Raw genomic sequence first — 57671 nt, 5'->3', positions numbered from 1 at the left:
CAAGGCAGATGAGAAGGTTGTAGAATCTGCATCTACTGAAGAAACTGTGGATGAGACAGAGGATGAAGTAGTGGAAGACACTTCTGAAGCTGTAGAAGAAGACACAGAAGAAGCCGAAGAGACAGTAGAAGAGACTACGATTGAGGAGGAAGAAACACCAGAGGCAGGAGAGCAGTCTCAATCAAGCCCAGTTGCACTTATAATTGCATTTATAGCAATACTTGCAGCAGCAGTTGTTGGCCTTCTTATAAAGCGTGGAATTATAAAACTATAAAACTAATTTGAGTTTTTAAACCAGGGAAAAAAATTCCCTGGTTTTTTTTAATCAGAATATTTACAAACTAAAACGTTTAAGTTATTATAATAATCAAATAGACAGATAATACACGCAATTAAATACAGATGACAGATAAAGACCAACATAATAAAAATGAGTTTTTATACTCATGCATATCTTTTTTACAAACGGAGAGGGGATATAAAGACGCCAGGCGCGCAGGTGTCATTATATATAATTATTAAGGAGGGTATGTTACTATGCATAAAGTTAGTAAAGCTTTTTGCAAAAAGGCTTTAGCCTGCTCATTATCAGTGTTCATGGTTGCTACAGGGGTAAGCTTTCCATCAGTGAAGGCGGATGCAGCCGGAAATTATAATTATGGTGATGCTTTAGCAAAATCATTATTATTCTATCAGCTACAGGAATCTGGAAAGCTTTCAGAGGAAACACTTTCTAGAACAAACTGGAGAGCAGATTCAGGCCTAAAAGATGGTTCAGATTTTAACTTAGATTTAACAGGTGGTTGGTATGATGCCGGAGATAACGTAAAGTTCAATCTTCCAATGGCATACTCATCAATGGTTTTAGGATGGTCTTATTTGAACAATCCTGAGGCATATCAGAAATCAGGTCAGGCAAAATGGATGCTTCACGATATCAAGTGGGCAAACGACTATTTTGTAAAATGTAATCCTGATTCAAGCACATACTTCTATCAGGTAGGTGACGGCGGCAAAGACCACGGTTTCTGGGGCGCACCTGAATTAGTTGAAACAAAAATGGATAGACCAGCATTCAAAGTTGGCGATACAGCTGCTAATGGTGGTTCTTGTGTTACAGGTGAGGCAGCAGCATCTCTTGCAGTAGCATCACTTGTTCTTAAGGATACAGATCCTTCAAGAAGCGCTACATATCTTTCACATGCTAAAACACTTTATGGCATGGCAGATAGAGCAAAGAGCGATAAGGGCTACACAGCTGCAAGCGGCTTCTACACATCATACAGCGGATTTTATGATGAGTTGGCATTAGCAGGCTGCTGGTTATACAAAGCAACAGGAGATAAGACATATCTTGCAAAAGCAGAAGAATATGCAAACAACTTTGGAACAGAATTCCAGGGTGGAGACGAGATGGCATATTCTTGGACAATGTCATGGGATGACACACACATGGGAGCTTGCTTACTTTTAGCAGAGCTTACAGGTAAGGAAAAATATTACACACCAATCGAGAACAGTATTGATTGCTACAACGGTAAGAAGCCTGGTTCAAACCCAGTTACAATCACACCTGGCGGACTTTCATTCTTAAGCGAGTGGGGTTCAGTTAGATATGCATGTAATCAGGCATTTATCGACACAATCTATTTAGGATTGGAGAAGGCTGATAGCGAGCATATTGCTGGCGCAAACTCATACATTGAAAGAACAATCAACTACGTACTTGGTAGCAATGGCCAGAACTTTATGGTTGGATACAATGCACAGTCACCAAAGAATCCTCATCATAGAGCTGCTCACGGCTGCTGGTCAAACAACCTCAATGCTGCACCAGAAAATTCAAGACATACACTTGTAGGTGCTATCGTAGGTGGTCCAGGTTCTGCTAACGATTCTTACAAGGACGTTAGAAGTGATTATCAGGCAAACGAAGTAGCTTGTGACTACAATGCAGGCTTCACAGGCGCATGTGCTTATCTATATGAGAAAAACGGATTTGGTACAGTTGTTACACCTTCTGCAATCGAGCAGACAGATGGCGCAGAGTTCACTCTTAAGGGTGGAATTAACTGCCAGGACAAGAACAATGCTGTAAACTTTGTAGAGCTTAAGACTGTTGTTGAGAATCACACAGCTTGGCCAGCAAGAGTTACAGACAACTTAAATCTTCGTATGTTCTTTGATTTAAGCGATGTTATTGCACAGGGTCATTCAGCTTCAGACATGAAGGTTTCTATGACTTACAATCAGCATCCAGTAAAGATTTCTGAGTTCAAGGAATCTGACCAGAAGGGCATCTACTACATCGACCTTAACTTAGCAGGTGCTAAGATTTATCCAGGTGGACAGAGCGAGTGCAAGTGCGAGCTTCAGACAAGAATCACAGCTCCTGGAAAGTGGGATTTCTCTAAGAGCCCATGCATCACAGGTCTTGGCGGAACAAGCAACTCACAGATGTCTACACCAAGCGGAATGCAGTTATTCGAAGGCAGCAAGCTTGTACTTGGTGATGAGAACATCGTAGCTCCAGAGCCAGAAGAGCCAGAGCCAATTGAGCCAGAACCAGTAGAGCCAGAACCAGTTGATCCAGAGCCAGTTGATCCAGAGCCAGTTGAGCCAGAGCCAGTAGACCCAACACCAGTAGACCCAACACCAGTAGACCCAACACCAGTGGATCCAACACCAGTAGATCCTACTCCAGTAGCTGCAGATTTAGCTGCAACATACACAATCAACAACTGGGGTTCAGGTTATCAGGTTCTTATCAAAGTAAAGAACGATACAGCTACAAGAACAAATTCTTGGACATTAAAGGTTAACAAGAATGATGTTGGTATCGACACAAGCTGGAATGTAAATATTGAAGAAGACGGTGATTACTACATCATCACTCCAATGAGCTGGAACTCAGTAATCGAGCCAGGTCAGGCAGTTGATTTTGGTATTCAGGGATCTTCTCACATTGGAGATAAGGTAGAAATTATAGCGATAGGAAAATAACATAACAGACGGTTTTTGAGGAGGAGTACGAGAAAATGGGTAGAGGAAGAAATGCTTTTTGCAAAAAAGCATTCTTAGGGGTTTTATCTGCTTCACTTGTATTTAGTGGAGTGAGCATTCCAAATCATGTTGCACTTGCAGCAGAGGCTGGACTTGTTTCAGATTACACCATCAACAACTGGGGTTCAGGTTATCAGGTTCTTATAAAAGTTAAGAACGATACAAACAAGAGAGAAGATAAGTGGACTCTTAGAATTAATAAAGATGACGTTGGAATTGATTCAAGCTGGAATGTGAATGTTAAAGAGGTTGACGGTTACTATGAAATCACTCCAATGGAGTGGAATTCAGTAATCGAGCCAGGACAGGCAGTTGAATTTGGCATTCAGGGCACTAGTCACGTCGGCACAGCTATTGATATTTCTGTAAACGGACAGAGCCAGACTGTTACACCAGAGCCAACTGAGCCTGATCAGCCATCACAACCAGAGCAACCAGAACCTAGCGAGCCAGAGGTTCCAGACAAGCCTGACGAGCCAGAAATACCAGATATTCCTGACAAGCCAGAGCCTACAGAACCATCTGAAGCAGTTGTAGGTGATGATTGGCTTCACACAGATGGAGCAAGAATCTATGACAAGAACGGTCATGAGGTATATCTGACTGGTGCGAACTGGTTTGGATTTAACTGTTCAGAGCGTGTATTCCATGGATTATGGAGTGCAAATATGAAGAACGTTGTTGAAAGCATGGCAGATCATGGAATCAACCTGGTAAGAGTACCTGTTTCTACAGAGCTTTTATTAGAGTGGAAGTCAGGAAAGAACGTAAAGGTTAACGTAAACACTTACGCAAATCCTGAGTTAAAGAGAGCTGATGGCTCAGACATGAGCTCAAGAGAAATCTTTGACACCTTCGTAAAGCTTTGCAAGGAAAATGGTATCAAGATTATGGTTGATTGCCATAGTGCAGATGCCAACAATTCTGGTCACAATTACAATGTTTGGTATGGACCAAAGGGCTTTACTACTGAAGATTGGATTGAAGGCTGGACATGGCTTGTAAATGAGTATAAGGATGACGATACAATCGTCGCTTGCGACCTTAAGAATGAACCACATGGCAAATTCTCCCAAGCAGAAGCAGTAGCAGCTAAGTGGGATGATTCCACAGATGAAAACAATTGGCGCTACGCTGCCAGCCGTTGTGGTAAGGCAATTCTTGATGTAAATCCAAACCTTCTCATTATGGTAGAGGGTACAGAAGAAACACCAAGAGCAGGATATGATTTTAACTCTGGTACACAGAATCCTAATGCAACAGAGGATGAGCTTAAATACTATGGCGGATGGTGGGGCGGAAACCTAAGAAATGCCGGAAAATATCCAGTAGACTTAGGCAGCCATCAGAGCCAGTTAGTTTATTCTCCACATGACTATGGCCCACTTGTTTACAAGCAGGTTTGGTTCGATAAGGATTTCACTGAACAGACATTATTAGATGATGTTTGGTATGATAGCTGGTTCTACCTTCAGGATCAGGAAATTGCTCCTCTTCTTATTGGAGAGTGGGGTGGCTTTATGGATGGAGGAGACAATGAAAAGTACCTCAATCTTATGGCAAACTTCATTGCTAAAAACCACATCAATCATACCTTCTGGTGCATTAATCCTAATTCAGGTGACACCGGCGGCCTCCTCAAGGATGACTGGATGTCATGGGATACTGCAAAGTATAATATGATGAAAAAGACCCTTTGGTCTGATTCAAAAACAGGTAAGTTTGTTGGTCTTGATCATGAGATTCCATTAGGAAGTAATGGTGAGACAGTAACTACATATTACAACTAAAATTAAGCCTTGCTAGAGAAATCTGGCAAGGCTTTTTTATGTTAATATTTTGTTAAAAAATGATTTCTTATGTTTACTATTTATCCAAATAGTGTTAATATATCTTGGGTTAAATTTTAGTTATAGTAGTTATTGTTTATATAGAAGGAGTGTTGAAATGAGAAAGACAAAGATTATTTGTACAATCGGACCTGCATCAATGAATGAGGAGACTCTTACAGCGATGGCAAAGGCTGGTATGAACGTAGCCCGTATGAATTTCTCTCATGGTGATCATGAAGAGCAGGGCATGAAGATGGATTTAGTTAAGAAAGTTCGTAAGAAGCTTAACCTTCCAATCGCCATTCTTCTTGATACAAAGGGACCTGAGTACCGTATTAAGACATTTAAGGACGGTTCTGTTACTGTTAAAGAGGGTGATACATTCATTTTCACAACAGACGATGTAGAAGGTGATCAGACACGTGTTTCTGTAACACATAAGAACCTTCACAAGGATCTTAATGTAGGTGATACACTTTCAGTATGTAACGGTATCGTATTCTTCGAAGTTACAGATATTAAGGGACATGACGTTATCACAAAGTGTACTGCAGGCGGTACAATGTCAAACAAGAAGTCTATGAGCTTCCCTAACAAGGTAATGTCAGGCCCATACCTTTCAGAGCAGGATAAGAAGGATATCTTATTCGGTATCGAGAACGACATTGATTTCGTTGCTGCTTCATTCGTTTCTACAAAGCAGGATATGATTGAGCTTAGAACTTTCCTTGATGAGAACGGTGGTAAGGATGTTGTTGTTATCGCTAAGATCGAGAACCAGCCAGGTGTTGACAATGTTAAGGAAATCCTTGAAGTTGCTAACGGTATCATGGTTGCTCGTGGTGACCTTGGTGTTGAAATTCCATTCGTTAACCTTCCAGCAGTTCAGAAGGAGCTTATTTCAACAGCTCGTTCACTTGGAAAGAGCGTTGTTACAGCTACAGAAATGCTTGAGTCTATGATTTCTAATCCACGTCCTACACGTGCTGAAATTTCTGACGTTGCTAACGCTGTATATGATGGAACATCAGCTATCATGCTTTCAGGTGAGTCTGCACAGGGTAAGTACCCAGTTGAGGCTGTTGCTACAATGGCAGAAATCGCTGAGACAACAGAGAAGGATATCAACTACGAGAGACGTTTCCGCAAGGAAGATATGGAAATCGCTTCTACTCCAGATGCTGTTTGTCACTCTACATGTTCAATGGCTATCGATGTTAACGCAAAGGCAATCGTTGCTTGTACAATGTCAGGTTACACAGCAAAGCGTGTTAGCCGTTTCCGTTGCCCAGTAGACGTTATCGCTATGACAACAGACAAGAAGGTTTGGTTAAGACTTGCTCTTAGCTGGGGTGTTACACCAGTTCTTGTTGACAAGTACAAGGCTCTTGATGTTATGTTCGAGCGTGCAGTTGAGCGTACAAAGGAAATGTTAGATCTTAACAAGGGTGATATGGTAGTTCTTACAGGTGGCCCAATCAATGGTTCTGTAGGAAACACAAATACAATCAAGGTTGAGACAATTTAGTAATAGTAATAAATTATGGCTTCCCCTTGTGGGGAAGCCATTTTTTATTTCAATGTCGCATTCAGTTCACAGAGTATTCACACAACTTACATTATTTTGACAAAATTATCAGTTAATATATACTCATCTCGAGAGAGATACAATTTTTTCATAACATTATTCTCCCTTTTGAAAGAGACGCTCCGCTGGCGTCTCTTTCGTATTTTAATTAGTAGAATATGTCAAAGCACCATTCTGAGCTCCAGCATATTTTACAGTCCAATTTTTTGCGGATTGTGGGTCGCGAGTACTGTATCCATAATTGTTGCCAGGTCTAAAGCTTGATGGACCTGCAATCTTTGCGCTAGAAATATTCCAAGATAAAATACTTCCGCTATCGGTAAATCTACCGATGTAATCCATTGCATTTACAACACATCCTTTGTGGCTGCCTGCCTCGAAGCAGTTCTTCTCAGAATAGATATTGCAGTCAGTATAAGGTGTATAGCCTAAGTCAAAGTCATATACATAGTTGTTGTAGCAGTGGAAGTAACCATATCTCATTAATCCAGGGGCGCGTGTAAGTGTCTGATTGAAGTAGCAGTTGCTTATGGTCATGCAAGGATAGCCTGTGTATGTACCATGGCCGTCTTCACCTGGATAACCAAGAATTAATCCATATTTGTGTCCACCGAAGAAGCAATCATTAACTGAAACAAAGTTTGCCTTAAGTCCAACATAGAGGAACTTATCTGTGTCATTATGATGAATGCTTGTGTCCTGATTCATGTTATGTCCTGGCCAAGAGCAGTGGTCTAACCAGAAGTTATTTCCATCAGAAATGTACATCTGAATATCATCATTGTTATTGATGTTTACAGAATGAGTAAACGTAATATTCTTGTAGATATTATTTCCAGATGCCTGAATGTTTCTAAAATGAATATTGTTAAGTGTATGCACTCCATAAGAGCCGATGAATGTTTTGTTGCTTCCTACATTGACCTTTGTAAGAGCATTCTGTGACAGGTTTGCACCGATGATAATTGTGTATGGTGTTGAGCCAGTTGCATATTTCTGCAAATCATTTAATGACTTAACAGTTACAGTTTGTCCAAATACACCACCAGTGATACAAGCCTTTTCGCGACCGGACATATCTTTTGAATATCCTGCAAAGCCTTCAACTCCATAGGAATTTACTCTGAAGCACTGGCTAGTAGAACCATTATAGTTTGCTAGCTTGTAGCTTCCATTTGAAAGAGTAAGTGCGAGATTAGAGTTGTTGTAATTTACAATCTTGTAATTTAACGCAATGTTATTTGCATCATTCTTTACAGCAACAATTTTCCAGTATTGAGATTTGTCGCCTGAAGAAACAGTAGCTCCAGCTACACCATTTCCATCTGATACCTTGCTAGAAAAAGGAGTGAGGCAGTAGCCTGTTGCTACGTTTACAATTCTGAAAACGCCATTATTTGTAAAGGAAAGAATCCATCTGTTAGAAGCGCCACTTGTTCCATTGGATGTAATTGCTCCACCATGAGTGCCGTTATCGTTTAGGTATTTTCCATCACTGCAGTTTACAAAGCTAATCTGCTGATTTGGATAAACATTGCTAAGAGTGGATTTAGCGTTTGTATTGCCGCTGTTGTTGCCCTGGCTTGAAGAGCTTTCATTGGCAATAGCTTCAAATCTAAACTGCTGACATGCTAAACCATTATAGGTCCATGTATTAATATTTCCTTTGTTTTCTGTAGACCATCCGTAAACATCAAGTGCCTGCTTGTCCCCAGAACACTTTGTTGTTAAGCAGAAGACTCCATCCTCAGCGGTTTTAATAGGCTTGAATTTTTGAGGGTCCAGTCCGTTTGCATTGTAGAGTTCTACGTTTGTTCCATCTGTTGCTTTTCCTGCAGTTACATCCATCATTCTTCCGCTGGACATACCTGTTTTGAGGGTGATATATCCTCCTCCCACATTTGTAACATACCATCTTTGACATGGATAACCGTTGCCTTGATACTGCTGTACATTTGCTCCGTTTTCATCCTTGCCGTCAGCTACCTCTACATACTTCTGGCTGTTGATGTTTTTGATGTAGTACCAACCATCAGCAATGTAGCCTGTTGTTAGTGCTAAAGTTGTGTTGTTTGAGGAATTGTTGCTTGAATTGTTTGAGTTATTGTTAGATGGCCAGGGTGCAGATTCAAAATACCAGATTTGATTGTCCTTGCCTGTGTTGGCGTATTGATGTACATTAGCGCCACTTGTTGTTTTAGCACTGTTAACATCAAGTACGGAATTGAAATTTGTTACTTCAGATGCAATAAAATAGCCCATGTTAGAATCTGCTGGCTTGATTGCAAAATTCTGAGCTGAGCAGCTATTATTACTCCAAATTTGAATGTTAGTTTTGTTTTCTGCAGAACCATTTGCTACATCTAATGACATACCGCCAGTCATATCTGTAGCAGGATGAATTCTATAATTGCCAGTTGAACTGTTCTTTTCAAGAATCCATCTTTGGCCCTCTGAACCAGTACCAGTAGCCTGCACTACATTGGCACCATCGGCTGATGAATCCTTTTCAACAGTCAGGTAAAGGCCACTGTTCTTGTTCTTGATGTAATAGATGTTTCCTGTTTCGGGCGTCACCGCTGCGGCGTGAACCTCTAGCACAGGTAAAGCTACAAATGACATTAACGTAAACACTAAAGCAGCCGATAATGCCAATGCTTTCCTTAACTTCTTCTTCACTTCATTGTTCTCCTTGTTTTGAATTTTCTTCAAAACTCATTTTACTCCCCCCAATCCCTCAGTTAAGCAACACCGTAATTGTATCAAATGGTAGCAGGAGTGAAAGATTAAACTGTGTATTTTGCAACAATATCCACGAAGTGCACAAAAAATTACACTTGAAATTTGTGGGTATTTTCAAGATTTTTATTATTTTAGAAACTCAAAACTTGCGATTCAGTTTCCTAAGTTATATTTTCAAGTGCAATATGACTATATAAATGATTATCAAACGTTATAGATATGTGCTAAACAGATAAATATTATTAAACTATAACAATATACTTGAAAACCACTCAAATGCCCATTATAATTCTCATTGTTTTGTGAAATAAATGTGAACGTTTTTTAGAAAGGCAAGATTATGAAAAAGAATAAAAAACTAGTTCGTCAAATATTATGGTTTGCTGCTGTTTTAGCGTTAATGATGTCTACTTCAATTGCAGTTATCGGTATGTCTTATGTTAAGAAGGCATATTTTGATTCCTTTTCAGAGGAATTACATACTTCTGCAATGTTTTTACAGAATGCACTTGATACTCAGTGGAAGGGTGACTGGGAAGTTACATCTACAGGAAAGATTCTCAAGGGAAATTATGCAGTACATGATGATTTCCAAGCTCAGTTAGATGCATTACATGAGCAGACAGGAGTTAACTTCACTATTTTCTATGGAGATACAAGATATATTACATCTCTTACAGATGAGAAAGGTGAGCGTATGGAAGGCACACAGGCTTCAGAAGAAGTTGTGGCCAAGGTCGTTGAGAATGGAGAAGATTATTTAGCTACTAATATCAAGATTGGTGGTAGCGATAGCAAGTGGTATGCATATTATATTCCACTTAAAAATGCAGATGGCACAGTTGTTGGTATGATTTTTGCTGGCCGTGAGACAGATACTGTACAGGCAGCATTATTACATGCAAGACTCATTATGATGGGAGTTTATGCATTCTTCGTTATTTTAGTACTTGTGCTTGGCCACATGATGATTATCAAATCTACAAAAGCTATAGAAGAAATTGTTTCAGGCCTTAAGAAGCTCGAGGATGGTGAATTATCCTTCTATATTGAAGACCATGCATTTGATAGAAAAGATGAAATTGGTGTTATTGCTGAAACATCTGCTGAACTTCGAGATAAGCTTCAGGATGTTATTAAGACATCACTTGATCTTTCTGACCAGGTTACAAACGCAGGTGAAAACCTTGCAACCAGTGCTGATACTGCTTTACATGTAGCTGATCAGGTTTCAAATGCCGTAGAGGATATCAGCAAGGGTGCTGTATCGCAGGCAGAGAGCGTTGAAAATTCACTTAATAATACATTAGAGATGGGCGAGAGCATTGATGATATTTCTGATAGCGTAAAAGAGCTTTCAAAAGCAGCTACAGAGATGCTTCAGGATGCTAGCAAGACAGTTGATTCAATTAACGAGCTTATGCTTCAGAACCAGCGAGTTATGTCAGCTATGTCAGAAATCCATGCTCAGATTCAGGCTACAAACGAGGCTGTAAAGAATATCGCTGATGCGTCAAACTCAATTACATCTATTTCAGACCAGACAAACCTTCTATCACTTAATGCTTCTATTGAAGCTGCACGTGCAGGTGATGCAGGTAGAGGCTTTGCTGTAGTTGCATCTGAAATCGGCTCACTTGCCGTTCAGTCAAAGGATGCATCTGTTTCAATCAACGATATTGTTGCTAAGCTTGTTGAGGAATCTCAGAAGAGTGTTGATACTATTGAAAAGCTTAATGCTGCATTTAATCAGCAGAATAGCCAGCTTAACAACACAAAGGCTGATATGGATTATGTAGTAAAGAATGTTAATAGCGTAGATAACAGCACAAAGACAATCGCTGATAAGGTTGATTTATTAAACGGATTAAAGGTAAGCTTCAATGATATTATTTCTGAGCTTTCTGCTATTTCTCAGCAGAACGCAGCATCATCAGAGGAAACAACAGCATCAATGGAAGAGTTGAATGCAACATTTGCAGTTATTACAGAGGCTGCTGATGAGCTCAGAGATTTAGCTGTAAACCTTAACGAAAAGATGAATTACTTCAATATTGAAGGCTCAATGGCTTAATTAAAAAATATTTGCCCTCACATCTAAGCAAATTGATGATTCTGCCGATAACTAAATCGGTACCATTAAAGAATAATATTTTCAGTGTGACATTAATGTGACAAAAGTGATGATATTATTCTTTCAGAAACAACAAATTAAGAATTTTGGAGGGTATAAAAATGGTTGTAGGACAGATCATTAATTGCAGTACAGTAGATGAGGTTATTAGAAAAGCTTTTGAGTTAAAAGATAAGGGAATAATGACAGAATTTATTTCTAGCTGTGCACTAAGAGTTGTGTGCATCGGATAAATTTGGGGCTGTTCGTAAACAGCCCCATTTATTTTTATAGAAGGATGAAGTTTAAGGTGTTACCAATTGAACCTGAACCGTTAAGTCCGAAGGTTGCGTTACCGTTAGCATTAATCATGCTATTCCATGTCTCAGGAGTGAATACGTAGTATTCACCTTCTTCAGCGACTTTTGCACACCAGCAATTGTCAACTGTGATATCTGATTTCTTAATCTTTAAAGTCCAGCCATTTACCTGTGTTGTAGAGTTATTTACAACCTTGAAGTTTACAGTGTAACCAGCACCCCAGCTATTGATTTCATACTGAAGACTTAAGTCTGACTGTGCAGGAGTAGGGTCAACAGGAGTAGGGTCAACAGGAGTAGGATCTACAGGAGTAGGGTCTACAGGTGTAGGATCTACAGGTGTTGGCTCTGGTTTTGTTGGAGGAGCCATAACCTTCCATGAATCTAAGTAAACAGTTGCGCCCTTAAATGTTGCAACGAAATAAAGGTCATGCTTTCCTTCAATACCAGAAGCAACCTTTACAGTCTTTGTAGAGAAATCGCCAGCGTTTAATTTAACATTTGAAATCAACTGGCCCTCTGGGCTGTCCAAACGAATTTCAAGAACGCCAAGCTTTGAAGCCTTAGCTGTAACGATAAAAACAGCGAGGCCATCTGTAAAATCTACATTCTTAACAGCAGCATAGCCATTAGAACGAATCATAGCGCATCTTGTGTTATCAACTGTGATTGCAACTGCTGCCTTCATTTCCTGTGAGTTCTCACCCTCTACAGTTTCATAAGGATTAACTGTTCCTGTAAGGATAGAAGGATCTGCAGGTGTTGGGTTGCTTGGATCTGTAGGCTCTGTTGGTGTAGGCTCTGGAGTAACTGGCTGCTGACCAGGTGGAAGTAGTGCTTTCCAATTATCAATATCTGTTGCGCCTACCTTACCTACGAAATATAAAGTATGATGACCTTCTACCTGCTTTGCAGAAGCAGAAACCTGCTTGAAGGCACCATGTGTGTTTCCAACTCTAAATGTACTGATTAAATCACCATCTGCCTTGTCGAGGCGAACCTCAAATAATGAAGGTGCGTTAGTACGAACATTTGCTGTAAGTGAAACAACGCCTGAAGTAAATTCAAGTGGTACAGTAGAGAATGTATCTCCGCTCTCTAAACCTGAAACATATTTTAAATCTCCCTCAGTAGTAACATCTACACCGTTTTTAGTAGCTGTCATTTCAGCCTCAAGTGTAGAATAAGGACTAATTTTTGGTACGGCGAAAGCTGTAAGGCTTGTTACAGAAGACGCCATGAGTCCAAGTGCTAAGGAAGCACTTAGAAGGCTTTTATGTATTCTTCTCATAAGGGCATTTCCTCCATTCATTTTTCGTAAACGTTTTCGTGCTCGAGCAAGAATATCGTAACAATTTTGTAATATCTTGGCTTTGCATTTGTTGCCATTTAATTTCGAAAAATTGCCTTAAATATACACAAAAAGACTATTGAGTAATAATTAACAAAATAGTATGATAATAGATATATAATATTACTTAAGACTGAAATGGGGTTTTTCGTGTGACATTTATGTGACAAATACCATGATAAACTCTTTTTCGTAGAAGAGATTAAAGTAATTTTAGGAGGTATGAAGAAAATGGTAGTAGGACAAATTATTTATTGCTGTACAGTAGACGAGGTTATTAGAAAGGCTTTCGAGCTTAAAAACCAGGGGATAGTTACTGAATTCGTAGCAAACAATTCGTTGCGTGTCGTATCCGTAGCGTAGTTTTAAAGTATTAAAAAGCTCCTGTTACGGCAACAAGCATTATATTTCTACGCTCAGCTTAGAATGCTTCGCTTAAGAAATATAATAGCTTGTTACCTACAGGAGCTTTTTTATTATTTAAATGTATTAGTCATCTAAATCGCTTGAAGCCATTTCAAGTACGGTACGCTTACGTGCCATCTCATCAGACTCAAGATACTCATCGTAGGTTGTCATCTTATCGATCATCTGTCCGTTTGGAAGAATTTCGATGATACGGTTTGCTGTAGTCTGTACAATTTCGTGGTCACGAGAAGAGAAGAGGATAACACCTGAGAACTTCTGTAAACCAGTATTAAGTGCTGTGATTGATTCCATATCTAAGTGGTCAGTAGGCTCATCAAGCATAAGTACGTTAGAGTTTTCAATCATCATACGTGAAAGAAGAACACGTACCTTTTCACCACCAGATAATACCTTCATTTTCTTAGCGCCGTCATCACCAGCGAAGAGCATACGTCCAAGGAATCCACGTACATAAGTAGCATCCTTAATTTCAGAGAACTGTGTAAGCCAGTCTACGATAAGAAGGTCTGTGCTGAATATTTCAGTGTTGTCCTTAGGGAAGTATGACTGTGAAGTAGTAACACCCCACTTGTAGCTACCCTCATCAGGCTCCATCTCACCAGCAAGAATCTGGAAGAGAACTGTCTTGGCCTTTTCGTTTGAACCAACTAATGCAATCTTGTCCTCACGACCAACATTGAATGTAAGGTGATCAAGGATAAGCTCACCATCAATAGTCTTTGTAAGATTCTCAACTGAAAGAACCTCATTACCAATTTCACGAGCTGGGCGGAAATCGATGTAAGGGTACTTACGGCTAGATGGACGGATGTCATCAAGCTGAATCTTCTCTAATGCACGCTTACGAGATGTAGCCTGCTTAGACTTAGAAGCGTTAGCAGAGAATCGCTGGATGAATTCCTGTAATTCCTTAATCTGCTCTTCCTTTTTCTTATTAGCTTCCTTACGCTGCTGAATAATAAGCTGTGAAGACTGATACCAGAAATCATAGTTACCAGCGTAGAGCTGAATCTTACCGTAATCAATATCTGCTGTATGTGTACATACCTTGTTAAGGAAGTATCTATCATGAGATACAACGATAACTGTATTTTCAAAGTTAATAAGGAATTCTTCAAGCCAAGCAATAGCATCTAAATCCAAGTGGTTAGTAGGCTCATCGAGAAGAAGTACATCTGGTGAACCAAAAAGTGCACGAGCAAGAAGAATTTTGACCTTTAATGCACCTGGAAGCTCAGACATCTGAGTGTAGTGGAATTCAGTATCAACACCAAGTCCGTTAAGGAGCTGAGCGGCATCTGACTCTGCATTCCATCCATCCATTTCTGCGAACTCTGTTTCAAGCTCTGCAGCACGGATTCCATCCTCGTCAGAGAAATCTTCCTTCATATATATAGCGTCCTTTTCCTTCATGATATCGTAAAGACGCTGGTTACCCATGATAACTGTATCAAGAGCTGTGAACTCGTCATACTTGAAGTGGTCCTGCTCTAAGAATGAAAGACGGTTGCCAGGGCTCATAGTGATTTCACCGCTAGTAGGCTCTAACTGACCAGATAAGATTCTAAGGAAAGTAGACTTACCTGCACCGTTAGCACCGATAATACCGTAGCAGTTACCTTCTGTAAATTTGATATTAACTTCTTCAAATAAGGCCTTTTTGCCGAATCGAAGAGTGACATTATTTGCTTGAATCATTTAACTTCCTTTCTCTATACAAAAAAACAAGTTGGAAAACAAGGCAAGCCAATGAAGTCCAACTAATAATCAAAACAGGTTAATGATATCAAAAAATAGGGTTTTTGTACAGATAGAACTAAGAAAAACTAAACCAAACCACCAAAAAACTTCCAAAAGAAACCTAGAGAATCATAGAAATTTCGCTATTAGTATTATTGCTTTTTAAAATGTTAAATTATATAATATTTAATAAAAAATTTTTGAAAGGTGGTGATACCATGGCAGAGTACAATCAAACTGAAATTGAGCAGCTAGAGCACAAGGTTGCTATGGATAATCATGGTGTCATCGCTACGGAAGATTTTGTGGACCCAGATGTTCTGTATAAGGAGCTTATCGACAGGGTTCGTAAATATCACCCAAACACTGATATTTCTATGATTGAAAAGGGCTATCAGCTTGCCAGCAAGGCTCATGAGGGCCAGGTGCGCAAGTCGGGAGAGCCTTATATCATACATCCACTTTGTGTAGCCATCATTCTTGCAGATTTGGAGCTTGATAAAGAGACTATCGTTGCAGGTCTTCTTCATGATGTGGTAGAGGATACCATATACACTAAGGAAGAAATAGCTGCAGAGTTCTCTGAAGAAGTTGCAGAGCTGGTGGATGGCGTTACCAAATTAGGCCAGTTGAATTATGATGCGGATAAGGTAGAAATCCAGGCTGAAAATCTTCGTAAGATGTTCCTTGCTATGGCAAAGGATATCCGTGTCATCCTTATCAAGCTTGCGGATAGACTTCACAACATGCGTACTTTGAAGTACATGCGCCCTGAAAAGCAAAAGGAAAAGGCTAAAGAGACCATGGAAATCTATGCTCCTTTGGCACAGCGTCTTGGTATCAGCAAGGTTAAAATCGAGCTTGATGATTTATCACTGAAATATCTTGAGCCAGATGCTTACTACGATTTGGTAGAAAAGGTTGCCCTTCGAAAGAATCAGCGTAACGAATATATCAGTTCCCTAGTGGATGATGTGGCAAAGCACATCAAGGATGCAGATATAGATGCAGAAGTTTACGGAAGAGCAAAGCATTTCTTTAGTATTTATAAAAAGATGGTTAATCAGCACAAGACCATCGATCAGATATATGATTTATTTGCAGTGCGCATTATTGTAGATTCTATCAAGGATTGTTATGCTGCGCTTGGTGTCATCCACGAGATGTACACTCCAATCCCAGGCCGTTTCAAGGATTATATTGCTATGCCAAAGCCTAACATGTATCAGTCTTTGCATACCACTGTAATTGGTCCTAACGGTTCACCATTTGAAATTCAGATTCGTACCTACGAAATGCATCGTACCAGTGAATACGGTATCGCAGCTCACTGGAAATATAAGGAAAGTGGCGAAGGCTCCACTGTTATGGGCGAGGAGGAAAAGCTCTCATGGCTTCGTGAAATCCTTGAGTGGCAGCAGGAGATTTCCGATAATAAGGAATTCTCTAGCTTGCTTAAGTCGGACTTGAACCTTTTCTCAGATACAGTATTTTGCTTTACACCATCTGGTGATGTTAAAAATTTACCTAATGGTTCAACACCTATCGATTTTGCCTATGCTATTCATTCAGCCGTAGGTAACCGTATGATTGGTGCCAAGGTAAATGGTAAGCTTGTACCTATCGATTACATCATTCAAAACGGTGATAGAATCGAAATCGTAACATCTCAAAACACTAATGGTCCTAGCCGTGATTGGTTAAACATTGTCAAAAGCTCTCAGGCTAAAAATAAAATCAATCAGTGGTTTAGAAGCCAGTCCAAGGATGAAAACATTGCAAAGGGTAAGGAATTACTCATTGCCTCAGCTAAGCAAAAGGGTGTAGATCTTGGTGAGGTAAACAAGCCTAAATATCAGGATCTAATTAAAAATAAATATGGCTTCCACAGTTGGGAGGATTGTCTTGCAGCTGTAGGACAGGGAGCCATCAAGGAAGGCGCTGTCATCAATAGAATGTTCTCTGAATGGCAGAAGGACCACCCAATCAAGATGACTGATGAGGAGGTTCTTGCAGAGCATTCAGGTGGTGGCGATAAAATCAAGCCTAAGTCTAAAAACGGTATTACCGTTAGCGGTATATATGATGTTTCCGTTCGTTTCTCCAAGTGCTGTAATCCAGTGCCAGGAGATGAAATCGTTGGCTTCGTAACCAGAGGCCGTGGCGTTTCCATCCATCGTACCGATTGCATCAATATGATTAATCTTCCAGATTTTGAAAAGGAAAGATTAATCGAAGCTGAATGGGCAGCTGATACAGAGGAAGATGGCAAGAAGGGTGGAGTATATCTCACAGAAATCAATATCTATGGTAACAACCGTACGGGACTTCTTGTGGATATCACTCGTATCTTTACAGAAAGAGAAATCGATATTGATTCAATCCATTCTAAAACCAGCAAGCAGGGAGTTGCTACAATCACAATCAAGTTCGGCACCCAGAGCCGAGAGCAGCTTCGTTCTTTGGTAGAAAAGATTAAGCAGGTTGAATCCATCATCGATGTTGAAAGACCTAGAGGATAGTTTGAAATTAATAGTAACGACTATATAGAACAGCTATTTCGCAAAGGATAGCTGTTCTAACATTTTGGAGAGGATTATGAAGGTAGGAAAAGTAATGCTGCCAGCGGCAATGGAAAATTGCTATTTGGCGATTAACGAAGATACAAAGGAATGTATCATTATAGATCCAGGCTCAGCTGCAGAAAGAGTTAAATCTGCAGTAGCTCAGACAGGCACAAAGCCTGTAGCAGTGCTACTTACACATGGTCATTTTGATCATGCTGGAGAGGCAGCTACAATAGCAGATGAATATGGAATAAAGATTTATGCTCACGAGGCCTGCGCTGACGAGCTTAAGAATCCAGTTATCAATCTTTCTGGTGATATGTACGGAAGCAGCGAAGCCTATAGAGCAGACATCTTCCTTAAGGATGATGAGGAAATAGAGCTTGCCGGCCTTAAAGTTAAGTGCCTGTTCACACCGGGCCACACACCAGGTGGTTGCTGCTATTATTTTGAAAAGGAAGGAATTGTATTTACAGGAGATACACTGTTTTGTGGTTCCGTGGGACGTACCGATTTCCCAGGCGGCTCAATGTCTCAGTTAGTAGGAAGCATCAAATCAAAGCTTATGACACTTGATGATGACACCATCTGCTACCCAGGCCACAACGAACCTACAACAATTAGCGAAGAAAGATTATACAATCCTTATTTAGGTTAAAATTTAGAGGAGTAAACTGTAGTAGACAAGCTATATATATACTTAAGCGAGACATGTTGTCGAGTGAAGTATATATATGCTTGTATACGTAACAGTTTACGGAGTAAAGATATGATATATGTAAAGTTAAACGAAGATAATTTTGAATATGACATTTATTCTTTGGTAAAGGCATTTTATCCTAAGCAGGAGGTGCGCATCGGCACTGCAGATGCACCAGCAGATGAGGATATCCTATTTACCATGGATGTTAAATACGCCGACCACAAGCTTACCTTAGATGGTCGTGAGGTTGAAATAGATTATTCTAATCGCCCAGATACAAAAAATCGCTTAAAGCTTGCCATCTATGAAAGCTTAAGCGAGCGCACAGGAAAGACTTTGCCTTGGGGTACACTTACAGGCATTCGTCCTACCAAAATCAGCCTTGGTATGATAGAGCAGGGTGCATCAGATGAAGAGGTAGCTGATTACATGCGAAAGACCTACCTTACATCAGATGAAAAGATAGCTTTAAGCCTTGAGGTTTCACACAAGGAGCACGAGCTTTTATCCAAGATTGATTATGACAATGGCTATTCTGTTTACATCGGAATTCCATTCTGTCCTAGCACATGCCTTTATTGCTCCTTCACTTCATATCCAATCGGATTATGGAAGAAAAAGCTAGACGATTATCTGGTTGCTCTTGAAAAGGAGATGGCATTTACAGCCGAAGCATGCAAGGACAAGGAGCTTACTACCATCTACATCGGTGGTGGAACACCTACATCCCTTGATGAAGAGCATTTAGATAAGCTGTTAACATTGGTTGATAGATATTTCAACACAAAGGATTTACTGGAATACACCATCGAAGCTGGCCGTCCAGATTCCATCACCTACGAAAAGCTACAGGTTATGAAGAATCATCCGATTACCAGAATTTCCATCAATCCTCAGACCATGAATCAAAAGACACTTGATTTAATCGGAAGATTCCACAAGGTAGAGGATATTTACAGAGTATACGGCTGGGCAAGAGAGCTGGGCTTTGATGATATCAATATGGATTTGATATTAGGTCTTCCAGGAGAGACTATTGAGGATGTTAAGTACACACTTTCAGAGGTAGAAAAGCTTGCGCCTGATAATCTGACAGTCCATTCATTGGCACTGAAGCATTCTGCAAGGCTTAATATTGATAGAGAAGCATACGACGATTACCTAATCGAAAACTCGCAGGCACACATGGACGCCTGCCTTGATACAGCTAAAAAGCTTAATCTGATACCATATTATTTATATAGACAAAAGAATATGGCGGCAAACCTTGAAAATATTGGATATGCCACACCAGGTAAAGAGGGACTTTATAACATCTTGATAATGGAAGAAAAACAAACTATAATGGCACTTGGTGCAGGCTGCTCTTGCAAGTTTGTAGCAGACCATGGCGCCACAGTTACAAGATGTGAAAATGTCAAGGATGTCCAGCTTTACATGGATAGAATTGATGAAATGATAGAAAGAAAAAGAGAAAGACTTAGAGAGGATTTAAAATGGCTTTAAACAAGAAACCAGTTAACGGAATGAAGGATATACTTCCTTATGAAATGGAAGTTAGAGACTATGTTACTTCTATCATAAAGGAGACATATCGCTCATTTGGATTTACACCAATCGAGACACCAGCTATGGAGTCTATTGGCAACCTTTCAAATAAGCAGGGTGGAGAAAACGAAAAGCTTATCTTCAAGGTAATGAAGCGTGGCGAAAAGCTTAACATCCCTGAGGCTACTACAGAGGAAGATGTTGTAGATTTCGGTATGAGATACGACCTTACAGTACCTCTTTGCCGTTTCTATTCAAACCATGCTAACGAGCTTACTTCACCATTTAAGTCACTTCAGATTGGTTCTGTTTGGAGAGCTGATAGACCTCAGCGTGGTCGTTATCGCCAGTTCACTCAGTGTGATATCGATATTTTGGGCGAGCCATCAAACCTTGCAGAGATAGAGCTTATCCTTGCAACTACTACAACACTTGGCCGCATCGGTTTCAAGAATTTCGAAATCCGTATTAACGAGCGTCGTATCCTTAAGGCTATGGCAGCTTACGCTGGCTTTGCAGAGGAAGATTACGATTCAATCTTCATCACACTTGATAAGATGGATAAGATTGGTCTTGATGGAGTATCTAAGGAGCTTCTTGAGGCTGGTTACCCACAGGAATCAATCGATAAATACGTAGGACTTTTCACAGCACTTGAGGGTGTTAAGGATGTTGCAGCAGGAATGGATGTACTTCTTGAAAAGCTTGGCGAGTTCCTTGATGAAGAGGTAGCAGATTGGATGCGTGAAATCGCAACAGCTGTTAATGCTACAAAGGAAGCTGAGTTTGAGCTTGTATTTGATCCTACACTTGTACGTGGTATGAGCTACTACACAGGTACAATCTTCGAAATCGCTATTCCAGAATTTGGCGGAAGCTGCGGTGGCGGCGGACGTTACGATAAAATGATTGGTAACTTCACAGGCCAGAATACACCAGCCTGCGGCTTCTCAATCGGTTTTGAGCGTATCATTCTTCTTCTTATGGAGCAGGGCTTCAAGGTTCCTGGCGCTAACAAGAAGGTTGCTTATCTTGTTGAAAAGGGGTATCCAGCAGATAAGCTTGCAGAGGTTATGGCTCAGGCAAAGGCAGCTCGTTCAGAGGGCCAGACAGTTCTTGTTGTTCGTATGAACAAAAATAAAAAGTTCCAGAAGGAACAGCTTTCAGCAGAAGGTTACGAGGAATTCGTTGAATTTTTCAATAGATAATATTTTGTAGGGATAATGTTATGAGACTAATTGGGGGCAAAAGAAAATTAGGAAGCAACAGTGCACTTGCTATTGCAGCAGGCTGCGCTGTTGCTTTTATGTTTATTGCTACAATTATTAGCACTATTTTGTATAAGCATCGAATGGAAGAGGCAGTCAGTCTGATGGCAGAGGCAAAATACAGCCAGTACGATTCCTATGTGGTAATGATTTCCTCTGACGATGATTCTGTCTTTTGGCAGCAGGTTTATAATACAGCAAAAAAATATGGGGAAGAAAATGGCGTGTATGTAGATTTGCTTTCCGAAACAGTTGATGAAAGCTACAGCAAAACTCAGCTTTTAGAAATGGCTATTGAATCAGACTGCGACGCCATTTTCCTGGAGGGAGATAGCATAGACGAGACAGCTAATATGCTGCTACGCGCCAAGAAAAAGGGAATACCAGTATTTTCCCTGGGAACAGATGTGGATGTAGAAAGTCGTATCAGCTACATTGGTCCCAACAGCTATTCCATCGCCAGTTTATATGGCACCTCCCTTGTGGACAAGCTGGTAAAGCAGAAAAGGGTTTTGGTGCTAGGCTCCAACAGAGTGAGCGTAGAGGATGAAAATGCATTTGTAAACAACATTCAAATTGCACTTACAGGGGCAGAAATCACTAACGCACCTTTGGAATTTGAGACTAGAACTATTACAGAAACTGGGCCATTTGCTACAGAGGAATACGTCCAGAACATGTTTAAGGAAAACGATTTGGCACCTGTTGTAATCTGTCTTGATGAGGAAACCACTGCGTCATTTTATCAGGCTATGATTGATTACAATAAGGTAGGCTCTATCCTTTTATTTGGAAGCGACAAATCCTCTACAATCCTTACAGGAATAAAGCAGGGGGTTATTGCAAGCTCGGTATATGTAGACGGTTCCAAGCTAGGGGAGGCAGCTGCAGCAGCCTTTGTAGAATATAGGGATGCAGGCTATGTGTCGGACTATATCAGCGTAGATGCCAAGCTGGTGGATGCTAGTAACATAGCAGAAGAGCTTCAGGAGGTGGATGATGAAGAAGATTAAGACCAAATCCATGTCCTTAAGGAAAAAAATGATATTGGCCTTCTGTTTGCCTACCATCCTTCTGTTTTTGGTAAACATGATGCTTTATTTGGGAACCACCAGAGTGCTTAATTCTTTGGATGCGGTGTATTCAAGTAACAATGATTTGAATCAACTAAGCGTCGGCCTGGATAGCCTCCAGACCGCCACCGAGGGGTATCTTAATACCAAAACAAGTGATGCTTTGGAGCAGTACTATATTCGTGAGGAGGAATATAGGGATTTGCTTATAGCTATAGATGATAACAGTGATGAAAATGAGAACCGTGTCATCGAAAGAAATATAAAGCGAATGTCCTTAAACTACCTGGATTTAACTAATCAGGCAGTGGAAAGCAAGCGAGGAGGAAATGTAGAAAAATACAAAAGCATTTACGAGGAGGCCACCAGAACCTTTGGCTATATAGATAGTAGTATAAACAGCCTAAACAACAGGCAGTTTGTAAACAACTCTAAATCCTACGGTGCTATGATGGCGGCATTGCAGACCATTGAACGACTAAACATCGTAACACTTGTAATAATAGGTCTTGCCAATCTTGCATTCGTAGTTTTGATTGCATCCACTATCGCAGATCCACTGGTAAGGCTGGCAGCTACAGCCAACACTGTGTCCGGTGGTGATTTCGATGTTCAGCTTCCAACAGTTAGAAGCAATGATGAGGTGGGGGTTGTTACCATGGCCTTCAACAAAATGGTGCTTTCTATCAAGGACTACATCAAGCAGCTTACAGAATCGATGGAGGCCACCAGAAAGCTTCGTGAGAACGAGCTTATTATGGAAAACCATGTTAAGGATGCAGAGCTTAAATATCTTCAATCACAGATTAATCCACACTTTCTGTTTAACACCTTGAATGCTGGCGCCCAGCTGGCCATGATGGAGGGAGCAGATAGGACCAGCAACTACATTCAGCGAGTGGCAGATTTCTTTAGATACAACATCAAGAAAAACAAGGATGTGGTTACTCTAAAAGAGGAAATCGAGCTGGTGGATATATATATTTACATTATAAATGTACGTTTTGCGGGAGAAATACAGTTTACAAAGGAGATAGATGAGGGACTTCTTGATATAAAAATCCCAAGTATGATTCTTCAGCCTATAGTTGAAAACAGCATCAACTATGGCCTGCGTAACATAGAATGGACTAAAAAGATAAAGCTTTCCGTATATGAGCTGGGGGATTACGCCTGCGTAAGCGTAAAGGATAATGGAACTGGAATTGAAAGGGAAACCATCGAACGAATATTAGATGGAAGCTATGTAAGCACCCCTAATAAATCAGGCTCAAACGGAGTTGGATTAAATAATTGCATAGAAAGGTTAAATATTTTCTATGAAAGGGATGACGTGCTTGATATCATATCAGAAGGAAAAGATAAAGGCACCGAAACCATCCTATATCTACCAAAATAAAATGAAGGCTTCTCCCTTTTAGGGAGAAGCTGTCAGCGCAGCTGACTGATGAGGGTTTTTTCATGTACAAAATACTACTAGCCGATGACGAGGGGATTGTCATCGATTCACTAAAATTCATAATTGAAAAAGAATACGGCAGCAATTGCGATATTCGCACGGCCAAAACTGGTCGCCAGGTAATAGAGGTTGCGGAAGAATTTCAGCCAGATATTGCTTTTATGGATATCCAGATGCCTGGTATAAATGGCATCGAGGCTATGCGTGAGATCAGGCGAACCAATCATCATGTGGTGTTTATCGTCATGACTGCGTACGATAAATTTGATTATGCCAAAGAAGCAATATCACTAGGAGTCCTTGATTATCTTAATAAGCCTGTTAGTAGAGAGGCAATCCTTGATGTGCTAAACAAGGCTATGGGGCAAATCGATGGGGAGCGCAAAAAACGTAGCAACGATTTGCAGGTAAGAGAGAAGCTTGAGACTGTAGTTCCTATCATTGAAAACGGCCTTATTCAGGATTTGCTTTTCAAGGAATATTTCAAGGAAGATATAGATAATTACAAAACTCTTCTTGGCATCGATTCAGAATATGGCTATATGGCATGCATGGTGTTTGGTAGAGAATTGGTGGGCAACTATATGACAAGTGCCGTAGCTGTATCCATTCAGGCTCAGAAGGCTTACAGGGAAATCCACACCATAACAGAGGATTACATAAAGGGAATTATGGGTGCTGTTATGTCCAATAAAATCCCAATCCTCATCCCAACAGACTCACCAACCCTTTCCTACAACGAAAGAAACCAGGTGGTGGAAAATGCCAGAGCCCTATGTAGAAAGCTATCTGACAGATTTGATATGGATTTTCGAATTGGTTTTGGTTCGGTGAAGCCTCTGGAGCGAATGAGCGAATCCTATGAGGAAGGCAATTCAGTGCTGATAGCCACCACCAGTCATGTGGCGCATGTGGATGATATGCCTGTGGCCTGCAGATATGAAGAGGATTACCCAATGGATTTGGAAAAGAGGCTGTTTAACGAGGTAACCTTGGGGAATGTTAACGAATCTACAGCCTTGGCCCAGACCTTCTTTGAATGGATGGAGGAAAATTATTCCCATGACAATGACAGTATCAGGCTGAAATGCTTGGAATTTGTCCTTTGGTCAGAGCATCTTGCATATGAAAAGACAGGCAGAATGTATGAATTCCAAAGCAGGTCTAATTACCTGTCTGAGCTGCTGAGTCTTGCAGGGCTTTCAGAGGTAAACAGATGGTTTGTGGAAAAGATAAAGGCTGCAGCCTTTTGGGTTTCAAACAAGCACGAGGAGCAATCCATGAGTGCAGTAAACAAGGCCAAGCAGTACATTGATGAAAACTATATGAAGGAGCTTACGCTAGATGATGTTTCCAGGGTGGTAAACATAAGCTCTTATTATTTCTCAAAGGTATTCAAGGAGGAAACGGGAGAAAACTTCATTGATTATCTGACAAAGCTTAGAATTGAGGCAGCAAAAAATCTGCTAAAGACAACAAATAAATCCATGAAGGAAATTGCACTTGAGGTAGGATATCCGGATCCAAATTATTTCTCTAGAAACTTTAAGAAATATACAGGAAAGACACCTACTGATTATGCTAAGGGTTGAATATATAAAGAGGGAATAATGTATGAAAGGTTTTACAAAAATAATATCACTTGTAGCTGCATCAACGTTGCTATTTAGTGGGTGCGGGAATATTTCCGCAAAGGCAGACAAGCCCCAAACGAAGGATAAGGATGGTATAGAAATTGGCTTATGCTTTGATTCCTTTGTAATTGAACGCTGGGAAAAGGATAGAGATGTGTTTGTAGACACAGCATCAGGGCTTGGGGCTACAGTGAATGTTCAAAATGCCAACGGTGATGTGGATAAGCAGATTGAGCAGATAGAGTATCTTGTGGATAAAGGGGTAGACTGCCTGGTCATTATTCCTGTTGATGGTAGCGTGCTGGGGGACGCCGTGGCACTAGCCCATGAAAAAGATATTCCTGTAGTATCCTACGATAGATTGATTCCAAATGCAGACACCGACCTATACATATCCTTTGACAACAATATGGTGGGGCAGATGCTTGGGGAAGCTTTGGTAGATGCAGGCGCAACAAAGGTAGTAAAAATTTGCGGCCCACACACAGACAACAATGTGTCTCTTGTAAGCGATGGCTTTGATTCAGTGATAAAAGAGCACAATGTGGAGATTATCGACAGCTATTATTGCGATGGCTGGAAGGCCGAGCTTGGTGGAGCTTATGTGTACGACAACATGGACACTATCAGACAGGCTGATGCCATCATGTGTGGAAATGATGATGTGGCCACATCTGTTATCAGAGCACTTGCTGTAAGCCAGCTTGCCGGGGTAGTTCCAGTAGTAGGGCAGGATGCAGATTTACCAGCCTGCCAACACATAGTAGAGGGCACCCAGCTTATGACTGTGTACAAGCCTGTAGGTGAGCTTGCCAAGCAGGCAGCAGAGCTTTCTTACAAGCTGGCATTAGGCCAAGCTCTATCAGTGGAAACTACTATAAGTGATGGCTCCCATGAGGTGCCATACGTTACCATAAATCCTGTGGCAGTAACAAAGGATAATATCGATGATGTGATTATTGCAGGGGGATTTCATTCACATGAGGATGTGTATATGAATGTGGAATGACCCCTTAGCCTTCCCCCTCTGGGGGAAGGTGCCCCGAAGGGGCGGATGAGGGTATTAGTAAAAAATTGTGATTGTAAAAATGGACTAGCACAAAAAAATGCTAGTCCTATTTTTATGTCCTAGAAAATCATGACAAAAATATGAAGAAAGTAACAACCATTTTCAGCTGTCCATCTGTTACATTATTTTTAGTAACAAACACACCTAAAACGAAAGGGAGGTTTTTCGAAATGAAGAAAAAGTTATTAAGTGTACTATTGACAGGTGCTCTTGCAGCTTCAATGTTTGTAGGCTGCGGTACAAGCACAGAGACAACAGACACAGGAGCAGCTGGTGGGGAAACAGCTACTGAGTCTACAGAGACAAGCACAGCTGGCGGCACAAAGGTTGGTGTTGCAATGCCTACAAAGGATCTCCAGAGATGGAACCAGGATGGCGCTAACATGCAGAAGGAGCTTGAGGCTGCAGGATATTCAGTAGATCTTCAGTACGCTTCAAACGATGTACAGACACAGATTTCTCAGATTGAGAACATGATTAACTCAGGATGTAACGTACTTGTAGTTGCAGCTATCGAGGCTTCATCACTTGGTGAGGCTATGGATATGGCAGCAGAAGCTGGTATCCCAGTTATCGCTTATGACCGTTTGATTATGAACACAGACGCTGTTTCATACTACGCAACATTTGATAACTACAAGGTAGGTACAGTTCAGGGTGAATATATTGAGAAGGAATTAGACCTTAAGAACACATCTGATAAGTTCACAATGGAAATCACAGCTGGTGACCCAGGCGACAACAACGCTGGTTTCTTCTATCAGGGCGCTATGGATGTTCTTCAGCCATACATCGACAACGGAACAATCACAGTTAAGTCTGGTCAGGTAGAGTTCTCTGATGTTGCTACAGCACAGTGGGCTACAGAGACAGCTCAGTCACGTATGGAGAATATCCTTTCTTCTTACTACGCTGATGGCACAGACCTTGACATCTGCCTCTGCTCAAACGATTCTACAGCACTTGGTGTTGAGAACGCTCTTGCAGCAAACTACAACGGTGAATATCCAATCGTAACTGGTCAGGATTGCGATATTGAAAATACAAAGAACATGATCGCTGGAAAGCAGTCAATGTCAGTATTCAAGGATACACGTACACTTGCTTCGCAGGTTGTTAAGATGGTAGGCCAGATTCTTAATGGTGAGGAAGTAGATGTTAACGATACAGAGACATACAACAATGGTAATGCAGTAATTCCTTCATACCTTTGCGATCCTGTATTTGCAGATGCAAACAACTACAAAGAGCTTCTTATCGATTCTGGATATTATACAGAAGATCAGTTGAAATAATATGAATGGGTTTTAGCGGGGCGAGCACTGCTCGCCCTATTTTTAAGAGAATATCTTGAAGATAGCAAAAAGATATAAGGAGGGAGACTTAAGTGGGAAATATATTACTTGAGATGAAAAATATCACCAAAGAGTTCCCTGGAGTAAAGGCCCTTGATAACGTTAATCTTAAAGTAGAGCAAGGCGAGATTCACGCTCTTGTTGGCGAGAATGGTGCGGGAAAATCTACTCTTATGAACGTATTAAGTGGTATTTATCCATTTGGTTCTTACACTGGAGATATCGTATACAATGGTGAGATTTGCCAATTCCAGAAAATTAAAGATTCCGAAGAGAAGGGAATCGTTATCATACATCAGGAGCTTGCACTTATTCCTTACATGTCAATTGGAGAGAACATGTTCCTTGGAAATGAGCAGGGAAGCAAGGCAGCAATTGACTGGGACAAAACTTATGCAGAGGCAGACAAGTTCCTAAAAATGGTTGGACTTACAGAAAGCAGCCGTACTCTTATAAAGGATATCGGTGTTGGTAAGCAGCAGCTGGTTGAAATTGCAAAGGCTCTTGCAAAGCATGCAAAGCTTTTGATTCTTGATGAGCCTACATCATCTCTTAACGAGACAGATTCAAAGGCACTTCTTGATTTGTTACTTAAGTTTAAGCAGGAGGGAATGACATCCATTATCATTTCTCATAAGCTTAATGAGGTTTCTTACGTAGCAGATAAAATCACAGTTATCCGTGATGGTTCTACAATTGAGACACTTGATAAGAACGTTGATGAGATCACTGAAGACAGAATTATCAAGGGCATGGTTGGTCGTGAAATGACAGATCGATTCCCTAAGAGACATAATGTTCATATTGGTGATGTCGCAATGGAGGTCAAGGATTGGACCGTATATCATCCACAGTTTGCTGAAAGAAAGGTGGTTGACGGTGTATCAATGAATGTCCGCAAGGGCGAGGTTGTTGGTATAGCAGGTCTTATGGGTGCAGGACGTACAGAGCTTGCAATGAGTATATTTGGAAAGGCCTACGGCACAAACATTTCTGGTCAGCTTTTATTAAATGGCCAGGAGGTTAAGCTTAAGAACATCAAGGATGCCATTAAGCATAAAATTGCTTATGTTACTGAGGATAGAAAGGGCAACGGACTTGTTCTTACAAATCCTATCAAGATTAATACAACCCTTGCAAATCTTTCAGAAATTTGTAGCAAGCACGTTATTGACCAGGATAAGGAATATCAGGTTGCAGAGGAATACAGGGACAAGCTTAAAACAAAATGTCCTACAGTAGAGCAGAACGTTGGTAATCTTTCAGGTGGTAACCAGCAAAAGGTGCTTCTTGCAAAATGGATGTTTGCAAACCCAGATGTACTTATTCTTGACGAGCCAACTCGTGGTATCGATGTTGGTGCTAAATATGAAATCTACTGCATTATCAATGATTTGGTTGCAGCAGGAAAATCGGTAATTATGATTTCTTCAGAGCTTCCAGAGGTTCTTGGAATGTCAGACCGTATATACGTTATGAATGAAGGCAAGATGGTTGGTGAGATGGCTGGTGCGGAGGCCTCTCAGGAAAGCATCATGTCATGTATCTTAAAATCATAGAAGGGAGAGAAAACATGGTTTCATTCAAATTTTCAGAAGTCATCAAAAAATACACCATGGTTATCGCCCTGGTGGTTATCATCGCAATTTTTTATGTTGGTACAAACGGAACAATCTTACTACCACAAAACATCAATAACCTGCTTTCACAGAATGCTTACGTGTTCGTGCTTGCAACAGGTATGCTGATGTGTATTTTGACAGGTGGTAACATCGATCTTTCCGTTGGTTCAGTGGTTTGCTTCGTAGGTGGTATCGGCGCTGTTATGATGAGCAAAGGTATGAACGTTTGGTTCACCGTGCTTGTAATGCTTCTTGTAGGTATTGCAGTAGGTGCATGGCAGGCCTTCTGGGTAGCTTATGTAAATGTTCCACCATTTATCGCTACACTTGCTGGTATGTACGCCTTCAGAGGATTATCGAATGTAGTCCTTAACGGTTATGCAGTTTCAATTACAAACACAACCTATCTTAATGTGTTTGGCGGTGGAGCCGATTGCTACATTCCAGATTTCTTCCACGGTGCAAAGCTTAACACCACATGTATGTTGGCAGGAATCATTGCAGTAGCTGTGTATGTTCTGGGTTCTCTTAGAAGCAGAATTTCAGCAGCAAGAAAGGGATATGCTACAACATCAGCAGTTGGCTTTTATGTTAAGCTTGTTGCTATTTCAGCAGTAATCCTGTTCCTTTCTTACAAGCTTGCAGGCTACAAGGGTATTCCTACATCACTCATCTGGATTATCATAGTAGTTCTTGCATATCATTATTTCACCACAAAGACTACAATGGGACGTTACCTATATGCAGTAGGTGGAAATGAGAAGGCTACACAGCTTTCAGGTATCAACACAAAGAAGGTTTACTTCTTCGCATATACGAATATGGGATTTTTAACAGCTTTAGCTGGTATCCTTACAGTAGCTCGTGCTGCAAGTGCTCAGCCTACCTACGGTATGTTCTACGAAATGGATGCTATCGGTGCCTGCTTCATCGGTGGAGCAAGTGCTTACGGCGGAACAGGTTCAGTATTTGGAGCAATCATCGGTGCCCTTCTGATGGGTGTTATCAACCAGGGTATGTCAATCATGGGTGTTGACGCCAATTACCAAAAGGTAGTAAAGGGACTTGTACTTCTTATAGCGGTTATCTTTGATGTAGTTTCAAAGAGAGAAAAGAAGTAGGAAGGGAGGATCAAAATAGTGAAAGACAAAGTATTAAAAGTATTTAAAGAAAACACAATGCTCATTGTACTGGTCCTTGTTGTCCTCTTCTTTAATGTGATGACAAATGGTACAATGCTTCTTCCAAGCCAGTTCAATGCGCTGATTACACAAAACGCATATGTATATGTTCTTGCAACAGGTATGCTGATGTGTATGCTTACTGGTGGTAACATCGATTTGTCCTGCGGTTCTTTTGTTTGCTTCGTAGGTGTTATCGGTGCAAAGGTTATGGTAGATATGAAAGCATCTACTCCAGTAGGAATATTGGTGATGCTTCTTATCGGTGTGATTTATGGATGCGTTCTTGGATTTGTAATTGCTTACATCAACATTCCACCATGGATTGCAACACTTGCAGGCTTCCTTGCACTTCGTGGCTGGGGCGTAGCTTTGATGCACGGTGCTTCAAACATCAGCCCACTTCCAAAGGAATTTTGCGCAATGTTTACAGGCAAGATGAACGATCTTTTTGGTGGTCCAAGAATTAACGGCGTTCAGTACAATATGACAAGTATTGTGGCTGGTCTAATCGCTTCAGTTATTGTTGTATTACTTCTTTTCAGAAGCCGTTCAACAAAGCTTAAGAAGGGATATGTAGCTGATAGCCTCCTTGCAGTTATTATCAAATGCGTGCTTATTGATTTTGTAATTATGCTATTTGCATACAAATTCGCACTTGCAGGTGGTATTCCATACGCACTCATTTGGGTGGCAGTAATCGTTCTTATCTACAGCTTCATCACATCTAAGACAGATGTAGGACGTTACTTCTACACAATCGGTGGTAACTCAGAGGCAACAAGACTTTCAGGTATCGACACCAAGAGAATCATGTTCCTTGCATACCTTAACATGGCAGTGCTTACAGTTATATCTGCATTCCTTACAATGTCACGTTTCTCGGCTGCAAACTCTACAGCTGGTACAAACTACGAGATGGATGCAATTTCAGCCTGCGTAGTTGGTGGCGTAAGTGCTTATGGTGGTTCTGGTACAGTATTCGGAATGATTGTTGGTGCTACACTTATCGGTGTAATCAACCTTGGTATGTCCCTTATGGGAATCGATGCTAACTGGCAGAAGGTTGTAAAGGGAGTGGTTCTTCTAGGCGCTGTAGTTTTTGAAATTCTTAACAACAAGAAAAATGCAATTAAGTAATGAAGGTTTACTATCTTCATATTATTCTCTTAATTTTGCCCGCGGTTAATTCCGCGGGCTTTTAAGTTTTATGGTTTAGTGTTAGTATATAAAGTATGGAAATTATAAGAGGGTTTATACAAAGAAAAATGGTTATATTACTTGCAGCAGTTGTACTGGTATTTTTTGTTTTGTTTAATTCGGGCTTTTTTGGCGGAAGCGACGAGCGAGTCAGGGTGTCCTGCGTAGGAGATAGCCTCACCTACGGAAGTGGCGTAATCAAGACCAGAGAGATGGATTCTTACCCTGCCCAGCTCCAGAAAAAGCTTGGAACATCACATCTTGTTAGCAATTTTGGTGTGAGAAATGCCACTGCATCAGCTGATGGAGATGTGCCTTATATCGAATCAAATGCATATAAAAAGTCTTTAGAGTCTAGGCCTGATATTGTCATTTTGATGTTGGGTACCAACGATTCTAAAACCTACAATTGGGATGCTAAATCTTACGAAGAGGGTATCAGAAATCTGGTACAGACCTATCGTAATTTGAATACAAAGCCTACTGTGTACCTTATGATTTCTCCTTATTGTTTTTCGCTGGATGGAAGCAATATTGCGGAATATCAGGTTCAGCCTAAAGTGGTTTCAGGAGAGATTAGAGACATAGTAGAGAAGGTTGCCAGTGAAGAGGGGGTAGATGTAATCGATTTGTATTCTGTTACAGTTGGTCACGAAAAGAATTACCGTGATGGTATTCATTTCGACGCTGAGGGATATAAGCTCATTGCTGACTATGTATACAATATTGTTAAATAATTGTGTTCTTAATATTTTTTATAAGTAAACCTGTTGACAGATTTTGTCGGCAGGTTTATATTTTAATCAAACATATGAACAAGTGCTCATATGTAAAAATGAAAAGAAAGCCCAAATGGGGACGGAGGAATTTAATATGAAAAAGACATATAAGATTGATGTTGATTGCGCAAACTGCGCTAATAAGATGGAGCAGGCCGCTAAAAATACAGCAGGTGTTGCAGATGCTACTGTAAATTTCATGGCTCTCAAGATGAACGTAGAGTTTGAAGAAGGAGTAGATGTTAAGGCTGTTATGGCAGAGGTACTTGCAAACTGCAAGAAGGTTGAGGACGATTGCGAGATTTTTTTATAGGAGACGATTATGAATAAGAAGCAAAAGAAGGTATTGATGAGGATAATTGCAGCAGCTGCTATGATGGTGGTATTACTGTTGCTTCCTCTTGAGGAGAAAAGCATATTTAGATTCTTATTATTTTTGATTCCATATTTTACTATTGGCTATGATATTTTGCTAAAGGCATTCAAGGGAATCAGAAATAAACAGGTCTTTGATGAGAATTTCCTGATGGCGGTAGCCACAATAGGCGCTATGGCTTTAGGAGAATACACCGAAGGCGTGGCAGTTATGCTTTTCTATCAGATTGGAGAGCTATTCCAGTCCTACGCTATTGGAAAGAGCCGCCGCAACATATCAGCTCTTATGGATATCAGACCTGATTTTGCAAATGTAATGATTGATGGAAGTCTTACTCAGGTTGATCCAGATGAGGTTGAGGTTGGCAGTGAAATCATCGTTCAGCCAGGAGAGAAGATTCCAATTGATGGCGTGGTTTTAGATGGCACATCTACCTTAGATACAGCAGCTCTCACAGGAGAAAGCGTTCCTAGAAGCGTCAAGCCAGCTGATGAGGTTATATCAGGCTGCATTAACATGTCTGGTGTGCTTAAAATCAGAACTACAAAGGAATTTGGTGAATCTACAGCATCAAAGATATTGGACCTTGTGGAAAACGCATCTTCCAAGAAATCAAAGCCAGAGAATTTCATTTCAAAATTCGCCAGAGTTTATACACCGGTTGTATGTTATTCAGCAGTGGCACTTGCATTGCTTCCACCTGTTGTTAGCCTACTCATAGGAATTGATGCTAACTGGTCACAGTGGGTTTATAGAGCTCTTACCTTCCTTGTAATCAGCTGCCCATGTGCACTTGTAATCAGTATTCCACTTACATTTTTCGCAGGAATCGGTGGCGCCAGCAAGGCGGGCGTGCTTGTAAAGGGCTCTAACTATTTAGACATGCTCTCAAAGGCAAAAATCGCCGTTATGGACAAAACAGGAACTCTGACAGAGGGCGTGTTTAAGGTTACAAAAATTGTTCCAGTGAATGTCACTAAAGAAGAGCTTCTAGAGAAGACAGCTATTGCGGAGGTGTACTCTAATCACCCAATCTCAAAGAGCTTAAAGGAAGCCTATGGCAAGCCAATAAATACTGGCTCTGTAGCTGATGTTGAGGAAATCTCAGGACATGGTGTGAAGGCTGTTATTGGCGGCATTACTGTTAATGTTGGAAATGAAAAGTTGATGGAAAAAATCGGCGTGACAGCCCAGTCTGTACGTGAGCCAGGCACTGTTATTCACGTTGCCTTTAACGGTAACTATGCTGGCTATATCCTTATATCTGACGAGCTTAAGCCTACCTCTAAGGCTGCAATTTCAGCAATGAAGCATGCTGGTATCCTAAACACAGTTATGCTCACAGGGGATAGCGCTCAGGTGGCAGAAATCGTGGCAGGAGATTTAGGACTTGATAAGGTTTACGCAGAGCTTTTGCCAGCTGATAAGGTAACAAAGGTAGAGGAGCTACTTGCTACCAAAAAGGAAAAGGAGCAGCTGATATTCGTAGGCGATGGCATCAATGATGCCCCTGTTTTATCAAGGGCCGATATTGGAATCGCCATGGGCGCATTAGGCTCTGACGCCGCCATAGAGGCCGCTGATGTGGTTCTTATGGATGATGACCCAATGAAGATAGCAAAGGCTATAAACATCGCTAAAAAATGCATGAGAATAGTGTATGAAAACATCTATTTCGCCATCGGCATAAAGATTGCCTGCTTAATTCTTGGCGCAATTGGTTTGGCAAATATGTGGCTTGCTATATTTGCAGATGTAGGTGTAATGGTCATTGCAGTGCTCAACGCTATTCGCGCGTTACGCGTACATAACGTGTAAGATAGCTTGTAGTAAACAATAATAAATTTTCTGAAGGAGACATCAGTCGACGAAAGAATATTTATTATTGTTTGCGTAACAAGCGAGAAGTACTCAGGAGGTAGACATGGAAAAACATGCACAGTGTTGTGATGAACAGTGCGTACATACAGAACTGGTTAATAAAGTGCTTAATGAGCTTCCGGATGAGGATGCCCTTTACGATCTTGCAGAGCTTTTCAAGGTATTTGGGGATAGCACAAGAGTTAGAATTTTATTTGCATTATTTGAATCAGAGCTATGTGTCTGCGACCTTTCAGAAGCCTTAGATATGACTCAATCAGCCATATCACATCAGCTTCAGATACTACGCACCAACAAGCTTGTAAAAAGCCGTCGTGAGGGCAAGCAGATATATTACAGCCTTGCCGATGAACACGTAGTCACAATCATAGCCCAGGGCTTGAGCCATATTTTGGAATAAGCGCTGCACTATCGAAACAATTTATCATTAAGAAAAAAAGTGTGAAAAAAGTATTGACTTCAAACTTCGGGTAGAGTAACATAACCACAGTTAGCAAAAGCTAACTTAGAAAGAGGAAGTCAACATGTGTGAAGAAGTATTCGAGATGATTTGTTCCATGGACAGGCGAAAAATAGAGCTGCAGCTGGTTTTACAGTGCGCACCTACAATTGCGGGACTCAAACCATCTAATCTTCTCATAGTACCTAGGGATTTAGAGGATAAAGTCAGACTGGTGCTTAGGCACTCCGGGCTGTTGGGTTACCGCCTGGTGTATGACAAGAAACGGGTAATCTTTCTAGTATTCAATAGGGACATGTTGATGGATTATCTTTCAAAGGACGAGGTTAGAGCTTTTCTTATCAAATATGGATATAGAACAGATGCCTTCGGATATTGCTTAAGGTATTTTCAAAAGCGTTATGATTCTTATGTTCATGATAGAAAAGATTTTCCTCATGAGATGGGAGTGTTTTTGGGATACCCACTTCATGACGTGGAAGGCTTCATAGAAAACGGGGGAGATAATTTCCTGGTTTCCGGCTACTGGAAGGTTTACTTCGATGCAGCTAAAGCTAAGGGGTTATTTGAAAAGTTTGATATTGTTAAAGATGATATGGTTCGCATGATTTCGAAAGGAAGCACAATTAAAAGCATCGTTTCGTATTATGCAAACAGTGCTACAGAGGTAGCAGTCTGATTTATTAAACTATCTACAAGGAGAGTAAAGTCATGAGTAAAGTAAATGTTGTATTTTGGTCACAATCAGGTAATACAGAAGCTATGGCAAATGCTGTAGGTGCTGGTATTACAGAGGCAGGCGGCGAGGCAAATGTTGTATTTGTTGGCGACGCTTCAATAGATGAGCTTAAATCTGCTAAGGCTTTTGCTTTAGGATGCCCAGCAATGGGAGCAGAGGTGCTCGAGGAAGGTGAGATGGAGCCTTTTGTTACAGATTTAGAGGGCTTTGTTTCAGGTAAGACAATCGGTCTTTTCGGTTCTTATGGCTGGGGAGACGGTCAGTGGATGCGCGAATGGGTTGATCGCATGACAGCCGCAGGCGCAACAGTAGTAAACGGTGAGGGCGTTATCTGTCAGGAAGCTCCAGATGGGGCTGCAGAGGCAGAATGTAAGGCATTAGGAAAGGCTCTCGCAGCTATTTAATTGTATTTGCTTATTTCCTTTCCCTAAGTTTCTAACCGGGTTTCTTGGGGAAGTTATTAGACTCCTTTTACAGCCTCCAGGTATGCCAGTGCCTGGGGGAATTTTTTAGATTTAGAATCTGTCTGAATATCAGAAACTTTTTATTAAATTCTAACAATTAAATTTCGAAAAAGTTGTTGACATTAGGCGGGTTCTAATATATACTTCTTTTTGTTCGCGAGAGAGAAACGAACGAAGCAAACTTAAAGATATCGGGGTGTGGCTCAGTTTGGCTAGAGCACCTGGTTTGGGACCAGGGGGTCGCAGGTTCGAATCCTGTCACCCCGACTTAGGAAATAATTAGTTTGCGGGTGTGGTTCAATGGTAGAACATCAGCCTTCCAAGCTGAATACGTGGGTTCGATTCCCATCACCCGCTCTTTATTTTCAAAATTTGTTAATATGTGTCAGTAGCTCAGCTGGATAGAGCAACGGCCTTCTAAGCCGTGGGTCGGGGGTTCGAATCCCTTCTGGCACATTTATAACTTTTAAGTTATCAGTATGGTGGGTGTGGCACAGCTGGTTAGCGCGTCGGATTGTGGTTCCGAAGGTCGAGGGTTCGAACCCCTCTACCCACCCTTGTTGCGGTAGCAACGAATTAAATAAGGGCACTTAAGTCCTTTGTTGGGCTATCGCCAAGCGGTAAGGCACCAGATTTTGATTCTGGCATTCGCTGGTTCGAATCCAGCTAGCCCAGTTTCGAGTCTATGCCTTTTTATTATGGCAATACTCAACTTACCAACTTAATATGGGGTTGTAGCTCAGTTGGTAGAGCACCTGACTTTTAATCAGGTTGTCGGGAGTTCGAGCCTCCTCAGCCTCAGCAAATGAAAGCCTTCAGATTCGTCTGAAGGCTTTTTCTTTTATGTAGGAATCTGTTATATTATTTATGTAGGAGTTAATTTAACAAAGGAGATTAAATAGATAAATCAAGAATCTTTTTCGTTTGTAATCTACATGATTCATGCTTGTGCTAATAAGTGGGGGAAACTACCATCCGAGGTTTATACTATGCTTAGTAGTGTTGATTGTATAAATAATTATTTAGTTAAGCATTTTGATATAATTCATACTCAAAGCACGTCCTATGTTATTGATGACATTACAGATTATTTAAATGCGAGAGGTGTTAAAATATGATTGTTTTAATAAGGATGTGTCTATAGTTAACTGTTACGAACTGAAAGCTGATTATGATTCCTTTAAGGTAAAAACAATTCCTGATGATTTGATAGAGTGGATAGATTTTGTATGCTCATGTAGAGATGGAAATGAAGAATACAAACAATATGATATCATCATTGGAAAAGTAGCTGATGATAAGGTTTTTAGAGTTGTAGATATGTATCATCAAGGCATCTGGGATAGAGATAGAGCTTTGAAAGAAATCAAGGTATATGAAACTTATGACCAGATAGCTTTTATATCACAAAAAGCTATAGATAATCTTTTGGCTTATAGTTCTTCATATGAGGTTAAATAATGGATGATAAAGTATTAGAACAGGTATACCAGGAAAGCTTGGAAGAGAGATTGATTTCTTATATAGCAAAAGAAAACAATGTTTCTCTAGAGAAAGCAATGGCTATCTATTATGGTAGTAAGCTTTCAAATAAAATAAATCAAGGCAAGGAAGGAATGCAGTATCTAGACTACAAGGTACTTGCGGATATATTAAAAGAGACAGAGCCAGAGTTGTTTGAAAAATAGTCTTCATATGAAGGCTTTTTTTCGTAATTTCCTAAAGCAACAACCCTTTAAAAACTATACCTTTTCTTTCAGAATATTTTGAGGCCAGACTTCAATTCGAGCCTCTTCAGCCCCAGCAATGAAAAAACTATTGGCTAGAATGGCAAGATATGAAATAGTATAGATGCTTCGCTTTTACAAGGTATGTAGGATTTTTTTACATTCAATATCTTCTAAGATTCAAATCTAACTATAATATATTCTCAGAGATCTAGAGAAATTTAGGTCTCTATTTTTATATAAAAAGATAATACACATACTCTGTGGCTTTTCACAAATATTTAACAAAATGTAACATTATATCGATTGACGAAAATTGCAATGAGGGGGTATTATATAACACAGAGTTAAACGATTTTAATTCGGAGGTTTAAGAAAGATTTATGAAGAAGAACGTTATTAAGACATTTTTAGCGGCAGCTATTGTTGCTACAACAGTATTAACAACAGGTATTACAACACAGGCAGCTGAGGCAACTGCAGCTGCAACAACTGAGACACAGGCAACTAAAGTTTTACTTACATCAGATTCCATTTCTGCCCTTAAGGCAGTATTTGATGCAAAATATTATGCTGAGACATACCCAGATATTGTTACTGTGCTTGGCAATGATGAGAGCGTCCTTTTTAATCATTATATAACAAATGGTATTTATGAAGGTAGAGATGCTTCGGTGTCATTCAATGTAAGTTTTTATTCTTTAGCAAATGCAGATGTAACTGCTATTTATGGAGAGGACTTAAATGGTTATATTAGCCATTATGTAAATTACGGAATCAAGGAAAATAGAATTGCTTCTGCTCAGGCATTTTCAACAGCGAGCCCAGCTGCTCAGCAAGTTGTTTTAGCTGCAATAGATTCTGTGAGCAATTCCGCAAGTGCTACAAATGTTGCAACTGCAACAAGTTCAGTTATAAACACTCCAGCAACATATTTAGCAAAAATGAAGCAGGCGCAGGACAGTGCTCTTAATGGCGCTACTAAGGGAGGTCTTTTAGAGCAGACTATTATTGCAGATTATAATAGAGCTGCTTGGGCAGATTTCTTTGTAGAGCATGGAATGTCTACTATGGCTGAAGGTACAGTTTTTGGACGAACAGGTTTTACAGGAGCAGTCGGAGAAAAATTTGGCGTTGCACACACAGGCTCAGATGGAAAAGAATATGTTACATATTATACAATGGGAGAGAATCAGCAGATTACAAAAACAAATACTGAATCTTATTCAGATCTAGAATCTAGAATTGCAAAGAAACAGTCAGATATGGAATTTATAACAAGACGTGAAGCGGAGACCGCAGCTTATTACGCAGCAAAGAATGCAAATTCAAGTTCATCTTCTTCATCAAGCTCATCTTCGATATCAGAGTCATCTACAAGCTCTGATTCTGATGAAGAGTAATATCAAATTATTTTTAGAGATCTAGAGAAATCTAGGTCTCTTTTTATACATTTATAATATGTAATGTCCTATATAAGAAGTAGCAATAAGTTTCCGAAAGGAGTAGATAAATGAATAGATTATTTAGGACATTATGTGTGATAGGATTCACTGGAGCAATGTTTGTCGCGTGTGGACAGACATCTGTTAAAACAAGTGAAGATTTGTCTTCAGAATCAATAGCAGAACTAGAGACGGTTGAAAATGGCAGATTTTCAACCATAGATAATGAAGGAAATGCAGTCTCGGATTCTATTTTTAGCGATTATGACGTGACTATAGTTAACTACTGGGCAGTATATTGTCCATACTGCATTGAAGAAATGCCAAATCTTGAAGAGTACGCTTCACAATTAGGTGATAACATTCAGCTTATCGGAGCTGTTTCGATACAAGATAAAGATGAAGGTATTAGAGCTATTCTTACTGAGGAAGACACAGCAACTAAAGCTAAATCTATAATGGACGAAAATAGCGCAACTTATAAAAACGTTATTTCAAATGAAAGTTTTAAAGACTTCATTCTTCGATGCAGAGCCATATTATGAAGACGGAGAAAAATTTGTTTTAGAAAATGGTGAGACTAAGTTAACTCTCACAAATACTTACTCATACACAGTTAAGCTTCCAGGAATTATTGACCTTACTTACAACGGCAACAAAGACGGTGTTTCTTTGTATGATATAGACAAATGCTGAGTAAAAGCCGATATGTATAATGAGGAATACATCGGGTTTTGTTTTTGTTCAAATATCACGTTTACACAGTCTTTTTCGGATGTTAAAATGTATATAGAAACAAATGTTTAGGTGAATTATAGTTCATAATGGATGTATATATATTATTAGAACAGGAGGTAGAATAATGGTGAAATCAAATAAAAAGTTAACGATAGACGACCTTTCTGTAGGAATGAAAGTTAAATTTGAACAAATCTCAGATATATATGGTGCTTGGATATATATTAATCCTAAGACTGCTCACGACGAGTACATTGAAGTTTTATATTTCTGTACAGACGAGACTCGTGATGAGGCTAAGATTGATGCTATTACTAAGAAGTATGGAAAAATAAGTGTCATTTATCAGCCAGAATTCTATAGGGATGATGAAGAGGTGTTTGATGACTAGAGGTTTTCTTGAGCTTGAATTAACGCAATCCCGTGAATTTAGAACAGATTTTGCTTGTTCGATAAATGGCATTGAATTGGAGTTCCCATATCTGGGAAGAAAAACAGGTGTTAAGATTGACACAGGTGCTTTTGGAACATTGATTCCATTAAGGACTCTTGGCTGGACACCAACACAGATTAATAATCTTATTGATTATTATTTAGAGAATGACAGAAGTAAGTTCTCCGTTGTACACGGAGTTGAGGCACTTAATAAGTTGAGTGCTTCAAATCTTATATCTCAGTCGGATGATTTTATTAGAAATTTTTCAGGTCTGGCTATTAAAGTACACGCTGATTATATACAGGTGGCTGATATAGTTTTTGAGGATGTTGATATCCGAGTTACTACTGCAACTAGTGGCAATGTTCTGTTAGGTATGGATTTACTTAGCAGGATGGATGTTCATATAGGGGAAAGCAAGATATTGAAAAATACATTACTTCTTGCTTGTCCTAATAATACTATGTGTGATGAGTATTTTTTGAATTTGGAGAATCATTTCCAACTGGGAACCACGGTTAATGCTGCGGTAAGTAGAAGATACCATTAAATTTATATTAGATTTTCAAGACCTTATCGGTGCGTTTAGCAAATTGTCAGGTTTAACCTGTGGTTTAACTTATAAATGCAGAGGAAACAAATTGTCACCGGTTGAGGAGGCGGCTAGGCTATGGAAATTGCTCCGAAAGAGGCTCTGGAAGCATCTCTAGGAATTATTTTTTTTAGCTATGCATCCCAGAGGGCAAAAAACATGATTTGGGCTGCATGGTTTTTAGGAAGTTTACGGTAATAGCTGCATTTTAGTGGTATATCCCGTAATTTACAGATAAAGAAGCGGACTATAATATACGGCATGTAATATATGTGGCATAGTTGCGCCACACCCTCTAAAAATATGCATCCCGTTTTGGGGTTTTTAGCATTTGGGATGCATAAGCAATTTCTATTACATATATTTTTGAAGGAATATGTCAATAAACAGTGAAATGAGATGTTTTCTTCTCAGAAATATGGTATAAGGTATTTATAGGTATTTTTACTGTTACTGGCGTATGAGTAAAAGGAGGTTGGCTATGAAATTTTTTGTTTGTAGTGTGTGTGGCAATTTTGTCAGCATGATTAAGGAATCCGGGGCTCCTATGACTTGCTGCGGACAGAAGATGAAGGAACTGGTTCCTGGAACATCTGATGGTGCAGTTGAGAAGCATGTACCTGTATACAAGGTAGATGGTAATAAAGTCACAGTTACTGTTGGTTCCGTAGAGCATCCAATGGCTCCAGAGCATTACATTGAGTGGATTGCTGTTGAGACTGCTCAGGGTGCTCAGCGCAAGGTGCTTAATCCTGGAGATAAGCCATGTGCAGAGTTTTTGCTTACAGATGGTGATTCAGTGGTTGGTGTATATGCATATTGCAATTTACACGGACTTTGGAAAGCGGAATAATTGAAAATTATTGGGCCTGGCTGCAAGCTAGGCCTTTCTTTTTGCAGTCTGTTATGGCATAATATTTCCAATTTATTAGGCATGAGGAGAATAGCTATGAAGGAAAATATTGTTTTGATTGGTATGCCAGGTGTTGGAAAAAGCACTCTTGGGGTTGTTCTTGCAAAGGAATTGGGCTTTCAGTTCGTGGATGCAGATTTGCTGATTCAGGAGCGTGAAAATCGTCTTTTAAAGGAGATTATTGCTGAAGACGGAGTGGAAGGCTTTCTTAAGATTGAAAATGACGTTAATGCTTCAATAAGGGCTGAAAAGACGGTAATTGCCACCGGCGGAAGCGTTATTTATGGAGCAGAGGCCATGGAGCATTTGAAGGAAATTGGAACAGTGGTTTATTTGAAGCTGGATTACGATACCCTTGATAGCCGACTGGGAAATCTTAAGGGACGTGGTGTGGTTTTAAAGGATGGCCAGACTCTTCAGGATTTGTATAATGAAAGAATTCCTCTCTACGAGAAATATGCCGATGTGATTGTAGACGAGGGCGGCCTGGACCTAGAACAAACTCTAACACAGGTTTTAAAGCAAATATAAAAGCCATCTAGTAGGTAACAAGCTCAAATATTTCTTAAGCGAAGCTTTTTATGCTGAGCGAAGAAATAATTTGGCTTGTTACCGTAACTAGATGGCTTTGTTATTTCACAGTTTATTGTCTTTCAGATACCTTCTTGTATCCAGTCTTTACCAGCCACTTCTGGTCGATGATTTTGATTTCATCGCCGAATGCGATGTGAAGTCTTACAGATGATGGCTGCTTTTCAATATCCTTTACAGTGCCTTCACCGAATTTAGGGTGAGATACTGTGTCTCCAATTTCATATTTAATCTTGGAATTTTCCATATTTTTATATGCGCGCTGTGTGCGGTATGTGTCAAGCATCTGCACCTGAGCGTGATCAACGTTTGGACGTTTTAATACAGAATCATAATCTACCTTTTTAAGACTCTGGCCTTCTACATAGTAATCAGATGGAATAGCGCCGATTAAGCTACAGCAATATTTCCATGCGCTACCGTGAACACCAGGCTGCCAAGTGTATTCGCTAGGAATACTGATATGGCGTGTCATATAGTGTGCATATTCATGCTTGTAAAGATTGATGCGGTCTGTTTTTGATAGCTGCTCATTCAAGCAAAAGCCAATAAAGAATAATGAGAACTGGAACTGTTCTTCATCATCATAAGATGGTGGAAGATAAGAGCCTAATGCCTTTTCGTCCATTCCAAAGGTGATAGGAACCTCGGCACCATGCAAGCCAAGCTTGTGGTCCAATACGGAGTATAGTGCAGTGATTTCTGCTCTAAGCACAGGTTCCTCATCATGTAACATTTTGAACATTTGTTGCTTAGTCATTGTGTCTCCTTAAAATCGATATAACTTACAAAAAAATAGTATATCAACTGAAGTTGATTTTTACAATTAAAGGTGATAATTTTGTTAATTTTTTCCGATAAGTTTGACTTTGAAATTGCCGAATATTAGTATAAAAATATAAAGGGGAGTATGACAATTAAAAGGTAGGAGTGAGCTATGAAAAATAGAATCTACAGATTTAAGAGATTTGTGGCTATATCTTTGGCTGCACTGATGGTTGCCACTGTTGCAAGTCCATCCATCATTTCAGAAGCAGCTAAAAAGAAATCTTCTGGCCCAACATACGCGGCAGGAGATGATATTGCCTTTGGACATCTTGATGGTAGCATTCTTAGTTGGACAATTCTGAACTATGATGATACCACAAAAACTGCCCTTGTAATTTCGAGAAAAGGGTTAAATTCTAAATCCATTGTGGATTATAGAAGAGCAATTGAAAATGTATATAAAATCGCTGGAAAGCCACCAGCTTACGTGAGATGGTCTGAAAACTATTGGAGAGGTTGGCTGAACGATACCTTCTATAAAAACTGCTTCACAGATAATGAGCGTGCAAAGATAATCAAGACCACCCTTACAGCAGAGGCAGCCAAAAACAGTATCCAGAATTTTTACCATGATACATCCTTAGATGCGTATTATCTGGCTAATGGAAAGAAGAATCCAATGTTTATGGATATCTACGAGTCTCAGACCACAAGTGTAGACCATATTTTCTTCTTATCAACAGATGAGTTTACCACTTATAAGGATACAATCAAGTTTGAAACAGCGATTTGGCCTCTTAGAACCAACGCTTATGATGATCCGGGACAGGGACTATTTGTAAACGATACCACAAAGCTTGTGGAGAGAAAGTATTATTATTCCGGAGATTCTATCAGACCAGCTATGTACATCAGACTGGGCGTGCCTGAAGCTGATGATTCAGCCTCAAAGGATTCTAAGACAGCCACTAGTACAAATAAAACTACCGACAAGAAGACTACAGAAACAGCAAGTACAACAAAAAGCACAGCAACGGCTACAGATACAACTAAAACAGCAAAAGCTACTACCAGCACAAAAAAGACAGCAAAAAAGAGCTATGCCAACAATGGTACTAATGTAGGAAATATTACCCTGCCAGATGACGCAGCCTATACCTTGAAGCCAGGTGGAACGGCGCAGGTGGCGCTTGATATGGATTACCTAAACAGCACAGACAAGCAATACAATATTACCTACAAAACCTCGGACGCTAATATTTTTACTGTCGATTCCACTGGGAAAATCACTGCAGCTAGTTCTGGTACAGCAAATCTGACTGTGCGCATGAAAAAATCAAACGGCAAGGTGTATACTATGTCTTGTAGAATTGATGTGAGCTAGGAGCAATTAGTGACAGAAAAAAATTACTTACGAAACAAAATTATTATTAATAATGTAAACGAATTACAGCCTGACTATGAAAGTGGCACGTTGGTGCTCACTGAAAGTCAGGCTGTTGTTGATGAATGCAATTTACGGGGGATTCCTGTTGCCGGCATAGAAACGGAGGGTGGAAAAAGCCTTAGCTGCCAGCAGCTGGTGATGGATGTTGAGGAGCTGGAGGATGAGGATTTAGAAAGAATCTATAGAAGATGCGCAGGGATTCCATGGGATATCGCATATACGAAGCGATGCTACATAAGAGAGTACTCTGAAGCAGACCTGGATGATTTGTTTGCACTATATGCACAGCCTCACATGACCGATTACATGGAGCCTCTTTTTGAATATCAGGAGGAGAAGGAATACGAAAGAAATTATATTGAATACATTTATAAGCTCTATGGCTTTGGAATGTGGTTGATTTTCGACAGATTCACAGGTAAATTAATAGGTAGAGCAGGAATCGAAGTCCGTGATACCTGCGATAAAGAAAATCAGGCGGAGCTAGGATTTGCTATCAGTACCACCAGATGGAGGCAGGGACTTGCATTTGAGGTATGCTCAAAGATAGTGGAGCTGGCGAAGGAGGAATATGGCCTGAGCAGTCTTATTGCAAGATGTGCTCCTGATAACGAAGCCAGCAAGGGACTTTTAGCAAAGCTGGGATTTGAACAGGTTGGCTTTGAAGCGGACGGTGATTGTAGGTTTTTTAGGGAGATTTAAGAATGGATTTAAAAGATTATCAGCATGAAGTTATTGTGACTGATGAAGGGCTACCTTTCAAGCTCTTCGCCTTTGAAGGGCAGGATGGCGGCTATATTAGAGATAAGCATTGGCATCGCTCTATCGAGATTTTTGCAGTGTGGGAGGGCAAGCTAGATTTTACACTTCACGAGAAGAAGTTCCCTCTTACAAACGGTGAATTTGTTATTGTAAACAGCAATGAGGTGCATAGCATTGTTGCGCCTGAGCCAAACAGAACAGTAGTGTTACAGATTCCGCAGGAGACCTTTGAGGATTATTTTACAGATGATCAGTTCATCTGGTTTTCACATGGTGACAGAGAGACAGACCACAGAGTGTTTACTCTCTTGCAGGAGATGTATCTTATTTATACAAATGGTGAAGAGGCTAATAAGCTACAGGTGCTCAGCCTTTATTACGAGCTTCTTTACATCCTGGTTACAAAATATCGTAAATTCAATGTAAACGAGGACATTTTAAAGAACAGTAAGCAGTTGAAAAAGCTTTCAAATATCACAAGATATATGAAGGACCATTATTCAGAGAGCATTACACTAGAGTCGATGGCAGAGCAGTTTAACTATTCGCCATCTTATCTATCCAGAATGTTCCAAAAGCATGCTGGAATTAATTTTAAGGATTATCTTTTGGGCATTAGATTGGAGCATGCAGTACGCGAATTAGAAGAGACAAATGGGCAGATAGTTGATATTGCTCTTGGAAATGGCTTCCCAAATTCTAAGGCATTTTCAAATGCCTTTAGGGATAAATATGGCATTTTACCTAGCGAATACAGAAGGAGTAACGATAAATAATGGCAAAAAAGGTCTATGCAATAAAGGCAGGCAGAAAGCCTGGGATTTATAACACATGGGACGAAGCAAAGGCTCAGGTAGATGGCTTTAAAGGTGCTATCTACAAGGGCTTTACTTCTATGGAAGAAGCAAAGGCTTTTATGGAAGGAGCCACCACTTCCACTACTGGCGCCGCTAAATCCGTTGCCGTTAAGAATGATATTGTTTCATCAAAGGCAGCCTTTGAGAATCTTCAGAAGGTCACTGTAGAAGATGGGGGCAAGTTCAATATTATGGATGCCACTATCAAGAATCAGTGCCTTGATAAGGTTGCCCTTGTTTCAAAGGCCTTCAAGACCGCCTTCGCAAATCCTGTTGATGTGGAATTAATAAACAGTAACGAGGATGTGCAGACTCTTAAGGTCCGCTATGGATACGATTTTTCAGATATAAATACAAGTGAAAATATTGCCTTCGTTGATGGAGGCGGAGATAAGGTGGGGGCTAATTTTGAAAGCACCCGCATTCTTTTTGGTGTAGTTTTTTATGACGCCAGCAAAAATCAGCTTTCTATGTATCGCTATGCGCTAGAGCGTGGTGAAGATTTTGATTGGCTGTTTAGAGCCAGCAACGTAGCTGGAGAAGAGCTTGCTGCTTTGTTTGCCATCTATATCGCCAGCAGATTAGGCCTAAAGCAGCTTCATATCTATCAGGACAACAATCTTCCTGCCAAATACTATTCTGGCGCCTTCAAGAAAATCCACAAGCTGGATGATTACATGCTTCAGATTTTCATCAACGCCAGCATCCAGTATTTAAAGCAGGGTATGGATGTAAATTTCTTATACGTTCCTTCTGAACATGCTGCCTACAAGGACAAATCTAAGGCCACAAAGGGCAGAAGTGTCTACGAATCTCAGGACATTCCAAAACTTCCATTTGAAATGGCAGAATTCCTAAACGGAGTATCAGACAGACTGGCGGATTACCGCCAGTAAGCCTGGTTTTTATTACACAGTTCTATTCCCAGCCAGTACCTCGTGGTAATCCTCAAGGTTCTTTCTTAAGAGTGTAGGTATTTGTAGCTCGTATGGGCAGTGGGTCATGCATTTGCCGCAGTCTACGCAGGCGTTGATTTTTTCCATTTCTGCCTGCCAGTAGTCGCTTAGCCATGAAGCGCTAGGTGCGCGGCGAAGCATTAGGGACATGCGGTTGCATTGGTTGATTTGGATGCCTACGGTACATGGCATGCAGTAGCCACAGCCACGGCAGAAATCACCCATAAGCTCTGTACGTTCCTTTTCTATATATGCTTTGATTTCATCATCCATTTCTGGAGTGTTATCCATCATTGCAAGCCATTCGTCTAATTCAGATTCACGCTGAATTCCCCAAATAGGAACAACTCCATCAAACTGAGAAACGAATGCCATGGCAGCCTTTGAGTGAGTGATAAGTCCTCCAGCCAAGCCCTTCATACCGATGAATCCCATGTTGTGTTCATTGCAAAGCCTGATAAGCTCTAGCTCCTTGTCAGTGGCAAGGTAGCTCATAGGATATTGCAAGGTCTCGTAAAGACCTGATTCGATAATGGCTTTTGCAACACCAAGCTTGTGGGCAGTGCCTGCAATGTGACGAATCTTGCCCTGAGCCTTGGCTTCAAGCATGCACTCGTATAATCCGGTGCCATCACCAGGCTTAAAGCATTCAGGCATCATGTGGAACTGATATATGTCGATGTAATCAGTTTTTAGATTGGTGAGAGAGGTATCTAAATCCTTCCAAAAATCCTCTGGAGTTTTTGCAGCAGTTTTTGTGGCGATGATAATATCTTCACGCTTAACATAGCCTGTGCCGAAGGCCTCTCCAAGCTTTATTTCACTGTCAGAATATGCTCTCGCAGTGTCAAAAAATCGCATACCACCGTCGTATGCTTTTCTAAGAATCTTAACGGCCTCATCAACAGATACGCGCTGGATTGGTAGAGCGCCAAATCCGTTTTGAGGAACCTTTATGCCAGTACTTCCTAAAATGATTTCCTTCATATGAAATCCTCCTTTTAAAGATATTATAAGTGAAAGATTGAAATACTCAATGGAAAAAATCTTTTAACAAATGCTTGACACTATATAGGTCTTGTCGTAAAATCTTCTCAATTAAATAACATCTTCAGGGCAGGGTGTGATTCCCTACCGGTGGTATAGCCCACGAGCCGCAAGGCATGATTCGGTGTGATTCCGAAGCCGACAGTATAGTCTGGATGAAAGAAGATATGTGATTTATCAATGGATTATTACGCCCTGGGATTATTGTAATCTCAGGGCGTTTGTTGATTTATTGATGGATTCTATTTGTGTAAAAGTCCTGGAGAAATCTGGGACTTTTTTTCGTGGGAGGAAAAGATGGAAGACAAAAATTACATGCAGCGAGCAATTGAGCTGGCAAAGAAAGGAGCAGGCTTTGTAAATCCCAATCCGATGGTGGGAGCTGTTATAGTCAAGGACGGGAAAGTTATTGGAGAAGGATATCATGAACAATTTGGTGGGCTACATGCTGAAAGAAATGCATTAAAAGACTGTAAGGCAAAAGGCACTTCGCCTTCAGGAGCCACCATGTATGTGACATTAGAGCCTTGCTGTCATTATGGCAAAACACCACCATGCACAGAGGCCATTATTGAAAGTGGAATAAGCCGAGTGGTCATAGGCACCCTTGATGTGAATCCTGTGGTGGCAGGAAAGGGAGCAGAAATACTAAGGGCAAATGGCATAAGAGTTGAGGTGGGGATTCTTGCTGAAGAGTGCAAAAAGCTAAACCGGGTGTTTAACAAATATGTAGTCACTGGCCAGCCCTACATCGTTATGAAATATGCCATGACAGCTGATGGAAAGATAGCCACAGCCAGTGGGGAATCAAAGTGGATAACAGGTGATGAGGCAAGAGAAAATGTGCATAGGCTTCGCAAGAATTTGTCGGGAATTATGGTAGGTGTGAATACCGTAATTACGGATAATCCAATGCTTGATTGTCGCCTTGATGAAGCTGCAAAAAATCCTGTTCGAATTATATGTGATTCGTATTTACGAACTCCCCTGGATTCTAATGTGGTAAAAACAGCAGATAAAATTGATACCATTATTGCCACAGCATGTGATGATGAAAAAAAGGTCGCTGAGTATGAAAAAAGAGGCTGTAAGATATTGATTCTTCCAAAGGAAAAGACTGGGATTGATTTAAAAAGTCTTATGCTAGAGCTTGGAAAAATGGGGATTGATAGCGTGCTTATTGAAGGCGGTGGAACACTAAATTACAGCGCCTTGGAAAGCAAAATTGTTGATGAAATTCACATCCACATGGCTCCAAAGATTTTTGGAGGAAGCAGCAAATCACCTGTGGAAGGGCTTGGGATTGATGACATCACAAAGGCCATCAAGCTGAATCCTATCAATACAACCTGGGCAGGGACGGATTTGATTATAGAAAACGAGGTGGTGTACTGATGTTTACAGGAATAGTTGAGGAGCTGGGAACAGTTGCAAGAATCATAAGGGGCAGTAGCAGGCAGCGGATATCTATAGGCTGTAGCAAAATCCTTGAGGATATTCATATAGGCGATAGCATTGCAGTAAACGGTGTGTGCCTAACAGTGGTGAAATTCACAGACCATGGCTTTTCAGCTGATGTAATGAATGAAACCTTTATGCGCTCTAGCCTTGGGGCGCTTAAATCAGGAAGCCCTGTAGATTTGGAGCGGGCTATGCTTGCAGGTGGCAGATTTGGCGGACATATTGTAAGCGGTCACATTGATGGCACAGGTGTGATAAAAAGCATCAGATTAGATGCAAATGCAGTCTGGTTTGAGATTAAGGCTGAGAAAAAAATCCTAGATGGTATCGTGGAAAAAGGCTCCATCACAATAGATGGAATCAGCCTTACGGTGGCAGAAGTGGGGCGAGATAGCTTTAAGGTCAGCATCATTCCACACACCCTGCAGGAGACAGTGCTAGGTCACAGGAAAAATGGAGATATAGTGAATCTGGAAAATGATGTAGTTGGAAAATATATAATGAAGCTTTTAGGAAAGGAAGAACAATGCAAAGAGAGTCGATTGAAAGAGCTATTGATGATTTGAAAAATGGCAAGGTCATTATGGTGATGGATGATGAAGGGCGAGAGAACGAAGGAGACTTCATTTGTGCAGCAGAGTTTGCATCTACTGAAAATGTAAATCTCATGGCCACAGTGGGAAAGGGATTAATCTGTATGCCAATGAGCGAGGCCCTTGCAGAAAAGCTGGCGCTGTCTCCTATGGTTGCCCATAACACAGACAATCACGAAACCGCATTTACGATATCCATTGATTATGTGGAAACAACCACTGGCATATCGGCAGCAGAACGTGCCCATACAGCCAGAAGCTGTGTAAATGATGCGGTGACACCATTTGATTTCAGACGCCCAGGCCACATGTTTCCGCTGGTGGCAAAGCCAGGAGGCGTAATTGAGCGCCCAGGCCATACAGAGGCCACAGTGGATTTGATGAAGCTGGCAGGGCTAAAGGAATGTGGACTTTGCTGTGAGATTATGGCAGAGGATGGCAATATGATGCGAGGCGAGGCTTTGCGCAAGCTGGCAGAGGAATTGGGGATAAGCTTTATCACAATCCCAGAGCTTGTGGAATACAGAAAGGTGTACGACAAGCTGGTGGAATGTGTATCTATCGCAAAAATGCCAACACGCTACGGAGAGTTTATGGCTCACTGCTACATCAATAAGCTTAATGGAGAACACCATGTGGCCCTTGTCATGGGAGATATCAGTGATGGGCAAGATGTGTTATGTCGTGTTCATTCTGAATGCCTGACAGGAGATGTATTTGGTTCTATGCGCTGTGACTGTGGCCAGCAGTTTGACGCAGCCATGAAGGCAATCGCAAGGGAAGGCCGAGGAGTGCTTTTATACATGCGCCAGGAGGGCCGAGGCATTGGACTTGTGAATAAGCTAAAGGCATACAAGCTTCAGGATGAAGGCATGGATACACTAGATGCCAACATAGCATTAGGGTTCCCAGGAGACATGCGAGAGTATTACACCGGTGCCCAGATTCTTAGGGACCTTGGAATCCATTCCCTAAATCTTCTTACAAACAATCCCGACAAGGTCTACCAGCTAAGTGATTACGGAATGGAGATAGCCCGCCGCGTTCCAATCGAAATAGAAGCAAACAAATATGATGTGTTCTATCTAAAAACAAAGAAAGCACGCATGGGACATATATTGGAAGTCTAAAAGCCTTCTCCCTCTGGGAGAAGGTGTCTGCGAAGCAGACGGATGAGGGCATATTTAAAAGGAGGATAAAAATGAAAGTTTACGAAGGAAAATTAGTATCAGAAGGTGTAAAAGTAGGCATTGTAGTAGCCCGCTTCAACGAATTCATCACATCAAAGCTTTTAGGTGGTGCAATCGACGGCCTAAAGCGTGAAAATGTAAAGGAAGAAAACATCGAAGTGGCCTGGGTGCCAGGTGCCTTTGAAATCCCACTTATTGCCAAAAAGATGGCTGATAGTAAAAAATATGATGCAATAATTTGTCTTGGAGCAGTTATCCGTGGGGCAACATCTCACTACGATTATGTATGTGCAGAGGTTTCAAAGGGTGTGGCTCAGGTTAGCATGAACGCAGGAATCCCAGTAATGTTTGGGGTGCTTACAACAGACACAATAGAGCAGGCTGTAGAGCGCGCCGGCACTAAGGCTGGCAACAAAGGCTTTGAGTGTGCCCAGGGGGCAATCGAGATGGTTAATCTTATCAACGAGCTGAAAAAATAATAAAGACAAAAAATTGACATCACATAGTAAAGATTTAAAAGTCTCATGAAATTTTTGTTTGATATTATAGCATTATCAAACAAATCGTTTATGAGGCTTTATTTTTTGTAAAAGGAGCCGGTATTTTAAGGAGGGTAATTAAAATGACAAACATGCCAAATGTTAAAATTGGTGTAGTAGCAGTTTCTCGTGACTGCTTTCCAGAAAGCTTATCAGTAAATAGAAGAAAGGCACTTATCGAGGCCTATACAAAGAAGTACGGTTCAGAGCACATCTATGAGTGCCCAGTATGTATCGTAGAGAGCGAAATCCACATGGTTCAGGCTCTTGAAGATATCAAGAAAGCTGGATGTAACGCACTTTGCGTATACCTTGGAAACTTTGGTCCAGAAATCTCTGAGACACTTCTTGCTAAGCACTTTGATGGACCTAAGATGTTCTGTGCAGCAGCTGAGGAGACAGGCAATAGCCTTCTCGATGGTAGAGGAGATGCTTACTGCGGTATGCTTAATGCTTCTTACAACCTTCAGCTTCGCAATGTTAAAGCTTACATCCCAGAGTATCCAGTAGGTGATGCTGAGGATTGTGCAGATATGATTCACGATTTTGAGCCTATCGCTCGTGCCGTAATCGCACTTTCAGACCTTAAGATTATCAGCTTTGGTCCAAGACCAATGAACTTCCTTGCTTGCAACGCACCAATCAAGCAGCTTTACAACCTTGGTGTTGAAATCGAAGAGAACTCAGAGCTTGACCTTTTCGAAGCATTCAACAAGCACGCTGGTGATAGCCGTATCCCAGAAGTTGTTGCAGATATGGAGAAGGAGCTTGGCGCTGGTAACAAGAAGCCAGAGGTTCTTGAGAAGCTTGCTCAGTACGAGCTTACACTTAAGGATTGGGTAAGAGATCACAAGGGATATCGTAAATACGTAGCAATCGCTGGCAAGTGCTGGCCTGCATTCCAGACACAGTTTGGTTTCGTTCCTTGCTATGTAAACTCACGTCTTACAGGTGAAGGAATCCCTGTATCATGCGAGGTTGATATCTACGGATGTCTTTCAGAGTTCATCGGTACAGTTGTATCAGAGGATGTTGTAACACTTCTTGATATCAACAACTCAGTACCAAAGGATATGTACAATGAGGAAATCAAGGGTAAGACAGATTACACACTTGAGGATACATTCATGGGATTCCACTGCGGAAATACATGCTCTAGAAAGCTTGCATTCTGCGAGATGAGAAACCAGAAAATCATGGCTAGAGCACTTCCTGTAGAGGTTACAAACGGAACACTTGAAGGTGATATCGCTCCAGGTGAAATCACATTCTACAGACTCCAGTCTACAGCTGACAACAAGCTTCGCGCTTACATTGCACAGGGTGAAGTTCTTGATGTTCGCACAAAGTCATTCGGTTCAATCGGTGTATTCGCTATTCCAGAAATGGGACGCTTCTACCGTCACTGGTTAATCGAGAAGGGATTCCCACATCACGGAGCTGTTGCATTCGGTCACTTCGGAAAGGCATTATTTGAAGTATTCAAATATATCGGCGTAGAAGTAGATGAGATTGGTTACAATCAGCCAGCAGGTGTAAGATATCCAACAGAGAATCCTTGGAGATAATATAAGGCTTCCCCCTCTGGGGGAAGCTGTCAGCGTAGCTGACTGATGAGGGGATATTTACTATAATATGCCCTCATCCACCGCTAATGCGGTCCCCCTTCCCCCAGAGGGGGAAGGCTTTTTTTATTTTTATAAAGGAGATTATAGTTATGTATTATATCGGAGTTGATTTAGGAACTTCTGCAGTTAAGCTACTCCTGATGTCAGGGGATGGCACGATTGCAAAAATCGTTTCAAAAGAATACGACCTCAGCTTCCCACATCCAGGCTGGTCTGAGCAGAAGCCAGAGGACTGGTGGACTCAGGTAGTAGCTGGTATTAAGGAGCTTACTTCAGAGGTTGACAAGACTTTAGTGGCAGGTATCTCTTTCGGTGGCCAGATGCACGGTCTTGTAACACTTGATGCTGATGATAATGTTATCCGTCCAGCTATCCTTTGGAATGATGGACGTACAGGAAAAGAGACTGAATACCTTAACAACGTAATCGGAAAGGACAAGCTTTCTCAGTACACAGCAAACATCGCTTTCGCTGGTTTTACAGCTCCAAAGATTCTTTGGATGCAGGAGAACGAGCCAGACCTTTGGGCAAAGGTAGCAAAGATTATGCTTCCTAAGGATTACATTGCTTACAAGCTTTCAGGAAGCTTCTGCACAGATTATTCTGATGCCAGCGGTATGCTTCTTTTAGATGTTAAGAATCGCTGCTGGAGTAAGGAAATGATGGACATCTGCCACGTTTCAGAGTCTCAGCTTCCAAAGCTTTATGAAAGCTATGAGGTAGTAGGCAATATCAAGCCTGAAGTTGCTTCTGAGCTTGGATTTACAAATGATGTTAAGATTATCGCAGGTGCTGGCGACAATGCTGCAGCAGCTGTTGGTACAGGTACAGTAGGAGAGGGCAAGTGCAACCTTTCAATCGGTACATCAGGTACAATCTTCATCTCTAGCAAGAACTTTACAGTAGACCCTGCAAACGCACTTCACTCATTTGACCACGCTGATGGTGGTTACCACCTTATGGGATGTATGCTTTCAGCTGCATCTTGCAACAAGTGGTGGATGGATGAAATCCTTAAGACAAAGGATTATCCAGCAGAGCAGGCTGGCATCAAGAAGCTTGGTGAGAACCGTGTATTCTACCTTCCATATCTTATGGGAGAGCGTAGCCCACACAACAACCCAGATGCACGTGCTATGTTCATCGGTATGTCTATGGACACAACTCGTGAGGATATGACACAGGCTGTTCTTGAAGGTGTTGCTTTCGGTCTTCGTGATTCACTTGAGGTTGCTAGAAGCCAGGGAATCGTAATCGAGCGTTCCAAGATTTGCGGTGGTGGAGCTAAGTCGCCATTATGGCAGCAGATTATCGCATCAGTTATGAACCTTAAGCTTGATATCCTTGAGAACGAGGAAGGCCCAGGTCTTGGTGGTGCTATCCTTGCAGCAGTAGGTTGTGGCGAGTACGCATCAGTTGAAGAGGCTTGCGACAAGCTTGTAAAGGTAAAGACAACAGTTGAGCCTGATCCAGAATTAATTCGTAAATACGAAGCGAGATATCAGGAGTTCAAGAAGCTTTATCCAACAGTAAAATCATTGTTCTAATTTATATTTTATTTTTGAATTATAGAGAGCCATTCTATAGGTAACAAGCTCTATTATTTCTAAAGCGAATCATGTTAGATGAGCGTAGAAATAGTAGGCTTGTAACCGTAATAGAATGGCTTTTAGTATTCTTCAGGATATGTTAAATTATAATTAGATTGGTTGCCTTGGGGGAAAGGGGTACAATATGGAAAAATATATATTAGGTACTGCAGAGAATAAAGTCTTTGTTAGAGAGATGAGGAATAGCTTGTTGTCCTTTGGTCATCAGTTTCCATCACCTGGCGGAGGTTCTTACTATTTAGGAGATGATGGCTCTCCTTGGAAGGATAGGCCTAGAGAAACCTGGATAACAAGTCGAATGGCTCATGTTTATTCAATGGGGACTATGATGAACCATGAAGGAAGTGGGGCTTTAGCAGATGCTGCAATTAAGGGACTTCGAGGCGAGCTCCACGATGACGAACACGGTGGATGGTATGCAGGTCTGACAGCTGATGGGCAGGTTTTGCCAACTAAGCAGTGCTATGCTCATGCATTTGTTATTTTGGCTGCATCTTCAGCCTTGCTGGCCGATAGACCAGGAGCCAGAGAACTTTTGAAGGATGCTCTTGAAATATACGATAAATTCTTTTGGGATGAAAAGCTGGGGCTTTCTGTAGATACCTGGAATACTGAGTTTACACAGCTTGATGACTACAGAGGAATCAATGCAAATATGCATACAGTAGAGGCATTCCTTGCAGCAGCTGATGCCCTTGATAATGAGAATTATAGACTTAGAGCTGGGCGCATTATCAGTCATGTGATTGGATGGGCAAGGGAGAATAATTACAGGATTCCTGAGCATTTTACAAGTGATTGGAAGCCGGATTTAGAGTGTAATAAGGATAAGCCTGATGATAATTTCAAGCCTTATGGTGCAACACCAGGTCATGGAATTGAGTGGTCACGTTTGATTGTTCAGTGGGCAGTTTCCACCTATGGAAATGATGGTGAAAATACAGCAGATTACATTAAGATTGCTGAAAAGCTATATAACAGAGCAGTAGAGGATGGCTGGAATGTTGATGGAGCACCTGGCATTTGCTACACCACTGGTTGGGATGGCAAGCCAATCGTCCACGATAGAATGCATTGGACCTTGGCGGAGGCCATAAATGCATCTGCAGTGCTTTACAGAGTTACTGGCAACGAAAAATACAAAAATGATTATGCTGCATTTATGGAATATCTTGATACTAAGGTATTGGACCATGAGACAGGCTCTTGGTTCCATCAGCTTGATCGGAATAATCAGTTGCTTACTACTGTATGGCCAGGCAAATCTGATATTTATCATGCATTGCAAGCTACAATGATTCCTTACAATGAAAAGGTTGGAGTATCCATTGCAGCAGCCATTAAATAAATTGGCAGATTATGCAGTTGCCTAAAATAAGCCAAATTAAGGGTAATCAAACTATCTGAGGGGCAGTCTTTTTGAGGGGCTAGTTTGAGGGTACGGTTTGAGGGGCACTTTTGAGGGGCTGGTTTGAGGGTTCGGTTTGAGGGGCTAGCTCCATTTACATAAAAAAATAAGCCAGGATGTTCAGTTTGGTTACTGAATAGCCTGGCTTTTTTAGGACTTTATTGTCCTTGTTATCCTCTTTGAATATCATATTTTTGAGCAAATCATATGAAGGGAGGATACACATTGAATAGTATCACACAATTACTAGACCTTGAAGATAACGAAGTAATAATCAGCGATATTTCAATTCAAGGTAACACAAAAACACTTACGATTGAAACTGTTCCTTCAGCACACTTCTGCCCCTCTTGTGGCTATAAGATGCATTCGCGTGGAGTGAAAAATAGAACAATCAATCATCCAAT

Annotated in this window: 52 protein-coding genes, 6 tRNA genes and 1 riboswitch (1 of these 59 running past the window's edge); of the genes, 53 read left to right on the top strand and 5 right to left on the bottom strand. The window is 40.8% G+C overall.

Features of this window, described 5'->3' with window-relative positions:
• From BM097_RS03880 to pyk, 4 genes are all read left to right on the top strand, one after another.
• Positions 1 to 274, top strand: the 3' portion of a protein-coding gene (locus BM097_RS03880; RefSeq protein WP_177197359.1) for a LamG domain-containing protein. It extends 2369 nt beyond the left edge of the window; only the last 274 of its 2643 coding nucleotides appear in the window; its start codon lies off the left edge, out of view; the stop codon is at positions 272 to 274.
• 263 nt (positions 275 to 537) lie between these two features.
• Entirely contained in the window at positions 538 to 3003 is a 2466-nt protein-coding gene (locus BM097_RS03875; RefSeq protein ID WP_090546074.1) for a glycoside hydrolase family 9 protein, read from the top strand.
• A 35-nt stretch (positions 3004 to 3038) separates the two neighbouring features.
• Entirely contained in the window at positions 3039 to 4853 is a 1815-nt protein-coding gene (locus BM097_RS03870; protein ID WP_090546072.1) for a cellulase family glycosylhydrolase, read from the top strand.
• 157 nt (positions 4854 to 5010) lie between these two features.
• Complete coding sequence (gene pyk / locus BM097_RS03865) at positions 5011 to 6423, top strand: pyruvate kinase (RefSeq protein WP_090546070.1); 1413 nt, start codon at positions 5011 to 5013, stop codon at positions 6421 to 6423.
• Between the two features lie 204 nt (positions 6424 to 6627).
• Here pyk and BM097_RS03860 read toward each other — a convergent pair whose 3' ends face one another.
• Entirely contained in the window at positions 6628 to 9162 is a 2535-nt protein-coding gene (locus BM097_RS03860; protein ID WP_090546068.1) for an RICIN domain-containing protein, read from the bottom strand.
• A gap of 403 nt (positions 9163 to 9565) precedes the next feature.
• On the opposite strand from BM097_RS03860, the gene BM097_RS03855 reads away from it, so the two are divergent.
• Together BM097_RS03855 and BM097_RS16800 are read left to right on the top strand one after the other, a co-directional pair.
• The gene (locus BM097_RS03855) at positions 9566 to 11299 is read left to right on the top strand and encodes a methyl-accepting chemotaxis protein (protein ID WP_090546066.1); all 1734 of its coding nucleotides are present in this window, start codon (positions 9566 to 9568) and stop codon (positions 11297 to 11299) included.
• Between the two features lie 161 nt (positions 11300 to 11460).
• Positions 11461 to 11592, top strand: coding sequence for a hypothetical protein (locus BM097_RS16800; protein ID WP_255406613.1), 132 nt, complete (start codon positions 11461 to 11463; stop codon positions 11590 to 11592).
• A gap of 34 nt (positions 11593 to 11626) precedes the next feature.
• Here BM097_RS16800 and BM097_RS03850 read toward each other — a convergent pair whose 3' ends face one another.
• Positions 11627 to 12949: a carbohydrate-binding protein gene (locus tag BM097_RS03850; protein ID WP_177197358.1), complete on the bottom strand. Its 1323-nt coding sequence runs from the start codon at positions 12947 to 12949 to the stop codon at positions 11627 to 11629.
• A gap of 282 nt (positions 12950 to 13231) precedes the next feature.
• On the opposite strand from BM097_RS03850, the gene BM097_RS16285 reads away from it, so the two are divergent.
• Positions 13232 to 13372, top strand: coding sequence for a hypothetical protein (locus BM097_RS16285; RefSeq protein WP_177197357.1), 141 nt, complete (start codon positions 13232 to 13234; stop codon positions 13370 to 13372).
• Positions 13373 to 13498: 126 nt separating this feature from the next.
• On the opposite strand, the gene BM097_RS03845 is transcribed toward BM097_RS16285, so the two are convergent.
• Positions 13499 to 15136, bottom strand: coding sequence for an ABC-F family ATP-binding cassette domain-containing protein (locus BM097_RS03845; RefSeq protein WP_090546061.1), 1638 nt, complete (start codon positions 15134 to 15136; stop codon positions 13499 to 13501).
• A 260-nt stretch (positions 15137 to 15396) separates the two neighbouring features.
• On the opposite strand from BM097_RS03845, the gene BM097_RS03840 reads away from it, so the two are divergent.
• From BM097_RS03840 to BM097_RS03675, 34 genes are all read left to right on the top strand, one after another.
• The gene (locus tag BM097_RS03840; RefSeq protein WP_090546059.1) at positions 15397 to 17700 is read left to right on the top strand and encodes a RelA/SpoT family protein; all 2304 of its coding nucleotides are present in this window, start codon (positions 15397 to 15399) and stop codon (positions 17698 to 17700) included.
• Between the two features lie 76 nt (positions 17701 to 17776).
• Positions 17777 to 18403, top strand: a complete 627-nt coding sequence (locus BM097_RS03835; protein WP_090546057.1) for an MBL fold metallo-hydrolase — start codon at positions 17777 to 17779, stop codon at positions 18401 to 18403.
• A gap of 111 nt (positions 18404 to 18514) precedes the next feature.
• A complete protein-coding gene (hemZ, locus tag BM097_RS03830; RefSeq protein ID WP_090546055.1) occupies positions 18515 to 19954 on the top strand; it encodes a coproporphyrinogen dehydrogenase HemZ in 1440 nt (479 codons plus the stop codon).
• Positions 19945 to 21204 (top strand): histidine--tRNA ligase, encoded by a 1260-nt coding sequence (hisS, locus tag BM097_RS03825; RefSeq protein ID WP_090546053.1) that lies wholly within the window; start codon positions 19945 to 19947, stop codon positions 21202 to 21204. The genes hemZ and hisS overlap by 10 nt, the downstream gene beginning before the upstream one ends.
• 20 nt (positions 21205 to 21224) lie before the next feature.
• Positions 21225 to 22277 (top strand): sugar ABC transporter substrate-binding protein, encoded by a 1053-nt coding sequence (locus tag BM097_RS03820; RefSeq protein WP_090546051.1) that lies wholly within the window; start codon positions 21225 to 21227, stop codon positions 22275 to 22277.
• Complete coding sequence (locus BM097_RS03815; RefSeq protein WP_242944653.1) at positions 22264 to 23736, top strand: histidine kinase; 1473 nt, start codon at positions 22264 to 22266, stop codon at positions 23734 to 23736. The genes BM097_RS03820 and BM097_RS03815 overlap by 14 nt, the downstream gene beginning before the upstream one ends.
• A gap of 62 nt (positions 23737 to 23798) precedes the next feature.
• The gene (locus BM097_RS03810; RefSeq protein WP_090546049.1) at positions 23799 to 25388 is read left to right on the top strand and encodes a response regulator transcription factor; all 1590 of its coding nucleotides are present in this window, start codon (positions 23799 to 23801) and stop codon (positions 25386 to 25388) included.
• A 22-nt stretch (positions 25389 to 25410) separates the two neighbouring features.
• The gene (locus tag BM097_RS03805; RefSeq protein WP_090546047.1) at positions 25411 to 26439 is read left to right on the top strand and encodes a sugar ABC transporter substrate-binding protein; all 1029 of its coding nucleotides are present in this window, start codon (positions 25411 to 25413) and stop codon (positions 26437 to 26439) included.
• Positions 26440 to 26669: 230 nt separating this feature from the next.
• Complete coding sequence (gene chvE / locus BM097_RS03800) at positions 26670 to 27794, top strand: multiple monosaccharide ABC transporter substrate-binding protein (protein WP_090546045.1); 1125 nt, start codon at positions 26670 to 26672, stop codon at positions 27792 to 27794.
• Between the two features lie 92 nt (positions 27795 to 27886).
• Positions 27887 to 29413, top strand: a complete 1527-nt coding sequence (gene mmsA, locus BM097_RS03795; protein WP_090546043.1) for a multiple monosaccharide ABC transporter ATP-binding protein — start codon at positions 27887 to 27889, stop codon at positions 29411 to 29413.
• A gap of 14 nt (positions 29414 to 29427) precedes the next feature.
• The gene (gene mmsB, locus BM097_RS03790) at positions 29428 to 30597 is read left to right on the top strand and encodes a multiple monosaccharide ABC transporter permease (protein WP_242944652.1); all 1170 of its coding nucleotides are present in this window, start codon (positions 29428 to 29430) and stop codon (positions 30595 to 30597) included.
• A 57-nt stretch (positions 30598 to 30654) separates the two neighbouring features.
• Positions 30655 to 31797, top strand: coding sequence for an ABC transporter permease subunit (locus BM097_RS03785; RefSeq protein ID WP_090546201.1), 1143 nt, complete (start codon positions 30655 to 30657; stop codon positions 31795 to 31797).
• Between the two features lie 95 nt (positions 31798 to 31892).
• On the top strand, positions 31893 to 32594 hold the full coding sequence (locus tag BM097_RS03780; RefSeq protein WP_090546041.1) for a GDSL-type esterase/lipase family protein: 702 nt from the start codon (positions 31893 to 31895) through the stop codon (positions 32592 to 32594).
• Positions 32595 to 32730: 136 nt separating this feature from the next.
• Positions 32731 to 32949, top strand: a complete 219-nt coding sequence (locus tag BM097_RS03775) for a cation transporter (protein WP_090546040.1) — start codon at positions 32731 to 32733, stop codon at positions 32947 to 32949.
• Positions 32950 to 32958: 9 nt separating this feature from the next.
• On the top strand, positions 32959 to 34830 hold the full coding sequence (locus tag BM097_RS03770) for a heavy metal translocating P-type ATPase (protein WP_090546039.1): 1872 nt from the start codon (positions 32959 to 32961) through the stop codon (positions 34828 to 34830).
• A 106-nt stretch (positions 34831 to 34936) separates the two neighbouring features.
• Positions 34937 to 35293, top strand: coding sequence for an ArsR/SmtB family transcription factor (locus tag BM097_RS03765; RefSeq protein ID WP_090546037.1), 357 nt, complete (start codon positions 34937 to 34939; stop codon positions 35291 to 35293).
• Positions 35294 to 35417: 124 nt separating this feature from the next.
• Positions 35418 to 36032 (top strand): DUF3793 family protein, encoded by a 615-nt coding sequence (locus BM097_RS03760; protein WP_090546035.1) that lies wholly within the window; start codon positions 35418 to 35420, stop codon positions 36030 to 36032.
• 32 nt (positions 36033 to 36064) lie between these two features.
• Positions 36065 to 36496 carry a flavodoxin gene (locus BM097_RS03755; protein ID WP_090546033.1) on the top strand — a complete coding sequence of 144 codons (432 nt, stop codon included), beginning with the start codon at positions 36065 to 36067 and terminating at the stop codon, positions 36494 to 36496.
• Positions 36497 to 36748: 252 nt separating this feature from the next.
• A tRNA-Pro gene (locus tag BM097_RS03750) sits at positions 36749 to 36823 on the top strand.
• 19 nt (positions 36824 to 36842) lie between these two features.
• Positions 36843 to 36913, top strand: a tRNA-Gly gene (locus tag BM097_RS03745).
• Positions 36914 to 36938: 25 nt separating this feature from the next.
• A tRNA-Arg gene (locus BM097_RS03740) sits at positions 36939 to 37012 on the top strand.
• Between the two features lie 26 nt (positions 37013 to 37038).
• A tRNA-His gene (locus tag BM097_RS03735) sits at positions 37039 to 37112 on the top strand.
• 47 nt (positions 37113 to 37159) lie between these two features.
• Positions 37160 to 37231, top strand: a tRNA-Gln gene (locus BM097_RS03730).
• Between the two features lie 53 nt (positions 37232 to 37284).
• A tRNA-Lys gene (locus BM097_RS03725) sits at positions 37285 to 37357 on the top strand.
• Between the two features lie 134 nt (positions 37358 to 37491).
• Complete coding sequence (locus BM097_RS16915; RefSeq protein ID WP_242830186.1) at positions 37492 to 37674, top strand: DUF3791 domain-containing protein; 183 nt, start codon at positions 37492 to 37494, stop codon at positions 37672 to 37674.
• Positions 37652 to 38017, top strand: coding sequence for a DUF3990 domain-containing protein (locus BM097_RS03715; RefSeq protein ID WP_090546031.1), 366 nt, complete (start codon positions 37652 to 37654; stop codon positions 38015 to 38017). The genes BM097_RS16915 and BM097_RS03715 overlap by 23 nt, the downstream gene beginning before the upstream one ends.
• Positions 38017 to 38244, top strand: a complete 228-nt coding sequence (locus tag BM097_RS03710; protein ID WP_044937206.1) for a hypothetical protein — start codon at positions 38017 to 38019, stop codon at positions 38242 to 38244. Before BM097_RS03715 ends, BM097_RS03710 begins: the two co-directional genes overlap by 1 nt.
• Positions 38245 to 38666: 422 nt before the next feature.
• Positions 38667 to 39686 carry a hypothetical protein gene (locus BM097_RS03705; RefSeq protein WP_090546029.1) on the top strand — a complete coding sequence of 340 codons (1020 nt, stop codon included), beginning with the start codon at positions 38667 to 38669 and terminating at the stop codon, positions 39684 to 39686.
• A 110-nt stretch (positions 39687 to 39796) separates the two neighbouring features.
• The gene (locus tag BM097_RS03700; RefSeq protein ID WP_090546027.1) at positions 39797 to 40273 is read left to right on the top strand and encodes a TlpA family protein disulfide reductase; all 477 of its coding nucleotides are present in this window, start codon (positions 39797 to 39799) and stop codon (positions 40271 to 40273) included.
• A complete protein-coding gene (locus tag BM097_RS03695) occupies positions 40227 to 40424 on the top strand; it encodes a hypothetical protein (protein ID WP_090546025.1) in 198 nt (65 codons plus the stop codon). The genes BM097_RS03700 and BM097_RS03695 overlap by 47 nt, the downstream gene beginning before the upstream one ends.
• A gap of 166 nt (positions 40425 to 40590) precedes the next feature.
• Entirely contained in the window at positions 40591 to 40857 is a 267-nt protein-coding gene (locus tag BM097_RS03690; RefSeq protein ID WP_090546023.1) for a hypothetical protein, read from the top strand.
• Positions 40850 to 41452 carry a pepsin/retropepsin-like aspartic protease family protein gene (locus BM097_RS03685; protein ID WP_090546020.1) on the top strand — a complete coding sequence of 201 codons (603 nt, stop codon included), beginning with the start codon at positions 40850 to 40852 and terminating at the stop codon, positions 41450 to 41452. Before BM097_RS03690 ends, BM097_RS03685 begins: the two co-directional genes overlap by 8 nt.
• 523 nt (positions 41453 to 41975) lie before the next feature.
• Positions 41976 to 42347 (top strand): desulfoferrodoxin family protein, encoded by a 372-nt coding sequence (locus BM097_RS03680; protein ID WP_090546018.1) that lies wholly within the window; start codon positions 41976 to 41978, stop codon positions 42345 to 42347.
• 96 nt (positions 42348 to 42443) lie between these two features.
• Positions 42444 to 42938, top strand: a complete 495-nt coding sequence (locus BM097_RS03675) for a shikimate kinase (protein WP_090546016.1) — start codon at positions 42444 to 42446, stop codon at positions 42936 to 42938.
• A 112-nt stretch (positions 42939 to 43050) separates the two neighbouring features.
• Here the strand turns inward: BM097_RS03675 and BM097_RS03670 are convergent, their stop codons facing one another.
• Positions 43051 to 43758: a hypothetical protein gene (locus tag BM097_RS03670; protein WP_242944651.1), complete on the bottom strand. Its 708-nt coding sequence runs from the start codon at positions 43756 to 43758 to the stop codon at positions 43051 to 43053.
• A gap of 177 nt (positions 43759 to 43935) precedes the next feature.
• Here BM097_RS03670 and BM097_RS03665 point away from each other — a divergent pair, with 177 nt between their 5' ends.
• The 4 genes from BM097_RS03665 to BM097_RS03650 are packed head-to-tail and all read left to right on the top strand — an operon-like array spanning position 43936 to position 47728.
• Positions 43936 to 45150 carry a DUF6273 domain-containing protein gene (locus tag BM097_RS03665; RefSeq protein ID WP_090546014.1) on the top strand — a complete coding sequence of 405 codons (1215 nt, stop codon included), beginning with the start codon at positions 43936 to 43938 and terminating at the stop codon, positions 45148 to 45150.
• A gap of 9 nt (positions 45151 to 45159) precedes the next feature.
• Positions 45160 to 45915, top strand: coding sequence for a GNAT family N-acetyltransferase (locus tag BM097_RS03660; RefSeq protein WP_090546012.1), 756 nt, complete (start codon positions 45160 to 45162; stop codon positions 45913 to 45915).
• A 2-nt stretch (positions 45916 to 45917) separates the two neighbouring features.
• Positions 45918 to 46751, top strand: coding sequence for an AraC family transcriptional regulator (locus BM097_RS03655; protein WP_090546011.1), 834 nt, complete (start codon positions 45918 to 45920; stop codon positions 46749 to 46751).
• Positions 46751 to 47728: a ribonuclease H family protein gene (locus BM097_RS03650; RefSeq protein ID WP_090546008.1), complete on the top strand. Its 978-nt coding sequence runs from the start codon at positions 46751 to 46753 to the stop codon at positions 47726 to 47728. Before BM097_RS03655 ends, BM097_RS03650 begins: the two co-directional genes overlap by 1 nt.
• 12 nt (positions 47729 to 47740) lie before the next feature.
• Here BM097_RS03650 and BM097_RS03645 read toward each other — a convergent pair whose 3' ends face one another.
• Entirely contained in the window at positions 47741 to 48775 is a 1035-nt protein-coding gene (locus BM097_RS03645; RefSeq protein ID WP_090546006.1) for an aldo/keto reductase, read from the bottom strand.
• 116 nt (positions 48776 to 48891) lie between these two features.
• Positions 48892 to 49006, top strand: a riboswitch (FMN riboswitch).
• 126 nt (positions 49007 to 49132) lie between these two features.
• Between BM097_RS03645 and ribD the strand changes: the two genes are divergently transcribed.
• From ribD to BM097_RS16475, 8 genes are all read left to right on the top strand, one after another.
• On the top strand, positions 49133 to 50230 hold the full coding sequence (gene ribD / locus BM097_RS03640) for a bifunctional diaminohydroxyphosphoribosylaminopyrimidine deaminase/5-amino-6-(5-phosphoribosylamino)uracil reductase RibD (protein WP_090546004.1): 1098 nt from the start codon (positions 49133 to 49135) through the stop codon (positions 50228 to 50230).
• Positions 50230 to 50862 (top strand): riboflavin synthase, encoded by a 633-nt coding sequence (ribE, locus tag BM097_RS03635; RefSeq protein ID WP_090546002.1) that lies wholly within the window; start codon positions 50230 to 50232, stop codon positions 50860 to 50862. Before ribD ends, ribE begins: the two co-directional genes overlap by 1 nt.
• On the top strand, positions 50823 to 52019 hold the full coding sequence (locus BM097_RS03630) for a bifunctional 3,4-dihydroxy-2-butanone-4-phosphate synthase/GTP cyclohydrolase II (RefSeq protein WP_090546000.1): 1197 nt from the start codon (positions 50823 to 50825) through the stop codon (positions 52017 to 52019). Before ribE ends, BM097_RS03630 begins: the two co-directional genes overlap by 40 nt.
• Positions 52020 to 52090: 71 nt before the next feature.
• On the top strand, positions 52091 to 52558 hold the full coding sequence (gene ribH, locus BM097_RS03625) for a 6,7-dimethyl-8-ribityllumazine synthase (RefSeq protein ID WP_090545998.1): 468 nt from the start codon (positions 52091 to 52093) through the stop codon (positions 52556 to 52558).
• A 143-nt stretch (positions 52559 to 52701) separates the two neighbouring features.
• Positions 52702 to 54186, top strand: a complete 1485-nt coding sequence (locus tag BM097_RS03620) for an L-fucose/L-arabinose isomerase family protein (RefSeq protein ID WP_090545996.1) — start codon at positions 52702 to 52704, stop codon at positions 54184 to 54186.
• Between the two features lie 149 nt (positions 54187 to 54335).
• Complete coding sequence (xylB, locus tag BM097_RS03615; RefSeq protein ID WP_090545994.1) at positions 54336 to 55793, top strand: xylulokinase; 1458 nt, start codon at positions 54336 to 54338, stop codon at positions 55791 to 55793.
• A gap of 187 nt (positions 55794 to 55980) precedes the next feature.
• Entirely contained in the window at positions 55981 to 57204 is a 1224-nt protein-coding gene (locus tag BM097_RS03610) for an AGE family epimerase/isomerase (RefSeq protein ID WP_090545992.1), read from the top strand.
• A 285-nt stretch (positions 57205 to 57489) separates the two neighbouring features.
• On the top strand, positions 57490 to 57671 hold a 182-nt coding region (locus BM097_RS16475), incomplete at its 3' end, for a hypothetical protein (RefSeq protein WP_443197881.1).

Origin of the sequence: Pseudobutyrivibrio sp. OR37, from assembly GCF_900113655.1 — a bacterium.
In the GTDB taxonomy this organism is placed as follows: domain Bacteria; phylum Bacillota; class Clostridia; order Lachnospirales; family Lachnospiraceae; genus Pseudobutyrivibrio.
Note: the sequence above shows the minus strand (reverse complement) of the source record. Positions and strands in the feature narration are given on the sequence as shown.

Bases quoted from the DNA above. Each gene is read 5' to 3' on its own strand.
- ribD (WP_090546004.1), top strand. From the start codon at position 49,133: ATGGAAGACAAAAATTACATGCAGCGAGCAATTGAGCTGGCAAAGAAA.
- BM097_RS03610 (WP_090545992.1), top strand. From the start codon at position 55,981: ATGGAAAAATATATATTAGGTACTGCAGAGAATAAAGTCTTTGTTAGA.
- hemZ (WP_090546055.1), top strand. From the start codon at position 18,515: ATGATATATGTAAAGTTAAACGAAGATAATTTTGAATATGACATTTAT.
- BM097_RS03630 (WP_090546000.1), top strand. From the start codon at position 50,823: ATGCAAAGAGAGTCGATTGAAAGAGCTATTGATGATTTGAAAAATGGC.
- BM097_RS03680 (WP_090546018.1), top strand. From the start codon at position 41,976: ATGAAATTTTTTGTTTGTAGTGTGTGTGGCAATTTTGTCAGCATGATT.
- pyk (WP_090546070.1), top strand. From the start codon at position 5,011: ATGAGAAAGACAAAGATTATTTGTACAATCGGACCTGCATCAATGAAT.
- BM097_RS03805 (WP_090546047.1), top strand. From the start codon at position 25,411: ATGAAAGGTTTTACAAAAATAATATCACTTGTAGCTGCATCAACGTTG.
- BM097_RS03650 (WP_090546008.1), top strand. From the start codon at position 46,751: ATGGCAAAAAAGGTCTATGCAATAAAGGCAGGCAGAAAGCCTGGGATT.
- BM097_RS03620 (WP_090545996.1), top strand. From the start codon at position 52,702: ATGACAAACATGCCAAATGTTAAAATTGGTGTAGTAGCAGTTTCTCGT.
- BM097_RS03655 (WP_090546011.1), top strand. From the start codon at position 45,918: ATGGATTTAAAAGATTATCAGCATGAAGTTATTGTGACTGATGAAGGG.
- BM097_RS03700 (WP_090546027.1), top strand. From the start codon at position 39,797: ATGAATAGATTATTTAGGACATTATGTGTGATAGGATTCACTGGAGCA.
- BM097_RS03870 (WP_090546072.1), top strand. From the start codon at position 3,039: ATGGGTAGAGGAAGAAATGCTTTTTGCAAAAAAGCATTCTTAGGGGTT.
- BM097_RS03755 (WP_090546033.1), top strand. From the start codon at position 36,065: ATGAGTAAAGTAAATGTTGTATTTTGGTCACAATCAGGTAATACAGAA.
- BM097_RS03665 (WP_090546014.1), top strand. From the start codon at position 43,936: ATGAAAAATAGAATCTACAGATTTAAGAGATTTGTGGCTATATCTTTG.
- BM097_RS03685 (WP_090546020.1), top strand. From the start codon at position 40,850: ATGACTAGAGGTTTTCTTGAGCTTGAATTAACGCAATCCCGTGAATTT.
- BM097_RS03855 (WP_090546066.1), top strand. From the start codon at position 9,566: ATGAAAAAGAATAAAAAACTAGTTCGTCAAATATTATGGTTTGCTGCT.
- BM097_RS03815 (WP_242944653.1), top strand. From the start codon at position 22,264: ATGAAGAAGATTAAGACCAAATCCATGTCCTTAAGGAAAAAAATGATA.
- xylB (WP_090545994.1), top strand. From the start codon at position 54,336: ATGTATTATATCGGAGTTGATTTAGGAACTTCTGCAGTTAAGCTACTC.
- BM097_RS03715 (WP_090546031.1), top strand. From the start codon at position 37,652: ATGCGAGAGGTGTTAAAATATGATTGTTTTAATAAGGATGTGTCTATA.
- BM097_RS03845 (WP_090546061.1), bottom strand. From the start codon at position 15,136: ATGATTCAAGCAAATAATGTCACTCTTCGATTCGGCAAAAAGGCCTTA.
- BM097_RS03645 (WP_090546006.1), bottom strand. From the start codon at position 48,775: ATGAAGGAAATCATTTTAGGAAGTACTGGCATAAAGGTTCCTCAAAAC.
- BM097_RS03695 (WP_090546025.1), top strand. From the start codon at position 40,227: ATGAAAGTTTTAAAGACTTCATTCTTCGATGCAGAGCCATATTATGAA.
- BM097_RS03850 (WP_177197358.1), bottom strand. From the start codon at position 12,949: ATGAGAAGAATACATAAAAGCCTTCTAAGTGCTTCCTTAGCACTTGGA.
- BM097_RS03705 (WP_090546029.1), top strand. From the start codon at position 38,667: ATGAAGAAGAACGTTATTAAGACATTTTTAGCGGCAGCTATTGTTGCT.
- BM097_RS03770 (WP_090546039.1), top strand. From the start codon at position 32,959: ATGAATAAGAAGCAAAAGAAGGTATTGATGAGGATAATTGCAGCAGCT.
- BM097_RS03780 (WP_090546041.1), top strand. From the start codon at position 31,893: ATGGAAATTATAAGAGGGTTTATACAAAGAAAAATGGTTATATTACTT.
- BM097_RS03710 (WP_044937206.1), top strand. From the start codon at position 38,017: ATGGATGATAAAGTATTAGAACAGGTATACCAGGAAAGCTTGGAAGAG.
- BM097_RS03810 (WP_090546049.1), top strand. From the start codon at position 23,799: ATGTACAAAATACTACTAGCCGATGACGAGGGGATTGTCATCGATTCA.
- BM097_RS03785 (WP_090546201.1), top strand. From the start codon at position 30,655: ATGCTCATTGTACTGGTCCTTGTTGTCCTCTTCTTTAATGTGATGACA.
- ribH (WP_090545998.1), top strand. From the start codon at position 52,091: ATGAAAGTTTACGAAGGAAAATTAGTATCAGAAGGTGTAAAAGTAGGC.
- ribE (WP_090546002.1), top strand. From the start codon at position 50,230: ATGTTTACAGGAATAGTTGAGGAGCTGGGAACAGTTGCAAGAATCATA.
- BM097_RS03675 (WP_090546016.1), top strand. From the start codon at position 42,444: ATGAAGGAAAATATTGTTTTGATTGGTATGCCAGGTGTTGGAAAAAGC.
- BM097_RS03820 (WP_090546051.1), top strand. From the start codon at position 21,225: ATGAGACTAATTGGGGGCAAAAGAAAATTAGGAAGCAACAGTGCACTT.
- chvE (WP_090546045.1), top strand. From the start codon at position 26,670: ATGAAGAAAAAGTTATTAAGTGTACTATTGACAGGTGCTCTTGCAGCT.
- BM097_RS03775 (WP_090546040.1), top strand. From the start codon at position 32,731: ATGAAAAAGACATATAAGATTGATGTTGATTGCGCAAACTGCGCTAAT.
- BM097_RS03840 (WP_090546059.1), top strand. From the start codon at position 15,397: ATGGCAGAGTACAATCAAACTGAAATTGAGCAGCTAGAGCACAAGGTT.
- hisS (WP_090546053.1), top strand. From the start codon at position 19,945: ATGGCTTTAAACAAGAAACCAGTTAACGGAATGAAGGATATACTTCCT.
- BM097_RS16285 (WP_177197357.1), top strand. From the start codon at position 13,232: ATGAAGAAAATGGTAGTAGGACAAATTATTTATTGCTGTACAGTAGAC.
- BM097_RS03835 (WP_090546057.1), top strand. From the start codon at position 17,777: ATGAAGGTAGGAAAAGTAATGCTGCCAGCGGCAATGGAAAATTGCTAT.
- BM097_RS03875 (WP_090546074.1), top strand. From the start codon at position 538: ATGCATAAAGTTAGTAAAGCTTTTTGCAAAAAGGCTTTAGCCTGCTCA.
- BM097_RS16915 (WP_242830186.1), top strand. From the start codon at position 37,492: ATGATTCATGCTTGTGCTAATAAGTGGGGGAAACTACCATCCGAGGTT.
- BM097_RS16800 (WP_255406613.1), top strand. From the start codon at position 11,461: ATGGTTGTAGGACAGATCATTAATTGCAGTACAGTAGATGAGGTTATT.
- mmsB (WP_242944652.1), top strand. From the start codon at position 29,428: ATGGTTTCATTCAAATTTTCAGAAGTCATCAAAAAATACACCATGGTT.
- BM097_RS03760 (WP_090546035.1), top strand. From the start codon at position 35,418: ATGTGTGAAGAAGTATTCGAGATGATTTGTTCCATGGACAGGCGAAAA.
- BM097_RS03765 (WP_090546037.1), top strand. From the start codon at position 34,937: ATGGAAAAACATGCACAGTGTTGTGATGAACAGTGCGTACATACAGAA.
- BM097_RS03690 (WP_090546023.1), top strand. From the start codon at position 40,591: ATGGTGAAATCAAATAAAAAGTTAACGATAGACGACCTTTCTGTAGGA.
- BM097_RS03670 (WP_242944651.1), bottom strand. From the start codon at position 43,758: ATGACTAAGCAACAAATGTTCAAAATGTTACATGATGAGGAACCTGTG.